The organism is Verrucomicrobiota bacterium, assembly GCA_016871495.1.
In the GTDB taxonomy this organism is placed as follows: Bacteria; Verrucomicrobiota; Verrucomicrobiia; order Limisphaerales; family VHDF01; genus VHDF01.
Genome location: VHDF01000032.1, coordinates 1 through 51259, shown reverse-complemented (window position 1 = coordinate 51259; position 51259 = coordinate 1). Strand labels below are relative to the sequence as shown.

Below are 51259 nucleotides of genomic sequence, written 5' to 3'. Positions count from 1 at the left end.
CGGTCACCGACAACCTCTGGATGCGGGCGGCAGAAAAAAAACCAGCGCCCTTGCGGGCGCTGGTTTATGAATGCCGTTCGGAAGCCGCTGGTTATTTGCCCTTCGACGGCTTGGCGGCCTTGGTCGGTACCGTCGCAATCGTTTGCAGGATGCGGCTGGTCACCTTGTAGGGTTCCGCCTGGCTGTTGGGGCGGCGGTCTTCGAGGTAGCCGCGATAGTTATTGTTCACGAAGCTATGGGGGACGCGGACCGAGGCGCCACGGTTGGCCACGCCATAGTTGAACTTGTCGATGGATTGAGTTTCGTGCAGGCCGGTGAGGCGGAGATGATTGTCCGGACCATACACGGCGATGTGTTCGTTCTTGTATTTGTCGAAGGCTGCCATCAGCGCTTCGAAGTATTCCTTGCCGCCCACTTCACGCATGTGTTTGGTCGAGAAATTGGTGTGCATGCCCGAGCCGTTCCAATCCACGTCTTTGCCGAGAGGTTTGCAGTGGAAATTCACGTCGACACGGTATTTTTCGCAGAGGCGCATCATGAGATAGCGTGCGACCCACATTTGATCCGCCGCGCTGCGGGAACCCTTGCCGAAGATTTGGAACTCCCATTGTCCTTTGGCGACCTCGGCGTTGATGCCTTCGTGGTTGATGCCCGCTTCCAGGCAGAGGTCGAGGTGCGTATCGACAATTTCGCGGGCGACGTCGCCGACGTTCCGGTAGCCCACGCCGGTGTAGTACTCGCCCTGAGGAAAAGGATAACCGCCGCCACAGGGGAAGCCGAGGGGAACTCCGTTTTGGTAGAGAAAGTATTCTTGTTCGAAACCGAACCAAGCGTCCGGGTCATCAAGAATGGTCGCGCGGGAATTGCTCGCGTGCGGAGTCTTGCCGTCCGGCATCATGACTTCACACATGACCAGCACGCCGTTCTTTTTGGTGGGATCGGGGAAGTGCGCGACGGGCTTCAACATGCAATCCGAGCTGTGTCCCTCGGCCTGGCGAGTGGAACTGCCATCGAAACCCCAGAGGGGAAGTTGATCCAGTTTCGGGAAGCTGTTGTAATCCGCCACTTTCGTCTTACCGCGGATGTTCGGGACGGGTTCGTAGCCGTCGAGCCAGAGGTATTCGAGTTTGTATTTGGCCATGTGCGCTGAGTATTTTTGGGTTTGTACGGTTCTAATCTCGCGGGAGCCGGAGCCCCCGAAAAGCACTTTGAACGGCCGACCATGAGCACCATGCGTGCCCATCGCAAGTTCTTTTCATGATCGCTCCGGTTTGGTCGATGTTTGTGATTGATCATCAATCGTGTATCGATGGATCGGGGTCTCCATGGGCTTTCGACTTTCCTTCTGCGATGGTGGCGATTTTTGCGCAATCTGATCAAAACGAGACACGGAGACGTTCCGATCTTGCATTTGACCGCTCAGCCATGAATTCCTTGGGCGGAACACCGGTTTCATTTCCGATCATCCCATTTTAACGAGTCCCGTCATCACCACGACCGCCCGCCATGCTGAAAGTCAAGGACACCTTGCGATCCACCGTGCATCTGACCTACGACGGACGCGTCGTAAAGGTGTTTCACGGTCCGAACGCCGCGGAACGTTTCGCCAACGAGGTCAAGGTGCTGCGTTACCTCGAGCGAAAGGGATGTTTTTTTGTGCCGCGGGTGCTGGAGGCCGATGCCGGGCAATTGAAGCTCATTACGTCCAGTTGCGGTGGACGCGTGGATCACCTGGACGAGAAACGGACGAGGGAACTCTTCGCGGAGTTGGAGAGTTTCGGTGTCCGTCACGACGACCCGGAGATGCGCAATGTGACCTATCGTCCCTCGGACGGACGTTTTTGCGTCATTGATTTCGAATTCGCGACCATTCTTCAGCCCGGTTGATTTGTTTATTTCATGTCTTACGCCAAACGCGGAAAACCCAAAGGCCGGTTGCGCTGGCACGGCTGGACTGATGTCGGTCGCTATCGCAAGAACAACGAGGATTCCTTTCTCGGTTTGATGTACGACGGCAAAGAGATTCATCGCCTGGGCAAGAGCGGCGAGATTTCGAGCGCGTCGGTTGATTTCGCCTTCGCGGTCAGTGATGGCATGGGTGGGGCCAACGCCGGGGAATACGCGAGCCACATTGCCACGGAACGCCTCACCACGCTTTTGCCGCGGTGTTTTCAGTTGGCGGCTGCCGGCCTGGAGGCGGGCATCCCCGATGTGCTGGCCGAGTTGTTCGACCAGATTCATCGCACGCTCATTGAGCACGGACGGGTGTATGCCGAGTGTGCGGGGATGGAATCCACGCTGAGCCTGTGCTGGTTTGTGCCCGGGCGAATGTACTTGGGGCACGTGGGGGACAGCCGGATTTACTATCTTCCCCAAAGCACGGGGGAGTTGAAACAAGTCACCCAGGATGACACCTATGTGGGTTGGTTGTTGCGCACGGGGCAGATTAACGATCGGGAAGCACGCACGCATCCCCGAAGGAACGTGCTGCAGAAGGCGCTCGGGGGCGGGAATCAATTTGTCGATCCGCAGGTGGGCGTGGTGAAATGCGAGGCGGGCGACAAGTTTCTCATTTGCAGCGACGGTCTCATCGATGGCTTGTTCGACACCGGCCTGCTCGATGTGCTGCGTCCATCCGTTCCTTGGCCCGCCAAGGAAGACCCGGCGGAAAAGTTGGTTGCCCATGCGGTCCGGAACAGCGGACGGGACAACACAACCGCCATCGTGATCGAACTTCTCTAGCCACCCGACGAGGCGGCCGGGATACGCTCTCTCGGATCCGGAAGCTGCTCCCGTGATCCGCGACCAAAAGGAAATTTCCGGTTCAAGGCGCCGACTCGCGCCGCTCGGGAGGAGGCTTTGTCGTCTCGCGTTGCCGCAAACGTTTGCCCGTGCATGCGTCGAGCCGTCGAGCCAGTGCATCCAGAGGTTGTTTGTCGTGTGGCGCAGGCTGGGCAGCCTGCGAAACAGCAGACAGGGCTGTCTGCGTGACCACGATAACCCGGTCACCGACAACCTCTGGAGGCACCGCGTCGAACCCGTGTATCCCGATGTTGTTGGTAGGGCGGGCCTGTCCCAGCCCGCCGCCCACGGGATGCAAAACATCATGCTCCGGCGGCGCGCCGGGACGGACGCGCCCTACCTGCATCACCGGCAACATCGGGATGCACCGGCGTCGAACTCAACGGGACAAAGGTGTTTGACAGGGTCCTTGAAGCTTGCCTAGGGTCACAGCGTTTCCGCCGCATGAGAGCCCCGACTGGAACGTTCGGGGCTTTTTCATTGCGGCGAGGGCTCAATTCGATTCGCGCATATGGCCAATACGATCCTCGTCGGCGCTCAATGGGGCGACGAAGGCAAGGGTAAGATCATCGACGTCCTCACCGAGGGGGCTGAAATCGTCGTTCGTTCGCAAGGCGGCAACAACGCCGGGCACACCGTCTATGTGGGCAGGGACAAATATGTCCTCCACCTGATTCCGTCCGGCATTCTGCGCCAGGGCAAAATCTGCGTCATCGGCAACGGCGTCGTGGTGGATCCCGTATCGCTCGTGGGCGAGATCGACGGATTGAAGAAGCTTGGCATCGAGGTGGCTGGACGCCTTTGGCTCAGCGAAACGGCCCACGTCGTGTTGCCTTATCACCGCGAACTCGACGCCTTGCGCGAGTTGGCCAAGGGATCGCGCAAACTCGGAACGACCAAGCGCGGGATCGGACCGGCTTATGGGGACAAGGCCGCGCGAGTGGGCCTTCGCGTCATCGATCTCCTGGATGCGAAACGCTTTCCAGAGTTGTTACGGGAACGCGTTGAGGAAAACAACCGGGTGCTCGTGGCGGGAGGAGTCCGGCCGCTTTCATTCAAGAAGGTTTTGGCGGACCTGACCAAGGCGGCTTCGCGATTGCGTCCCCATGTGACCAACACCGTCGTGTTCCTGCACGCGGCGACCCGGCGGCGCGCTGAAGTTCTCTTTGAGGGCGCGCAAGGAACGTTTCTGGATATCGACCACGGAACCTATCCGTTCGTGACTTCCTCGAATACGACGGCGGGAGGGGCTTGCACGGGGTCCGGGGTTCCGCCCAACCGCATCGATCGCGTGGTGGGGGTGATGAAGGCTTATACGACTCGCGTGGGTGAAGGTCCGCTGCCGACGGAGGATCCGGCCCTGGGTGATCTTTTGCACGGCATGGGCCGCGAGTTCGGCGCCACGACAGGTCGAGCCCGCCGTTGCGGCTGGCTGGACGCGGTGGTGACGCGGCAAGCGGCGATCGTCAATGGGATTGACGATATCGCGGTGACGAATCTCGACGGGTTGGACACGCTCGAAGTCGTCAAGGTGTGCATCGGCTACCGCGTTGGGTCGCGCCGATTGGATCATGTTCCGAATCGCATTGAGGATTTTGCGGCTTGCCGTCCGATCTATGTCGAATTCCCCGGTTGGCGGCGTTCCACCGAATCGGTGAGGCGGTGGAAGGATCTGCCGCTGGCGGCACGCCAGTATCTCAAGGCCGTCGCGGAGTTGACGGGCGCGAAGTTATCGATCGTTTCCGTCGGCCCGGCTCGCGAACAAACGTTCTCAGCTTGAATGCCGGCCAAACTTCAGGCCAACAGATCTTTGACGACGTGGCCGTGCACGTCGGTGAGGCGGAAATCTCGGCCCTGGAATCGATAGGTCAGTTTGGTGTGATCGAAACCCAGCGCGTGCAGGATGGTGGCGTGCAGGTCATGCACGTGGACCTTGTCGCGTGAGGCATTGAATCCCAATTCATCCGATTCCCCGTAAGAGATACCGGGCTTCGTTCCGCCTCCCGCCATCCACATGGTGAAGCAATTCGGGTGATGATCCCGCCCGTCGTCTCCGCCTTGCACCATGGGCGTGCGGCCGAATTCGCCCCCCCAGATGACCAGGGTATCTTCCAGCATGCCGCGATCCTTCAGATCTTTCACCAGGGCGGCGCAGGCTCGATCCGTGTCACGGCAGTTTTTCTGCAGGTCTTTGACCAAATTGCCGTGTTGATCCCAGGCTTCGTGAAAGAGTTGGACGAAACGGACGCCTCGCTCGACCAACCGGCGTGCGAGCAAACAGTTGTTGGCAAACGAGGCTTTGCCGGGTTCCGCGCCGTAAGCTTCGATCACGGACTTCGGTTCTTTGGAAAGATCCATCAGCTCCGGGGCCGCGGATTGCATGCGATAGGCCATTTCATAGGCATTGATGCGCGTCGCAATTTCAGGATCGCCCACCGCACCCAGGCGCTTCTCGTTCAACTTGCGAAGGACATCCAGGGAATCGCGCTGTACTTCGGTGTCCATGCCTTTGGGATTGGACAGATAGAGCACGGGATCGCCTGAATTCCGGAACAGCACGCCCTGGTAAAGCGAGGGGAGGAATCCACAGCCCCAGTTGGACGCGCCGCCGCTGGTGCCTTTCGAGCCGGAGCTGAAGACCACGAACGCCGGCAGATCCGAGGAAACGCTCCCTAAACCGTAGGTGGTCCACGCTCCCAGGCTGGGTCGTCCGAACATTTGCGACCCGGTGTTCATGAAGATTTGTCCCGGAGCGTGATTGAACGCCTCGGTATGGAGCGATTTCACGATCGCGATGTCGTCCACCACGCCCGCCAGATGCGGGAGGAGTTCGCTGAGTTCGGCGCCGGATTTTCCGTGCCGGGCAAACTTGAACTTGGGTCCGAGCAGCGTGGATTGGGGGTTGATGAACGCCGCCCTGTAACCTTGGAGCAGTTCCGCGGGCGGCAACTTGCCGTTGAACCTGGCCAGTTCGGGTTTGTAATCGAAGAGTTCCAGATGACTGGGTGCGCCCGCCATGAAGAGGTAAATGACCCGTTTGGCCTTCCCATGGAAGTGGGGATGCTTGGGGGCGAGGGGATTGGATCCTGCTTGGGCGGCGGCTTGCAGCGTGGGATCCGCGAGGAGCGAGCCCAACGCGATGGAGCCCAGACCGACTCCACACTCCCGGAAAAACCATCGCCGCGTCCGGTAGCGCCGATACTCCAAAGCCAAGTCTTGCGACCGTGTGGTTCTATTCATGAGCGTGCTGGTCTTTCTATTCCTTCGTCATGGTCTCGTCCAAATTCAGCAGCACCCGGGCCAAAACGGTGTAGGCAGCCCATTGAGTTGGACTGGATCCCTTCAATCCCTGAGGCGGGGCGGATTTGCCCGTGGCGATCTCGGAGGCCGAGATCCAGCCTTCGGCCAGGCGTTTTGACTGTCGTTCCACCAAGCCGCGGAGTTCCCGCTCCTCGTCTTTCGAGGGAGCGCGGGAGAGCACTCGGCGGAAGGCGTAGCGAACGCGTTCGGAGTCAGAATTGCCGCCGTGATCGAGCGTGGTTTTGGCGAGGGCTTGGGCGCATTCGACAAAGACCGGGTCGTTGAGGGCGACGAGCGCCTGCAAGGGCGTATTGGAGCGCAAACGGCGCACGCACGCCGCGTCACCGTTCGGAGTGTCAAAGATTTGCAGGGAAGGGTAAGGGGTGGAACGGCGGCGGAAGGTGTAGACGGTGCGGCGATACCGGTCCGGCCCGGTTTCCTCCTTCCAGGGAAAAGGGGCGTAACTCGCCGGAGGTTGGAAGAGGAATTCGGGTGCGGGCGAAAAGAGGGACGGCCCTCCGATTTTGGGATTGAGCAGGCCGCTGGCCGCGAGCGCGATGTCCCGCACGATTTCTCCCTCGACCCGCAGCCTCGCGCCGCGAGCCAGAAGTCGATTGTAGGGATCCCTTTCCAGGAGTTCCTGGCTGACGCGCGAATGCTGGCGGTAGGTTTTGGAAGTGACGATGAGGCGGTGGAGTTTTTTCAAACTCCAGCCGGTATCCATGAATTCCACGGCCAGCCAATCGAGCAGTTCCGGATGCGAAGGGGCTTCGCTCTGGACCCCGAAGTCCTCGGGGGACGCCACCAACCCGGTGCCGAAATAGGTTTGCCAGACGCGGTTCACGATGACCCGTGCCGTGGTGGGCGAACTTCGGTCCACGAGCCACAGCGCGAAGCGCATGCGCGCGGGTTCGCTGCCGGGGCGGAGCGGGTGCATGAAGGCTGGCACGCCCGCGTCCACCTTCGACAGGGGTTTGAGCCAGTCCCCGCGCTTGAGCAGGCTGGTCATGCGGGGTTCGTCGCGGGATTGGAAGGTCAAAGTTGTGGACCCAGCCGGCCATTGCTGCCAGAGCTGCTCTATTTTTTCGTTGATGGGAGCCATGGCGGGAACCGTTGCCCGCCAGTGGGAAAAGAGCGCCAATTTCTGAGCCGGCGTTCTTTCCGAAGCTGGTTTGGCGAGGACTTCACGGAGCCTGGGCGGCAGGGGATCCGCTTCCGCTTGGGTGGACTCGGCAAAACTCAGCCGGAATCGGCCGAGGTTGTTGTTCATGTGGTCGTCTGAATTCCACCCGCCATGGTTCTGGCGTAGTTTGAGATCCAGGATGACGCCCTTGGGAAAACGCAGCGGCTTTTCGGGAACAAAAACGGCCTGTCGCGGGACGTTCCGCCGACCGGGTCCGGCGTCCATGCCCCAGGCGGTGTCGTCCTTGCCGTCGATGGCAAAGCTCACGGGGCCGGTGACCCGGCGCTTGTCCGTTTTATCGTAAAAATTCGATTCCAGCTCCCGTTCCGGATTGGCGTAATCCGCCGTCGCCTTGGTCCATCGGACGGTGATTTTGTTGGTGGGTTCTGCCAAATCGGTGGCTTCGACGGCGAACTCTGTCAACGCGCAGGTACCCATGAACGAGCGTCCCGGGCCGTTGCAAGGCAAGTTGGGATCGTTCAGGAGCTCGATTCGGAAGCTGCCGATGTGCGCTTCGGTGAGGTGGCCGCGCAGGTGGGTGGTGAATTTCGTGGGAGCGTAGCCTTGGGCCAAGATCGAGCCATCGGCTTGCGCGAGGTAACGCTGGCCGTGATCGCCGGCGTTCGTGAGCGAAAGACTGGTCCAGCGATCAGGCGCCTTGAGTCCGCGCTCCCAGACGGCCATCTGCTCCTCCCAGTTGGGATGAGCCTCCCGCAGCCTGGATTCATGCTCGCCGATCGAACGTTTGATTTCCTCGATCTTCATCAGTTCATCCGCTGCATAAACGACCCGCTGGGCTTCATGGTCGTTGTTCAGAAACGCGAACAATTTGTAATACTCCTCCTGGGTGAGGGGATCGTATTTATGGTTGTGGCATTGGGCGCATTGAATCGTCAGGCCGAGGACGCTCTTGCCGATGCAATCCATGCGGTCGAACATGGCATCCATCCGAAATTGCTCGGGGTCCACCCCGCCTTCCTCGTTCAACATCGCGTGGCGAAGAAAACCGGTGGCGACGATTTGGTCCTGAGTGGCTCGTGGACGCAGATCCCCGGCAATTTGATCGACGAGGAATGCGTCGTAAGGCAGGTCCCGGTTGAGGGATTGAATGACCCAGTCGCGATAAAACCAGACGGCCCGGGATTTGTCCTTCTCGAACCCATCCGAATCGGCGTAACGCGCGGCGTCCAGCCAGTGCCGCCCCCATCGCTCGCCGTAGTGTTCGGACTTCAACAAGCGGTCCACTTGCCTTTCGTAAGCCCCGGGGCTCCGGTCGGCGTTGAAGGCGCCCACTTCGAAAGGCGCGGGAGGCAGGCCGATCAAGTCCAAGGAAAGCCGTCGTAGCAGCGTGGTGCGGTCGGCTTCCGGCGCCATGGAGAGTTTCTCTCGTTCCAGCCGGGCTTTGACGAAGGCATCGATGGGATGCGGGGAGGGTTTGGAATCGGGGATGGACGGAATGGGAGGGCGTGTCGGCGAAGAAAACGCCCAATGCGAGGCGTAGGGCGCGCCTTGATCGATCCAAGTTTGGATCTTCGCGATTTGGGCCTCTGTCAGGGGCTTTTTCGCTTGGGCCGGGGGCATCTTCTCGTCCGGATCCGACGTCACCAACCTTTGCCAGAGCGGGCTGGCTTTGGCGTTGCCCGGAACGAGGACGACCTGACCCGAAGCGGTCTGCAGAGCGCCCTCGCGGGTGTCGAGCCTGAGTTTGCCTTTGCGTTCCGCCTCGTCCGGTCCATGACATTTGAAACAGTGGTCGGAAAGAATGGGGCGGATGTCTTTTTGGAAGTCGACCGTGGCCGCGGCTTGGGCGGGCGCCGAACTGCCGATCAGGAATCCGAAACTGAGCAAGCCCAAGACGCGCGAAAGAACCGTTTTCCAAGTCAAGCGGGCGGAATGGACCATGGATGGAAGGATGGCAGAAGCGGTCGATTGGGTCCATAGCGTTTGGCGGACGACCAGCCGTTCTGCCCATGAACCTCAAATCGCCACCCTTAATTATGAAGCAGTTCCACGTGCTGAGATTCATGGACGCAACGCGCGGAGAAAGTCCGGGGTGTTCTCATTTTGACTGATCAAGGTAGGGCGCGCACTCCGCTGCGCGCCGAAACCGGGTGATTCCAATGGCGGCGCGCACGGAGTGACGCGCCCCACCCACCCAAATGAGAACTGCTGGAGGCCGACGTTCAACGCTAGTTGAAAGCCTTGCCAGCCGAGTCGGCAGGCTTTTCTATAGTCGCATGCCTGCACGAGTGATCGCGGTCGCGAATCAAAAGGGAGGGGTGGGAAAGACCACCACCGCCGTCAACCTGGCCGCCAGTCTGGCCGCGATGGGGAAAAACGTCCTTTTGCTCGATTTGGATCCCCAGGCCAATGCCACGAGCGGGCTTGGCGTGGAGAAGGTGGCCGGACGAAGCGCTTACCCGTCGTTGTTGGGAGAACAACCGCTCGCTTCCCAGCGAGTTTCCACGCGTTACGAGCGTTTGTGCATCATTCCGAGCGAGGTGGACATGTGCGGAGCGGAGATCGAAGTCGCGAGGTTGGACCGCCATTTGGAGCGGCTCAAGATGGCCCTCGCTCCATTGCAAGCGGAGCAGACGCACGAACTGATTCTCATCGATTGTCCCCCTTCGCTCGGCATTCTGACGCTCAACGCGTTTTGCGCGGCGGACTATTTGCTCGTTCCCTTGCAATGCGAATACTACGCCCTGGAGGGGATCTCGATGATTACCCGGCTGCTGCAACAGTTGCGCGACAACGGAGCGAATCCGGGGCTGGCTTTGCTGGGCGTGGTGATGACGATGTTCGACGGGCGAACGCGCCTTTCCCAGCAAGTGGTGGGAGAGGTTCGCGAACATTTCGGCAGCCAGGTTTTTGAGACCGTCATTCCCCGCACGACCCGGCTGGCGGAGGCGCCCAGTTTCGGGAAACCGATCCTCGACTATGACAAGTACAGCGCAGGGGCTTCCGCCTACGAGGTGCTGGCCCAGGAAGTCGCGACTCGCCTGGACGCCAAATCCTCGCGGTAAGACCGCAACGCGCGTCTTGATGGGGTGGCCCTTTCGGACAGTCTGGCGTTGCCGGACGCTTGCCGCCCGCCTAAACTTTCGCCATGAACCTTGAAGACAATTTGGGCGATGTGCTGCGCAAAGCGCGCATGATGGCGAAGGTTGAATTGGCGGATGCGGCTCGCGTGGCCGGACTGTCCGAGTCTGACTACGGACAATTGGAAGATACCGGCAAGTGCGCCCGAACGCCTGACTTGATCAAGCTGGGTGGGCTGTTGGGCATCGACGGCAAGCGGGCAGAGAAGATCGGTCAAGGCTGGCTGCCCACGCCACCCGTGCTTTCCGCGTGGCGGGAATTTCGGCAAATCACCACGGAAGGGGACGGCATGGCCGTGCATGCCTACTTGATTTGGGATGAGGCGACTCGCGAAGCCGCTCTTTTTGATACGGGATTCGACGCCGCTCCCATCGTGGCGTTGCTGGACCAGCATCGCCTGGATCTCAAACACCTCTTCATCACGCACAGCCATGCGGATCATCTGGCAGCCTTGCAGCCGCTCCGCGACCGCTACCCCAACGTCCGCTTGCATTCCAACATCAAGGCCGCCCCGCCGGACCAACGCAATCGCCCCAACGACTTTGTCCAGGTCGGGAGCCTGCGCATCACCAATCGCGATACTCCGGGGCACGCGGAGGACGGGGTGACGTATGTGGTGGGGAATTTCCCGGACGACGCGCCCAACCTCGCCGTGGTGGGTGACGCGATCTTTGCCGGATCCATGGGAGGAGCCAAGGATCATGGCCCGCTGGCCAAGCAAAAGGTTCGCGAACAGATCCTTTCCCTGCCGCCCTCCACGCTCATCTGCCCCGGGCACGGACCGCTGACCACCGTGGGCCAGGAGCGCGAGCACAATCCGTTCTACCCTGGCTGAACCTGTCCCGGTGTCCCGAGTTTTCGATGTCATCCGGACCGAGGCCGCGTTGAAACTGGCGGTCGCTCCGGAGTCCCATGTTCGCGACGCGCTCCCGCGCTTCAAAGAGTTTCTTCCCTGGGCGAATCGCCGCTTGAGAGAATGGCATGAGGAGGGCGCGGGCGGGCGGGAGCTTTGCACGGCATGCTCGGGGGCTCTGGATTTGTTTCTCGCTTCGGTGCTGGCCGGGATTCCCTTGGGGAACGGATCGCCGGCGCGGTTGCCCCGGCTGGCGGTGGTGGCTCATGGCGGGTACGGACGCGAGGAACTGAGCCCCTGCAGCGACGTGGACCTTCTTTTTCTCCACGACGGAACGTTAAAGAAAGGTGTCAGGGATCATCCCTGGGTGCAGTGTGTGGCGGGGGAGGGATTGCTCTGGGATTTGGGGTTGGAGTCGAATCCCCTCTGCTTTTCGATCGACGAGGCGATTCGGCATGCCAATCAGGACATGGTTTCAAAAACCGCTTTCCTGGAAACTCGACTGCTGGCGGGAGACCGCGGCCTTTTTTCCGAGTTTTCGAAAGTTTTGGCGGACAAGTGCGTTCATGGCCACGAGAACGAATACATCGAGATGCGGCTGCAAGATCAGATCGATCGCCGTTCCAAGTTTGGAAATTCGGCCTGCATGGTGGAGCCCAACCTCAAGAACGGGTGTGGCGGGCTGCGGGACTACCAGAACCTGCTGTGGATGGCGCGGTTTCGGTACGGGGCGCGTTCCTTGGAGGCGCTTGAGTCCCAGAAACACATCACCGCGGAAGAGCGGGAGGCGCTTCATGCGGCGCATGATTTTCTTCTCCGTGTGCGCAACGAGCTGCATTTCCGCTACGCGAAGCGGATCGATGTGTTGCATAAGAGCTTTCAGCCTTCCGTGGCGACGGGCTTGGGCTATTCCAGCCGCTCCCCCAGCGGGAGGCTGGAGGAGTTCATGGGCGATTTGTATGCGCACATGCGGAACGTGTATCTGACCACCAAGACGGTCGAGCGGCGATTGGCGCTCCTGCCGCAACCCAAGCGGCTGCCCACGTTTAAACAGTTTCTCCAGCAGCGCAAGGAACGGGCCCAGTATCCGGTCGATGGCTTCAAGTTCATCGACGGGGAGGTGTATCCCGAGCATGAGCAGGTGATCCAGGCGGACCCGCGGCGGCTCATGCGCTTGTTTCTTCATGCCCAAAGCCGCCAGGTGGTGCTGCATCCCCACACCGTTCAGCTCGTGAAACAAAGCTTGGGATTGGTGGACCGCGAGTTTCTCAAGGACGAGCACGTGCGGACCACCTTTCTCGAAATCCTGGGTTATCGCGGCCAGGTGGGCCGCGTGTTGCACGAGATGCACGAAGCGGGTTTGCTGGGGCGTTATCTGCCCGAGTTCGGCCGTCTTACGTGCAAGGTGCAGCACGAGTTTTTTCACCAATACGCCGTGGATGAGCACACGCTGGTTTGCCTCGAGAAACTCGATGAACTTTGGAACGATCAGCAGTGTTCCGATCAGCGTTATCTCGAGGTTTTTCGAGGATTGGACGCTCCCCATGTGCTGTCCCTGGCTCTCCTGTTGCACGACGCCGGCAAGGCCGAGAAAGGGGAGCGGCACGAAATCTCCGGGGTGAAAATCGCCGCTCGCGTGGCCCGGCGCCTTCAACTCGATCCCGCCGCTGAGGAAAACTTGCTCTTCCTCGTCGAGCATCATCTGCTCATGGCCCAGGTTTCGCAGAAGCGCGACTTGGACGACCCCGCCGAAATCCAGGAATTCGCCCAACGGGTGGGTTCCATGGATCAGTTGCGCATGCTGCTGCTGCTTACACGATCCGATTCGCTGGGCACCAACAATCAGATGTGGAACGGATTCAAGGACTCGCTGATCTGGACGCTTTACACCCGCGCGGCCGAATTGTTGCTCGAGCAAACCCACCGGATATCGACCCAGCAGGTCCTGGAGCAGCACCTGTCGCAGGAGGTGCGCCGGCTTGGCCGGGGGGTGGTGGAGGCCGAGGACGTCGACGCTCATTTTCAAGGCATGCCCTCCCGATACTTTCGCGTCTTCGAAGCCCCGACGATTTTGGGCGACATCCGCATGGTGCGGGAGTTCAAGGAAAGCCGCCTGCGCGAGGGAAGCGGGAATTCCAAGCCTGTCGTGCGCTGGCACGACGACGTGGACCGAGGGTTTACCGAGGCGCGCATCTGCACTTGGGATCGAGCCGGGCTTTTCAGCCGTCTGACGGGATCGTTGTCAGCCTCCGGCCTGAGCATTCTGGGAGCGCAAGTCTTCACGCGAAACGACGGCATCGCGATCGACACCTTCTATGTCCAGGAATCCGGCAAGAACCCTTACGCGTCGCCGGCCCGCCGATCCGGGTTTGAGGAAAACCTGGAGAAGCTGTTCGCGGGAAGACTCGATCTTGACGCGGAGGTTCGTCAGGCGATCAGGGCGGAAGCCGTTCCGGCGTGGATCGAAGTGAGGGAATTGGCGGTTGAAGTGAAGCTTGATAACCGCGCTTCCTCCAAGCGCACGGCCATTGAGGTCATCGCCCCGGATCGCTCGGGTTTGCTCTACGTCATCTCCAAAACCCTGGCAAAACTTCAGCTCGACCTGCAGTTGGCGAAGATTTGCACGGAGAACGGAGCCGTCACCGACGTGTTCTATGCCGTGGAGGGGGTGGGCGAACACGCGGGGCTTCCCGTCACGGGTGAATCCAGGGTTCAGCAGATTTGCCGCACGCTCCAATCCGAGATCGAAGCGTGGTTCGAGCGAGGCAAGCAGCCGTTCTGAATCACGCTTTCAACCTGGGGGCTGGTCGCTGCTGCCCGTCCCGAGTTCGAGGGGCTTCTTGTTCCGTTGGCAAAAAGAAAAGGCCGCGCACGTGTTGTGCGCGGCCCTTGCTTGATGGAATGGAATCTCAGGACAAGTCCGACGAGCCGTAGGTGAGCGGCTTCACTTCCTTGCCGTCGGCCGTGGTGATCTTGCGGGTCTTTTCGTCGAAGAGGCAGGTGATCTTGAGCCGGTCCGACATTTCCGCCAGGGAGATGACTGTTTGCACCTTGATGCCGAGATCGATGCCGGCGTGAGGCTCCTTGTTGGTGCGAATGGCTTGGAACCAATCCTTCTCGTGCCACTTGATGTCCTCGCCGGGTTGAATCCCTTCGTGTGTTTCCGGATCGATGTCCTCGGTGAAAGGACGTTCGGGCGTCAATTGCACACGGTTGCCGGCCATGTAGAGCGTCGCTTTGTGGCCCTGGATCATGTCACGGAAGCCCTGTTCGTTGACGGTCGAGCTCGCCACGATGAGCGTGAGGCCGCTGGGGAACTCAGCCAGCATCTGGATGCTTTCCGCCACGTCGCGTTCCGGTGTCCCCGGGGTCAGTCGGTCGGTGTGAATCGCTTTGGTTCCGATGGTGCAGACGCGGGTCGGGAATTCCGGACTGCCCGTGGCCAGCATCAAGGGATGGAGGCGGTGTGGGAACAGATCGCCAAGCAAGCCCGAGCAATACGGATAATACTTCCGCCAGCGGAAATAGTGGTCGTTGTTGAATTCCACTTTTTTGTGGACCCCGCCCAGCCACGCCTTCCAATTGACGTCCTCCGGGGTGCACCAGGATTGGATGGGGTAGTTCCATTCACCTTTGTGGCTGTTGCGCATGTAGGAGCCCTGGGCGATGACCATAGGGCCGATCTTGCCGCCCTTCACGAGCGAAGCGGCCTTGTGCCACTTGGCGTCCGAGCATCCCTGGGAACCCACCTGCAGCTTCTTGCCGGTGCTCTTGACGGTGTCGTGGATGCGAAAGGCCTCATCAAGATAGCGCGTCATGGGTTTTTCCACGTAGACGTGCTTGCCCGCGTTCATGGCGTCGATGGAACAGGGCGTATGCCAGTGGTCCACCGTCGAAATGCAAACGGCGTCGATGTCTTTGTTTTCCAGTAGCTTGCGATAATCTTCGAATCCGGCACAATCACCGCCGATGGCGGCTTTCGCCTCGTTGATGCGGTGTTTTGAAACGTCGCATACGGACGCGAGCGCCACGTTGTTGTCGGCGGCATTGTTTTTGATGCTCCGCACGTGGGCCATGCCTTGACCGCCGACGCCGATGAAGCCGATGACGATGCGGTCATTGGCCCCAACGACGCGTCCGGCGGAAGGCGCTTGGTTTTGCCCGTAAACCGGGGTTTTGAGGACGTTACCGGCGGCGACCACGGCGGCGGCGGCGGAAGCCGTGCGTATGAATTCGCGGCGTGAAGAACCTTGTGTTGGGGTCATTGTTTTCTGTTCCATATGCAGTTGCATTCTAGGGTTGAGATGTGAGAGTTAGATTTAGCTCAAGCCACTTCTCGGTCAATCCCGAATCCTTCGATTCCGCCAGTTTCGACGGCTCCAGTGTTGCCTTTCTTCAGTCCAATCGACATTCTCCTCCGCCGTCGCCGGCACACCATGGGCGCCCGTGCCTGCGGCCACATTCATCGAACAACGCCTCATCGACTATGCCGAATCCGTGGACAGGAAAAGGGAATCCTTACACTCGCAAAGAAGTCATTGAACGGCTTCGAGCCACCCTGAAGAGGGGTGAGCCCATCATCGCGGCGGGCGCCGGGACCGGCATCAGCGCCAAGTTCATCGAGAAAGGCGGCGCCGATCTCATCATCATTTATAATTCCGGAAGGTTCCGAATGTCGGGCCACGGATCCACGTGCGGGCTGATGGCTTACGGGGACGCGAATGCCGTCGCCATGGAGATCGGCGAGTATGAGGTGCTGCCGGTGGTGCAAGAGGTGCCTGTCATCTGCGGGGTGCATGCCACCGACCCCCGCCGCCGCATGTGGCACTGGCTCTTGAAGGTCAAAGACATGGGGTTTTCGGGCGTCAACAATTTCCCCACGCACTGCATCGTCGACGGCCATTTCCGCGACGTGCTCGAGGAAACGGGGATGAGTGTGAAGAAGGAATTCGAGATGGTGGCTCTCGCGAGGAAGATGGATCTCTTCAGCATCGTCTATGTCTCTTCGCCTGAGGAATCCAAAGCCATGGCGGAAGCGGGGGCGGATGCCATCATCGCCCACGTGGGCACGACGGTCGGCGGCACGATTGGCGTTCGTCGCGCGGTTTGCTCGATGGACGATGCCGTGGGCCGCACGCAGGTTATCATCGACGCGGCGCGATCCGTCCGGAAGGACATCTTTTTCCTGTCGCACGGAGGGCCGATTGGCACTCCGAAGGATGCCGCGTATGTCAACGAGAATACCGATTGCGTGGGCTTCGTGGGGGCATCCAGCCTGGAGCGTCTTGCGGTCGAGGATTCCCTCACCTCGCTGACCCGCGAGTTCAAGAGCATTCCGGTGCGTGGAGCCAGGCGGAACAAACGGTAACCTGAAGACGGCAACCGCTGATCGCGACTTTGCGGAGATCTTTCCACGGAATGGGGGTTTGGGCGCTCGCCGGGCTCCTCGGGTTGGTCGGCTATCATTCGCCCATCGGCGTTTCCTCAGTTTCTCCGCGACGCGCCTACGAGCAGGTTAATGCCAGTGCCTTGACCGGGACGAGACTCAGTGCCGGGACCCTGACTGTTCTCCACCGCTACAACTTGTCGGAGCACTCGCGGTCGAACTCCGACCGCGTGCTTCGCGACCTTCACGACATCGCCCTCGGCGATGCTCGCCGTGATGTCTTGCTGGCGCTGTCCGAGGTCAATTTCGCCGAAGGGGAACGTGCCTTGCGCAGCCCGAAAACCTCGCGAAGAGCCCAAGCCGCGGGCTGCTTTTTGGCTTCCGCCGCCTACGCCTATTGGTTTTTGTTCTCCGAGGATAAGCGCGATCCTCCGCCCGCTGCCTACGACCGGGAATTTCGCCTCGCCTGCGATCTCTACAATCGCGCCCTGGTTCCCGCGCTTTCCGTCGGTCGCACAGGTCGCATCCAATTCCTGGCGGGGCGGCGAGAGCTGTCGGTGGGGTCCATGGACATCACGGTGGAAAGGCCCAGATTTCCGTGGGAACTGAGCCGGTTCGAACGATTTGAACCTTCAGATCGCTTCGCGGTTCGCGGCGTGAGCGTGCGATTGCGCGATCCGGGTCTCGGCCTGCCTTTCATCGCCATCGAGAAAGAGGCTGCCAAGCAGCCGTTTCCAAGACGCGCCGCGGCCACGGCTTTTTTGCGGATCGAGGGAACTGCGTCTGACTTGATGCGCGGCGGCGTCCGGGCGCGCATCGAGCTCTACTCCACCTACGACGAGGAGAATGTCCAGGTTCAGGAGCGATGGATCCCGCTTGAAACAGACAACACCACTCCCCTGGCCTTTGCGCTTGAGGATTCGCCCCTGTGGGAACTGGGGCTGCGCCAGTTCTTTTCCGGCGAGCAGTGGGTCAAGAACGACGTCTATCTTACTCAGCCTTACCAGCGAGGCAAAATTCCCGTTGTCTTCGTGCATGGGACGGCCAGCAGCCCGGTGTGGTGGGCCGAAATGTGGAATTCATTGCGGGCCGATCCTGTCCTGAGGAAACGCTATCAATTTTGGGCTTACCTCTACAATACCGGCAATCCCATCAACCATTCTGCGGCCAAATTGCGGGAGTCCCTCGCTTCCACGCTTCATCGATACGATCCGAACGGGGAAGGTCCGGCTCTGCGGGAGATGGTGGTGGTGGGCCACAGCCAGGGTGGTTTGCTCACCAAAATGACGGTGGTGGAAAGCGGGGACACCCTGTGGCGGTCGATGAACAAGAAACCCTTCGATCCCGCGATGCTCAAAGCAAAGGATCGCGATCTTGTCGAAAAGCGTTTTTTATGAATCCGCTGCCGTTTGTAAAACGGGTGGTGTTCATCGCCACCCCGCACCGGGGCAGTCATTTGGCGAATCCCTGGTTTGCCAAACTTCTCCGGACTTGGATTTCCTTTCCGGCCGAAGTCGTCCGCTTTGGAGAAGCGTTGTTGAGGGTCCGCGGGGAGGAAGGTCCGCCCCTGGAACTTCCCTCGATCCTTCCCACCAGTGTGGAGAACATGTCTCCCGACAATCCACTGCTCCAATCGCTGGCCGTGCTCCCCATCGCTGCGGGCGTGCGCGCCCACTCCATCGTCGCCGTCGAGGGCGAGGGGTTGCCTGAAGAGGGTGGCGACGGCGTCGTGGCATACCGCAGCGCGCATCTCGAGGGTGTGCCCACGAGCGTGGTGCGCGCCTCGCACTCGTGTCAGGACAAACCCGAGACCATCGAAGTCATGCGCAAGATCCTGACCGAGCACCTTCGTGAGGTGGACGCGCGCGGCGAGTAACCCCCGGGGAGCCGGTGGAAACCGCCCGGCGGCGAGAGACAAAAGCCCAGCGATTCATCGCTGAGCTGGGGCAAGCCAAAGGGGGTGAGGTCCCGGAGGGACGACCGATATCCCGTTGAACCTGCCATGCCCCTTTGAAGACACGCCCTCAAGCAGCGTGAACGCCGCGCCCCGGCGCTGCCGCGCGCATCACCGAAAACCTGTGGATGCGTTGTCGGTCTCATTTTGCCGCTGAGCGCGACGGTATCGTTCTTTGACCCGCCGCCGCACGTTGAAGAATTTGGACTCTTCCGACCTGTCCGTGCGCTTCGCGGCGCGTCGATGGCCCGGCCATGGTTCCGGCGTGCGCAAAACGCCCACCAGAATTCGGGGGTGCAAGAGAAGGAAATGCCCTATCTGGGGAGCGACTGCACTGTCCCTTTTTGAACTTCTCGGCGCTGACGAAGACTGCGGAAAAATTCAAATCCTTCCCGGATTCTTCGCACGCAAACCTGCTTGTCCTCCAACATGGTTTTGAGAATGCGCAGGATGGGTGTTGGACGAAGATAATAGGCGCGGTAGAATCGATCCACCGCCTCAAAAATCACGTCTTTGCTCAACCCTGGATATTCGAGAGTGGATTGCTGGAATCCGTCCGTTTCGACCAGGTCCGTTTTATCCTGCTTCACAAACCAGCCGTTTTGCCGCGCCGTCTCAAACAGTTCGGTGCCCGGGTAGGGGGCGGCGAGGGAAACTTGCAGGCTGAAGACGTCGAGTTCCATGGCGAACCGGAGGGTGTTTTCGATCGTCTGTGGCGTTTCCACGGGCAACCCTAGAACGAAGGTGCCGTGGATCATGACGCCGGCGCGATGACAGGCGCTGGTGAAGGCGCGCATTTGATCCATCGACACGCCCTTTTTGATGCGTCGCAGGATCTCTTCGTTCCCGCTTTCATACCCCACCAGGAACAACCTCAAGCCGCAATCTTTGAAGAACCGGATCGTGGTCTCGTCCAAATTGGCCCGGCTGTTGCAGGACCATGTCAGATCCAAAGGCGCCAATCGGCGGGCGATTTCACGGGCTCGCGGCAGGTTTGCCGTGAAGGTGTCGTCGTCGAAGAAAAACTCTTTGACCTGCGGAAAACAGCCTTCTGAGGTAAGCCATTTCAGACGCCACATTCTCCGCACTGCGCGTCCGGTATTGATGGCCGCCGATGGTCTGAGGCCAGAGGCAGAAGGTGCATTGGGCCGGGCACCCTCGCCCCGTGTAGAGGCTTAAATAGGGGTGCAGCAAATAGCCGATGAAGTAATTCTCAATCGCCAGGTCCCGCCGGTACACGTCCGCGACCCACGGCAGGTCGTCCATGTTCGAAATCAACTCCCGTTCGGGGTTATGCGCGACACGTCCCTCGCGGGTTCGGTAGGAAAGGCCCCGGACGGACTCCAGCGGACGCCCCTCACAAACTTCCTGGCAGGTGTAATCGAATTCCTTGCGCCCCACCCAGTCGATGGCTGGAGAAGCGCTCAAGGTTTCCGCGGGCAGCACCGCCGCGTGGGCACCCACGAATCCGATGCAGGTGTCGGGCCGGTTTCGTTTGATGGCCTCCGCGATCCGGCAGTCGTTTTTGAGCGAGGGGGTGGAGGTGTGAATGATGACATGAGGATACTGGGTGGCGATACCCAGGCATTCCTCGACTCCGATGCGGTGGGGCGGGCAATCCAGCAGTCGGCTTCCAGGCACCAAGGCCGCGGGTTGCGCCAGCCAGGTGGGATACCCAAAGCTGGTGACCTCGCGGCGCGCCTGATAGCGCGAACCCGCTCCGCCGTCGAAGCCGTCGAAGCTTGGGGGTGAAAGGAAGAGGGCCGAATTCATCTCGCGGCGGATTTGATCTTCCCCAGAAGATCATCCCGCTGCGAGGTGTCACCGTTTCCGCAAGTGCCGTTTTCCTGATGGGCGGGCGTCTCTTCGTGGCGCGAAAACGCGCCGCGCGCACCCGCCGCGGGGGAATGGATCGCCGCCTTGGCCTCGGCCAGGTGTCCTTTGCCGATCGAGAAGCCGTTGAACGCGGAACGTTCCAGCGCGGGGGAGGCGGGCACCGGGGCGGGCTTGGATCCGAAATTATAGCGGAAGTTCTTCCAGTTGTCGCCCGACTGGTAGTTGGTGCCCAGGGCGCCGCTGGGGTCGTAGCCGCAATGCACCATGCAGTTCTCGCATCGTGGATCGCGGGCTTTCCCCTGGACCACTCCGTATTTTTCCCAGTCCACTTTGGCCAACATGTCCGCGTAGCGGGGGTAATGCCCGTCGGTCATCAAGTAGCACGGGGCCTTCCAGCCGCGCACGTTGTAAGTCGGGATGGCCCAGGCTGTGCAGGTCAATTCCCGCTTGCCGGCCAGGAACTCCTGATAAACAGGGGTGCCGAAAATGGTGAAGCGCTCGCCCCACCGTTCGATGTCGCGGAATTTCTGGCGTGTGAGGTCGCGGGTGAGAAAGAAATCGGTGGGATTTTTCCCGAGCCGCTTGACCATGTCCTTCTTGGCCGCGTCATAGTCGTAGCCGGGGGAAATGGTGTGGCCATCCACCTGCAGCGAGGAGAGGTACTCGAACATCGACTCGATCTCGCGGACGTCGGTCTCCTTGTACACCGTCGTGTTGGTGGCGACCTGGTAACCCAGGATCTTCGCCATCTGGATGGCCGCGATGCATTCCTTGAAAACCCCCTCGCGTTCCACGATGAGATCGTGCGTGAACTCAAGTCCGTCCACATGCACGTTCCAGTACATCCATTGGCTCGGGGCCAGGGTGGGCTTGGTTTGACCTCCTCCGTTTCCCCGGCGAATAGCCTCCGCTTCCTTCTCGGTGACGAGTTTTTGGGCGACTAATTGTTCCAGCTTGGGTGCCATGGCGGGCGACCAATGCGCTGTCATGTATTCGCGCATTTTTTTTCGCATGAACACGCCATTGGTGCAGATGTAGATGATGCGCCCTTGAGAGCGCAGCCCTGACACCAATGCTTCAATATGGGGGTAAATCAGCGGTTCGCCGCCGCACACCGAGACCATGGGCGCGTCGCATTCCTCAGCCGCCTTGAGGCAATCCTCCAGCGGGACCATGTCCTTCAAGTTCGTCGAATATTCGCGGATGCGGCCGCACCCGGTGCAGGTGAGGTTGCACGTGTGCAAGGGTTCCAGTTGCAGAACCATGGCGAATTTGGGTGTGCGGGCCAGTTTGTGCCGGACGATATGGCTGGCAATCTTGAGCGTCAGAGCGAAGGGAAATCGCATAGCGGGGAAAAGGAAACGGAATCGACCACGAGGCTTCGGCCTTACGGCACGGCGGCCTCGGCCCCTCCGGCAACGATGTCCGGGGCAGGGGGTGGAATCTCGCCTGGGTTGGCGGAATCGGGGGTTTGGACCAGCCCGGGAAGCAGGAACGTCGCGGGCGAAACACTGTGGGACCCGCTCACGCCGCCACAACCAGGCAGAACGCAGGCGGCGCCAAGGATCGCGATTGCGCGCAGCGCGCTTTTCCACCTAAAGTTCATTCGCGGCACTATAGAAGCGTTGGCCATGTTCGCAACCCCAATCTCCCGGAAGACCCAAGCCGAGTCACGAGCTCTGGTTTCAGTCGCTTCATCGAGGCGCGCGCGCGCCGGCCGCTTTCCGCGTCATCGACCCCGGCCGGAGGGCCGGATCCTCCCGGGCAGACCTCCCCTCCTCTCCGGCGCGCGGCTGTGTCAAACGACCCTCCGCCACCCCGTCTCTTTCTTTCATCCCGTCGCATATTCTATGCGTGCTCGCCCCATGACGGTGCTCGTTCGCGACGGCCTGCGGCCGGTTTTCAACATCCTCACGCAACGGATTCGATCCCAGCGCTTGCGGCGTGCCCGGCGAACCTGCTTTGCCTGGTTTAGCTCGGTCATGGTTCTGCTCTGGCTGGGCGTCGCTCAGGGTGCAGACACGTCCCGGGTCGAATCCGAAGCCCTGGAGCAGGCGAGGGCGGCCTTGGAGGAGGCTCGGCGGAATTTCCAAGGTCAACCGCACCGTTACGGCGAAGCTTGGCGGATGGGCAAAGCCGCGTTCGATTACGCCGAATTCCCCGCAGTTTCCACGAATCGGGCCAAGCTGGCGGAAGAAGGCATCGCGGCCTGCTCGACCGCCGTCACCCTGAAGCCCGACGGCGCGGAGGGGCATTATTTTTTGGCCATGAATCGCGGACAACTCGCGCGCACCAAATTGATTGGAGCATTGCGACTGGTCACCGAAATCGAAAAGGCGCTTAAAGCCGCGCTCGCTTTGGACGCGCGGGTGGATCATGCCGGTCCCGATCGATCGTTGGGGCTGCTCTATTTCCAGGCCCCAGGCTGGCCCGCCAGCATTGGCAACAAGAAGAAAGCACGACAGCATCTGCTTCGCGCCTTCGAACTCGATCCCGTCTATCCCGGCAACGGACTGGCCTTGCTGGAGGCTTTTCGCCAATGGCACGACATGAAGGGTCTTCGTCAAACGGCCCGGGAATTCGAGTCCCGCCTTGGCCTGATGCGCGAGCGCTTCGCCGGCAAGGAATGGGAGTGGTCCTGGGTGGAATGGAATGACCGGTGGCGGTCGATCCAGTCCATGTTGAGAAACAGTTCACTCTGATGTTCCGTGCTCTCCTCAAGCACCGCCCCCAAGGAAAAGAGCGTGCGCCCTGACCGCCCCTCACGGGCGACGCTTCATCCGCGTCAAGCAAGACTAAGCCATGCTCGTTAACCCCCGCCGTTATCCCTCGAGCGTCTCCAGGAGGAGTTGCAGGCGCGGGCGCAGTTCGGCCGGAATTTGTTCGGGCGCGGAGGCATCGAGCAAACCGACTTCCATCAGGTCGCGCCGGTGGGGCCGGTCCCGTCTCGAAACGTCGTAAGCTTCATTCGGAGCAAGGCGTCGAGAGTGGCGACGCAAAATGGATCGGCAGGCCCTAAATCGGCCACGTCCGGCGTCGGCGACAGACCGTTCGCTCTCCAGAAACAAGCCTGGCCACCAGGCCGTTCGAAAGTTGAGTGATCCCTACGGTCGGATGAAGGATCACTCAGACCAGAGTTGACCCGCAACGCGGGGCGCCCCTGGGTAATTGCCCCCCCAAGAGCAAGGTGATACTGCGCGGTCTGCTGCGACTGGCTTTCAGCACCGTCGCGCTCCAGTGCACCGGAGCGCGGCTGTGTCCAATGAAAGCGCCGTGAGCGGAACGTTCCAGCAACCGGCGGATGCGTCGACGTCGAAGGAATCTGCTTGAAGGTTTTCGAGCCTCGTCCTTTGATCAATTAACCCCATGAAGACCCGATTTTCCGCCCTGTCCGTGGTTCGCGCATTCACCCTGATCGAACTGCTCGTGGTCATCGCCATCATCGCGATTCTGGCGGGCATGCTGCTTCCCGCCCTCAGCCGCGCCAAAGATCGGGCCCAAATGACGCTCGATTTGAACAACGTCCGGCAGGTGCTCCTCGCCAGCCAGCTCTACGCCACGGACAATGCCGATTACTTGGCGCACCCGACCTGGGGAGGGGATTTAAGCGGACCCGACGGGTGGATTTACGCCACTCGCAACAACGGGCGCATCCCTGGCGGACCTTCCGCCGTCGTCTCCGCCGCCGGGCGCGACGTCAATTCCAGCCAGTTCAGCAATCAAGTGTCGTTTTTCAAGATCAGCCAGCTGGGTCCATTCCTCAGCGATCACAAGGTGGCTTGGTGTCCGAAAGATGTCGCGACCCGGGGCACGGGAAAACTGAAAACCCTTTGGCTTGGACGTCCCGTCAAGCTGACGTCCTATTGCTGGAATGGAACCATCGGCGGATACAATAATATTGGAAAACCTTCCGTTTCTCCGGATGGAAGGACATACAAGACCAGCGATTTTCTCGGGACCGACTGGCAAATGTGGGAACAGAATGAGTTGGATGCCTTCAACTTCAACGACGCGAGCAACGTTCCCCCGCCGGGCAACACGGGCAACGGTATTTCCATTCGGCACGCGGGTGTGGCCGCTTGGTACCAGCTTCCCAATCCGAACGCTCAGAGCACCCTCAAAGGATTGCCCGGGGGCGCGGTGGCCGGCCTGTTCGGGGGGAGCGCCCATCTCGTCAAGTGGGTGACCTCGTGGCAATACATCAACGTCGATCCTTACCCGAACCCCATCTTCAACGGGCCGGTGTATCAGCGCTGAACTCTTGATTCCACCCGCCCCGATGGACGGGAAACTCAGGATAGATTCACCGGATCGATATCAATCGTCCATTGGACGTCGTCCGGTGGATTCCACTCCGACCTCAGCGTGCCCAAGATCCCGCTGAGTTTGAGCATCTGGCGGGTGCGCAGCATGAGATGGTAACGATAGAATGTTTCGGCGCGCATCAGCGGGGCCGGGGAGGGGCCCGCCAAGATCAAGTCCCTGATGGCGCCCGTCCGGCCCTCGATCTCCTTTCGCAAGTGTTCCGAGCAGAATTTTACTTTTTCTTCATTCCGGCCTTTCAGGATCAACAGCGCCACCCGCGCCGAGGGGGGGTAGGACAGCTGTTCTCGAAACTCCGTCTCTTGTTCGTAGAAACTGAGAAAGTCATGGCGGCGCGCGTACTGGATCGCCGGATGAAATGGCGTGAACGCCTGCACCAAAACCTCCCCTTCGATGTCGCCGCGTCCCGCCCGTCCTGCCACTTGTGTCAGGAGCTGAAAGGTCCTTTCCCCGGCCCGAAAATCCGGCTGATGCAGGCTGAGGTCCGCGTGAATGATCCCCACCAGGGTCACATTTGGGAAATGCAGTCCCTTCGCGATCATTTGGGTGCCCACGAGAATGTCGATCTTGCCCGTCCGGAAGTCCCCGAGAATCGTCCGGTAATCTTCCTTCCGCTGCAGCACGTCGGAATCCATGCGCCGCACTCGCGCCTTTGGATAAGTTCGCGCGAGGGCGTCCTCCACTTTTTCCGTCCCCAACCCGCTGTAACGGATGGCCGGATTCCGGCATCCCGATTCGGGACACTCTGCCGGGGCGGGCGCTTGGAAGCCGCAGATGTGGCATGCGATCACCTGCCGTTTCCGGTGATAAGTGAGGGTCACGCTGCAATTGGGGCACCCCGCCACGTAGCCGCATTTCGGGCACTGCAATGAGGTTGAAAAGCCGCGCCGGTTCAGGAACAGCATCACCTGCTCGCGGCGCTCGAGCCGTTGCAAGATGGCTTCGTGAAGGAGTTGCGAAAAAACCGGCGGACCTTTTTGTTTCCGCGACTCGGCCCGCATGTCGATGATCCGCACCACGGGCAGCCGCTGATGGTCCACGCGGGCTTTCAGTTCCAGGAGCCGGTATTTGCCGTGCTTCGCGTTGTAGTAGCTCTCGAGGGAAGGGGTGGCCGAGCCAAGGACGACCGCCGCGCCTTCCATGGCGCCGCGCACCACCGCGACGTCCCGCGCGTGATAGCGCGGGGCCTCTTCCTGTTTGTAGGAAGGCTCGTGTTCCTCATCGACGATGATCAATCCCAGGGGATCCACCGGGGCGAACAGGGCGGAACGTGCGCCGATGGCGATGCGCGCGCGTCCCTGCCGGATTTTGTGCCATTCGTCGTGGCGTTCTCCTGCCGACAAGTGGCTGTGGAGCACCGCCACGAGCGTCGCCTTGGGACCGGTGCTGAATCTCGCCTTGAACCGTTCGACCGTTTGGGGGGTCAGCGATATCTCCGGCACGAGGACAATGGCACCACGGCCTTGATCGAGCGCGTGGGCGATGGCCTGCAAGTACACTTCGGTTTTTCCACTGCCCGTCACGCCATGCAATAGAAAAACCGCTTTCTCCGCCCCTTGCTTGGGGGAGTCCAAAGCCGTGCGGATTTGCTCCAGCGCGGATGCCTGCTCGGCGTTGAGTTGCAAGGGACTCGAGGGGAGGATTTCCTCGTGGGCGTAGGGATCCCGCTCGACCCTGGCCGGGCCGATCGAGACCAATCCCCGGTTTTCCAATCGCCGGACGGTTTCGGCCGTGGTGCCCGCTTTGGCTAGGAGCGATTGCAGCAGGATTTCTCGCTCTTCCTCCAGGATGTTCCAAACCTCCCGCTGCCGTGAGGTGAGCTTCGGCAAAGCGCCGGCGCCGGGAACCACGCGGACAAAGAGTTGCTCCCGCCAGCCTTCTTTCTCCCGGCGGACAACCTCGGGTAGCACGCTTTTCAACGCGATTTCCGGCGGGCAGCAATAGTAACCGGCGATCCAGCGCGTCAGGGCCAGGACTTTGGACGTGACCAGGGACTGCTTGCCCACCACCCCGGAGAGGGAGCGGAGGTTTCGATGGGTGGAAGTTTCGCTGAGCCCGGTGACACACCCCATGACTTCGCGGCGGCCGAAAGGAACCTTGACCCGGGATCCGACGAAGACCTGGTTCAGGAGTTCGGCGGGGATCAGGTAATCGAATTCCTGCCCCACCGCGATTTCGAGTGTGACCCGGGCGACCACGTCCCGCTCCGTTTCAAACGGGTCCCGCTCCGCCCGGCCTGGGGGATCGCCTCAGTCCGTTTTGGAACCACAAGCTCCACGTGATCCAGATGGCCTCATAGACAATTTTCCGGGACATTTTGGAACTGCCCTGGAATCGGTCGGTGAACACGATCGGCACTTCCCCGATGCGCATGCCTTGCCGCCAGATTTTATGCGTCATTTCGATTTGAAAACTGTATCCGTTGCTGCGGACCGCGTTGAGATCGATGGATTGGAGCGCCCGGCGACGGAAGCATTTGAATCCGCCGGTGGGATCGTTCACCGGCATACCCGTGACCAGTTTCACGTAGAGCGCCGCCCCCATGCTCAACATCAGGCGTTGAAGTGGCCAGTTGATGACACGAATGCCGTTGGTGTAACGCGAACCCAGGACCAGATCGGCATGCTCCGCAGCTCGAACAAAGTTCGGAATCTCGGCCGGGTCATGGGAGAAATCCCCGTCCATCTCCATAATGAATTCGTAATCGCGCGCCAAGGCCCATTGGAAACCGGCGATATAGGCCCGACCGAGTCCATTCTTTTCCGAGCGATGGAGCACGTGGATGCTTGGGTGTTGGGCCGCCAGTTCGTCCGCCAGCCGACCCGTGCCGTCCGGCGAATTGTCGTCCACCACGAGCAGATCGACCGGGATGGGCAGCTTGAGAAGGCGGTCGGCCAGCGCGGGCAGATTTTCCCGCTCGTTGTAGGTGGGCACGATGACCAGGGTTTTCGAACTCATCGAGGACATGGACCCTAGGCGGAATACTCTCCACGGCTGGAGCCCGGAAAGAATTAGAGAACTCGGGGGAGCCACGCAAGGGAGTTAACCTGTCTTTCGCAACTGGCATGGTTTGGGATGCGTAAGTATTTGATTTGCAACGCAGGCCTTTCCAAAGTCTGGAATACAACCCTCCTTCAGTGGGCGCGGTCGGCAGCGAGACGAGTTCCATGGTGCTCTGAATCGAAGGAGGCGCCGGCTCCGGCAATTCCCACTGCCGACGAGCCGCGCGCGAAGCAGTTCGGGCCTGCGTCGCTGAAGTTGGCCGCGAAGTATCTCGAACAGGGCGCATTGACGTGGGTCCGCGAGAAATCCTGTGTGAACTGCCACACCACCGGCCCCTACTTGACCGAGCGCACCGCGTGGACGAAGCAATTCGGTCCCGCCAGCGCGGAAGTTCACCACGACTTTGTCGGCTCGGTGCCGAAGGAGGTCAAGCCGGCGAAGGAGACGGAGACCCGCGGTCACAAGCATTACCCGAGCACGTTCTACAGCGTATGGCGCAGCCTTGGGCTGGCCGAATGGGACCGGCACATCACGGGCAAACTCTCCGAGCCGACCGAACGCTCGATGCGCGACTTGTTCGAGCACCAGTCGGAGAACGGCGCGTTCGTGAGCCACGGCGAAGTGGAGATTCCGCACATCACCACGGACTTCGAGTTGTCATTGCAAGCCGCGCGTGCCATGACTGCCGCGCCGGGCTGGCTCGCGGGCCTGAAGGACGAGACCTTGATGGGCCGCGTGGCCAAGCTGAAGGAATACCTCCGCACCGGCGCGCCGAAGAACGATTTCGACCGCATCCTAAAACTCCAACTCGCGCACTACCTGCCGGAACTGGTTCCGGCGAAGGAGCGTGACGCCGCGTTGGCGTTGCTCTCCGCCAAGCAACACGCCGACGGTGGCTGGAGCATCCGCGACATGTCTGCGGTCAACGACTGGCACTTCGAGATGAGCAAGACCGTGGTGGATCTCATCAATGGGCTGCCTGACGCCCAGAACCCGGAGAGCGACGCCTATATGACCGCGCTCGCCGTCGTCCTCCTGCGGCAGAGCAACGTGCCCACCGCCGACCCACGCATCCAGCGCGGCCTCACCTGGCTGCGGCGGGAGCAGCGCGAGAGCGGGCGTTGGTGGATGCACTCGCTTTACCGGGGAAATTATCACTACATCACCTACATCGCCAAGGCACAGGCGGTGAAGGCCTTCGCCCTGTGCGGCGAGTTGGATGCCATTTCCGCCCACTGATGCCTGTCTCGTGAAATGGTCGGTGGTTTATTTCCGGCTCTGAGTTTCCATTTGAACTTCGAGCCAAGATCATCGAGCAGACGCAGAACCTAGTGTAGTGTCTCACAAATGGCTGGTGTTTTGTTGCGCTCAGTTTGGCCTGTGGCGAGGCGAGAGGAGGGAGGGTCCCCCACCGTGGGGCTCTGACCGACGAGCAACGAAACTACGGGCCAACCTGTGCGCGAACTCCAGCTCAGAAGGGAGATCAACATTCGCCGGCCGCCCTACGCCTCTCGTGATCCCGGCTTGGCCGACATTTTCGAGCCCCATCCCAGCCACCCGCACCGTCATCCGCACTTCGGCCGCCATCGAAAGGACCTCATGAAGAATCCAACGCGTTTGTTGACACTCCCGCTGGTCGCAGCATGCCTGTCCACCCTGAGCCCGCCTCTCGATTCCCACGCTGCCAGGCTGGTGCTCGTCGCCGGTGGCGGCACCGGCCCGGCCACCGGGATCGCGGCGACCGAGGCCAGACTCGACACTCCGTTCGGCGTCGGCTTCGATCGCGCCGGCAACCTCTATTTCGTCGAACTCAACGGCCATCGCGTGGGTCGCGTGGACGGAAAGGGTCGTCTCGCCACCGTCGCCGGGGTCGGGACCAAAGGGGATGCGGGCGACGGCGGTCCGGCGATCGAGGCGCAGTTCAACGGCCTGCACAATCTGGCCGTCGCACCCAACGGCGACATTCTCGTTTCGGACACGTGGAACAACCGCGTCCGCAGAATCAATGCCCGGACGCAACGAGTCTCGACGATTGCCGGCACGGGAGAGCGCGGCTTCAGCGGTGACGGCGGTCCCGCGACGCAGGCGAGATTTGGCAACGTCTACTGCGTTTCACTCGATCCGTCGGGCGGGCAGATGTATCTCGCGGACCTCGACAATCTCCGCATTCGCGCCGTCGATCTGAAAACGCGACTTGTCCGCACGGTCGCCGGCAACGGCCAGCGGGGGGTGCCCGAAGACGGGGCTGTCGCCGTAAACGCGCCGCTCGTCGACCCGCGTGCCGTGATCGCCGCGGCGAATGGCGACCTGTACGTGCTTGAACGCGGCGGGAACGCGTTGCGCGTGGTCAGTCGCGAAGGCCGGATTCGCACGGTTGTGGGGACCGGGGAAAAAGGCGCCAGTGGAGACGGCGGCGACGCCCGGAAGGCCACGCTGAACGGCCCGAAGCACCTCTGTTTCGATCTCGACGGCAATGTCATCATCGCCGACGCCGAGAATCACCTGATCCGGAAATACCTTCCTCGAGAGGGCAGGATTGTTCGGGTCGCGGGCAACGGTCGCAAGGGCGCGAACGGACTCAGCGGCCCACCGGAAGCCGCGGAGTTGAATCAACCGCACGGCGTCCACGTCCGTCGCGACGGCACGCTCTACATCGCCGACAGCACCAATCATCGCCTTTTGAAGATCGAGCCGTGACGGCGCGGCCGTGCGGGCAGGCGGCAAGCGCGCTTCAGGCGGCGCAGGTTTCATGCGAATGGAAGCGTGCGGTGCATCCCGATGTTGTTGGTAGGGCGGGCCTGTCCCAGCCCGCCGCCCACTGGAGGCAAAACATCATGCTCCGGCGGCGCGCCGGGACGGACGCGCCCTACCTGCATCACCGGCAACATCGGGATGTACCGGGAAGCGTGGAATCTTGGTTTTCGGCCTTGTTTTTGGCTCTCCTTCTGCTAGTTTTTAATCTAACTAGCTGACCCATCATTTATGACGAAAACCTGGCAACTTCCGCGGCGGACTTTTTTGAGGGGCGCAGGCACAGCAATGGCGCTTCCTTTGTTGGATGCCATGGTTCCCCTGGGTCGGGCCGCGGGCGCGGCGGCGCCAGCGGTTTCTTCGGCACCACGGCGAATGGCGTTCGTCTATGTCCCCAATGGCGCGAACATGGATGATTGGACCCCGGCGTCGGAGGGGGCAAAGTTTGAGCTTCCCTATATTCTTGATCCTTTGAAGCCGCACCAGGAGGACTTGATGGTCTTGACCGGGCTGACCCAGGACAAGGCGCGGGCGAATGGCGATGGGGCGGGCGATCACGCGCGGGCCTCGGCGTCCTTTCTCACGGGATGCCAGGCGCGCAAGACCCAAGGCGCCGACATCAGGGTGGGAATTTCCGTCGATCAGGTGGTGGCCCAGAAGATCGGCAACAAGACGCGTTTTGCTTCGCTGGAATTGGGTTGCGATCGAGCGCAGCTTTCGGGCAATTGCGATTCCGGGTACAGCTGTGCTTACTCTTTCAATGTTTCTTGGCGCAACGATTCCACGCCGATGCCTCCGGAAACAGATCCGAGATTGGTGTTCGAACGCCTCTTCAGCGGACCAGCCAAGAACGAGTCGAAGGAGGCTCGTGCCCGGCGCAAGATCTATCACCAGAGCATTCTCGACTACGTGATGGAGGACGCACGCCGGCTTCAGTCCAACTTGGGCATAACCGACCGCCGCAAACTGGACGAGTATTTGACGGCGGTGCGCGAGCTCGAGCAACGCATCGAAAAGGCGGAGATGGCGGTTCAGGCGTTGCCGGATCAAGAGCGTCCGATCGGCATTCCCCGCGAGTACGAGAAGCACATCCGGCTGATGTATGATTTGATGGTGCTGGCGTTTCAGACGGATACCACCCGGGTTTCGACGTTTGTGGTGGCGCATGACGGCAGCAATCGTCCTTATCCTTTCATTGGGGTATCCGATGGGCATCATGATCTTTCGCACCACGGCAACAGTCCTGAAAAGAAGAAGCAGATCGCCAGGATCAACCGATTTCACATGGAGCAGTTCGCTTATTTCATGGATCGGTTGAAAGGGGTTAAGGAAGGGACCGGAACATTGCTTGATCAGTGCATGGTGGTTTACGGGAGTGGCATTGGCGACGGCAACCGGCATAACCACGACGATCTTCCCATCGTGCTCGCGGGCAAGGGCGGCGGAGTCTTCCAACCCGGGCGCCATGTTCGTTATTCACCCAACACACCGTTGAACAACCTCTTCTTGAACATGATGGAGGGGATGGGAGCGGCGGCTCCGCGTTTGGGCGACAGCACCGGTCAGCTTCCTTATTTGGGGTAAGCGGCGGGTCGCCGAACTGACTCTTGCATCGCGCGGAGGCATTGGATCACAACCGGCGGGCTTGGGACTTCCGCGCCCGCATCCGTGCGCCCTATGTGGATACCGCCTCGGAGTCGGACTTCCAAGATCCGCTTCGAACCGCTTGTCCCCGTGGATGGCTCGGGCCGGATGTGCGGGGGATGAAGATTCTTTGCTTGGCAGCCGGGGGCGGGCGGCACGGTCCATTGTTGGCGGCGGCGCAAGCTGATGTGACAGTGCTTGATTTAAGCCCGGAGATGCTCGCATTGGACCGTCAAGTGTCTGCGCGGCGGAATCTCTCGCTCCGGGTATTCGAGGGTTCGATGGATGACCTTTCCTGCTTTGAGAACGGTTCCTTCGATGCCGTTTTTCAGCCTGTCAGCAGTTGTTACTTGCCCAAGTTGGACCGACTTTTCGCCGAGGTGGCACGGGTTTTGAAGGCGGGAGGACTGTATTTGAGCCAGCACAAGCAGCCCTCATGTTTGCAGGCGGGATCGGCCTGGGATGAACGCGCGGGAGGATACGTCGTGAAAACGCACTCGGTGGCGGGGATGCCGCTGCCTGCCGAAGGGCCGGAAGCTTTGCATCGCGAGGCGGGAACCTCCGAGTTCCTGCACCGGTTGCAGGACATTCTGGGTGGCATTTGCCGGGCGGGGATGGTGATCGAAGCCGCGGTGGAGCCTCGTCGCGGCCATCCGGATTTTCCCAAAGGATCCTTCGAACATCGGAGCAGTTATTTGCCGCCGTTTCTTGCGCTCAAAGCCCGGCGCGTTTTGAATTCGGCCCTGAGCCCGCATGGTTCAGACTCGACTGAGTTGGGGAAAGTGAACGATTGAGTTCACGCCATCAATGCTGGATCCATTCATGAATTCACCCCTTGATTTTCTGGCGGCCGCGAGATTGCCCGCGGAGACCGACAACGTTGCCATCGCGGTCAAGCGGCTTGAGGCGGGTGCTGCGATCGCGTTGCCGACGGGGCAGGCTCGACTGCCGTTCACGATTCTCGAAGGTCATCGTTTCGCGATTCGACCGGTTGCCCAAGGCGAGAGTTTGACTTCGTGGGGGTTGCCCTTTGGCCGGGCCGTGGAGGCGCTCATTCCGGGCGAGTACGCCTGCAACGCGGCGATCTTGAAGGCGCTGGCGGGAAGGCGTCCGGACTTCTCCCTGCCCGAACGTCCGAATTTCGTGGATGCCCGCATCGATTTCGATCCGGCGCGCGGCGGGGTGGCTTGTGTGGAACAAGTGGCCAGGCATACGAGTGCGGGATCGTTCAAAGGTTTTTGGCGAGGCGGCCTCCGTGGAGCGGGGACGCGAAATTTCATTGCCGTGTTGGGAGTCTCGTCGCGCGCGTCAAGCATGGCCCGGACGTTGGCGGCCATGTTTCGCGAAGCTCCCGGGGGGATGTCCAACTTCGATGGAGTGGTGGCGCTTTGCCACACCGAGGGAGGAGGTTCGGGACGCCCGCACAATTTGGAGTTGTCCGCCCGGACCCTGGCGGGTCTTGCTGGACATCCCAATTTATCGGCCGTGCTGGCCATCGACGAGGGGGGAGAAGGGTTGAACAATGCGCTATTGCGGGAAGGGTTGCGGCAGCGATGGCCTGGCGAAAACCTGCCGGCCCTCGTCTGCCTGAGTTTGCGCGACGGTTGGGACCGTTGCCGCCAGGCAGGGGCGAAGCTGATCACAGGCTGGCTCGATTGGGCCAAGGGGATGGCTCGAACCGAAGTGCCGTTGGAATTCTTGCGGGCGGGGCTGCAATGCGGCGGATCGGACGCTTTTTCCGGAGTTTCCGGCAATCCTTTAGTGGGCTGGGTGTCCAAGGAGTTGGTGCGGTACGGAGGTGCCGCCAACCTCGCCGAGACCAGCGAGTTGATCGGTGCCGAGCCCTATGTTCTGGCTCGCGTGAAGAGCGAGGCTGTGGCGCTCAAGTTCCTCGAAACGCAGCGGCGCTTTCAGGAATGGGCGGGCTGGCATGGCCATAGCGCCGAAGGGAACCCCAGCGGCGGGAACATGTATCGGGGCTTGTACAATATCTCCATTAAGTCCATCGGAGCAGCTCGCAAAAAGGATCCCGAAGTCCGGCTCGACGGAGTGATCGACTATGCTGAACCAATGCCGGGTCCCGGGTATTACTTCATGGACAGCCCGGGGAATGACTTGGAGAGCATCGCGGGGCAGGTCGCGTCGGGGTGTAATTTGATTCTCTTCGCCACCGGCAATGGCTCGATCACGAATTTTCCATTCGTTCCGACGATCAAGGTCATGACGAACACGGGCCGGTTCGAGATGTTGTCCCGGGACATGGACTTCAACGCGGGTCGGTATCTCGACGGGGAATCGATGGAGAATCTCGGACAGGAAGCCTTTGGCCTGACGGTGCGGGTCGCCTCGGGCGAAAGGACAGTGGGCGAAAGGGCGGGGCACTCGCAGCTGCAATTGTGGCGGGAGTGGAGGCAAACTTCGGCGACGTCCGCCAAAATGGCGACCTCGGAAAGGAAGTCGCTGCCGCTCAGGGTGGATTCCGAGCCTTTGCCGCCCATGCTGGTGGAATGGCTTGCCTCGCCAGACACCATTCGCGGGTTGGAGTCCATCAAATCACGCCGGCGCAGTGTGGGGTTGGTGTTGCCCACCAGCCTGTGTGCGGGCCAGATCGCCTCCAGGGTAGCCGAGCAGTTGAGTCAGGACGGATCTGGATCCAAAGCATTCGCGGCTTTTGCCGCCCTTCCTCATACCGAGGGATGCGGCAATTCCGGAGGCGACTCCGAAGAGATCTTGATGCGCGTCATGAGCGGACATCTCCGGCATCCGCGGGTGGGAGCGGGGTTGCTGATGGAACATGGATGTGAGAAGACCCATAACGACGCGTTCCGTCTGTGGATTGGAAATGACGGGGCGGATTTGAATCAATTCGGCTGGTCCAGCATTCAATTGGATGGGGGGATCGACGCCACGGTAGCCAAATCGAAGGCGTGGTTTCTCCAACGGGCAGGGAAATCCGGAATCGCCACAACCTCTGAACCTTATGGGCCAGCCCTGGGCATTGCCTGGACGGAATCGTTGCCGGAAGCGATGGGTCGAAAACTGTCGTTGATTGCCAAGACCTGGCTGAGTCTCGGTGGCACCGTGGTCGTGGCTCCGGGAGAAGGAGCCGGACAACCTGAGTGGCTGGGAACGGTCCAGGACGGGGAATCGATCCGGAAAGGTCCAACGCTGGCCTGTGGAGAGAGGTTCAAGACTGCCGGCATGCACTGGATGGATACTCCCACGGATGACTTGGTTGAAGCGTGGTCAGCTTTGGCAGCAACTGGAGTTGAAGTCCTGGCGGTGGTGTCGGGAGGACCCGTCTATGATCATCATCCCTTCATCCCCATGGTGGCTTGGAGTAACGGGGAGGGTGAAGGTGAGGGGAAGTTGGATTCCGGACTTGCGGCGCGAGCTGGGTTGGACCAATTGCTCCGGGCCGGTTCGGGTGAGGTCCGGGCGGACGCGGCGGTTGCTTTTCAAGTGACTCGGGGGCGATTTGGGGTTTCTCTCTGACCCCATGACGGTGATCGCGCCTGAAATCATTTGCACCCACGAAGGGGATCTTGACGGATTGCTTTCGGCCTTGCTGCTCCGCCGCCTGGCCAAGAAGCGGTTCGGTTTGGCACCTCGCATCGAGGCCTTCCACAATAATTATTGGAAGTCCCGGAATCCCGGCGAAAAGGTGTCTTGGATTACGGACCTGGCGTTTGAGAAGCGTCTCGACCGGCCCCATTGGATGGTGGTGGACCATCATCCGCCGGAATGTGCGCCTCTCCACGCCAAGCTAGTTCATGACGCGGCCAAGTCTTCCGGATTGTTAAGTTACGAACTTTGCCTGGAGGAGGGGCTGGGGTCGGAAGTGCTGGCACGGCTGGTGCATTTGAACAATGTTTCGGACCTTTTTTTGGATGCTGATCCCGAATTCGATCTGGCGTGTGATTACGCCCACCTCGTCAAGATTTACGGATTCTGGAACGTGTTCCAATTGATCGAGGGTGAGCCGGAGAGGCTGTTGCATCACCCTTTGCTCGAAGTGATGGAGGTGAAGCGACGGGTCGAAGACCCGCTCGGTTACGAGTGGAGCCGGGGCAAGATCGAGAGCTTGGGTCCCGGTGTGGCTTGGGTTCCCACGACGGTGGGGAATCCCAATCTGATCGTCCATCGAATGCTCAAGGACCCCTCCAATCCTTATCCGGTCCTGGTGACATTATTCCGGAAGGGCAACGGGACGATGCTGGCCAGCTTCCGCAGCCGCGGAGGGCAAGCATTGGCGGCGGCGGTGGCGGTGCAGGGCGGGGGACATCCCAACGCGGCCGGAGCGACCTTGCCCAAGTCCATCAATTCAGCGGGTGAGGCGGCCCGTTATCTTCGAGTCCAGTTGACGGGCAAGATCAAACCGGTGGCGGCGGAGGGGAAGGACGACTTGGAGCAGGCCTTCAAGGACATTTGAAGGGCTCGACTTCCCGGAACCTTGCTGGTAAAAACCGACGTTTCGCGAAAGAACGGGGCCCACGCGGGCTCCGACTCGCGCAGGCACGAATGATTATGAACACACGATGGATGGCAATGACGGCGATGGCGGCCTGGACTACTTTAGGCTTCGCCGCCGAGAGCGCGGACAAACCCGCTTTGAACGATCAAAAGTCGAAGGTGAGTTACAGTCTTGGCGCAAGCTATGGCAAGTTTCTCAAACAACAAGACGTGGATCTCGATTTCGAGGTCTTCCGTCGCGCGGTGAAGGATGTGCTGGAAGGCAAGCCGACGGCGATGAGTGAGGCGGACATGCGCCAAACCCAAATGGATTTCCAACGCGAGGCACGTGCGAAATCCGAGGAAAAGCGCCGGGTTGAATCCGCCAAGAACAAGCAGATTTCCGATCAGTTTCTCCTCGAGAACAAGGCCAAGGAAGGGGTTAAAACTTTCCCGAGCGGACTCCAATACAAAGTCCTTAAAGCGGGCACGGGTCCCAAGCCGAAGACCAACGACGTGGTCAAAGCGCATTACACGGGCACGTTCATCGACGGCTCGAAGTTTGACAGTTCGCACGATCGCGGCGCGCCCTTCGAGACCTCCACGCACGCGGTGATCAAAGGATGGACGGAGGCGCTCATGAACATGAACGTCGGGTCCAAATGGATGCTCTACGTTCCGCCCGATCTGGGCTACGGAGAATTTCCCCGGGGCAACATTCCGGCCAGTTCACTCCTGATTTTCGAAATGGAGTTGCTGGAGATCAAGCCGCCCACCCCGCCGGCCCCGATCACCTCCTCGGCCCCTGTCACCAGCGACATCATCAAAGTGCCCTCGGCGGAGGAATTAAAGAAGGGCGCCAAGATCGAGGTGATCAAGGCCGATCAAGTTCCGCAGAAGAAGTAGGGAATCCAAACCTCCCTAACCAACCCTCGCCCCGGAGCGGTTCCGCTCCGGGGCTTTTCCTTTCCTATCCCCCTTGCATCCGCCTGCCCGATACGGTGGACGCGCCTTCGGACTGGCCCGGATCCTCTCCAAATGGGGTGTTTGTTCACGTTCCGAGGCTTGGGCCTTCATCCTGGCGGGCCGGGTGGCTTTGGACGGACGAGTGGTGAGGGATCCTGAACATCCGGTGCAAGGCGGGGGACACGACATCCGGCTCGATGGGAAAGCGGTGCGGAAGGCCTTGTTCGAGTATTTCGCCCTCAACAAGCCGCGCGGATATGTTTGCACATCCAAGGACGAAAAGGGACGCGACACGATTTTTTCGCTTTTGGGCGGCGCGGGGATTGGGCATTTGGGTTTGGCGGGCCGGCTGGACCAGGCCAGCGAAGGCTTGCTGCTGCTGACGAACGATACCGCGTGGGCGAACGGTATTGCCCATCCGCATTCGCGGGTGGAGAAGCGTTACCATGTTCAAGTGCGCGGGAAGGTGGGCTTGCCGCAACTGAAGCACATGGAGGAGGGCCTCGTCATTGAAGGCGAGCGTTTGCGCGCGGTCCGAGCCTCCTACTGGAGAGAGGGGCGAGTGAATTGCTGGCTGGAAATTGTGCTGGATGAGGGGAAGAACCGGCAGATTCGCAGGATGCTGGAGGCGGGCGGATTCGAAGTGTTGCGCTTGGTGCGGGTGGCCATCGGTCCGGTGCAACTGGGGAGTCTGGCGAAAGGCGCTTGGCGTAGGCTGACGGCGGAGGAAGTGCGGGGATTGGGTCGCCGGAAAGCTTGAGATGGGTCTCGTGCTGCGTTCCATCGAACGGTCGGAAGCCTTGAGGGGGGTGGAAGTTTCAGATGTGAGCCATCGAGTTTCATCGAGTCGTCTGCGGCCACTGGCTTTCAGCCCCGTCGCGCTCCGGCTGAAAATGGGTGGACGGGGTCTGGCGGCCCGTGCATCCACTCGTTGTCGGTGATGCGCGCGGCAGTGCCGGGGTGCTGCCAGGGGCGAAGGCATCCACCCAGGGCGGGCCAAGGAGCGGGAGGAGATCGCCGCGGCAGGTTGGCGCGAGCGGAAGCGCCGTGAACGGCGCGCCCCGACACATGGCGGATGCACCGCCTGGCGGCGGGCCGTTCCTTTTGCGCTTGCTGGCGTGTTCACTTGGGACCACATTCCCGAATATGAAGCCCCGAGCCGGTTTTACGTTGATCGAGCTGCTGGTTGTCATTGCCATCATCGCCATTCTGGCTGGCATGCTTTTGCCCGCGCTCTCCCGATCGAAGATCAAGGCCCAGGCGGTGAAATGTGTTTCCAATCAGAAGCAACAGTATCTGGGCTACCACATGTACGCCGACGACAATTCCGATTTCTATCCGGCGCATGGGGATTGGGGAACCGTTGGGGGCCTGATCCGCAGCAACGTGCGCACCCGGCCCGTGGTGCATGACCGCGCCGGGGAGACGAACCGTCCCCTCAACCTCTATGTGTCGGCGGCCGAGGCTTTCCATTGTCCCTCAGACCGCGGCGATTCTTACTGGCCCAACGAGTCGAAGCCTTCCTGTTACGCCGGGTGGGGCAATAGTTACCTGCCCATGTGGTCGGTGGATTGGTTTGGGGTGAAGCACACGACGGCGGATAGCAAAGCGGCCCGAGGGTCGCCGGAGGCGACGCCGATCAAGACCGGAGAAATCGCGCTCAGCCCGGTCAACAAAATCATTCAGGGCGACTGGCCCTGGCATGGCTCACGGGATGCGGGGGACGGAGCGGTGAGCCGCGGTTCGAGGGAGAAGAGCGTTTGGCACAACAACCGCGGCGTGCGTGGATGGAACTTGATGTACGGTGACGGGCATGTCGCCCAGTTCCGCTTCCCCAAGGACTACGGTCCGAATCAAATGAGCGCGCGTGTCAGCCCGACCAACGCGTGGTGGTGATCAGCTGAAGATTCGGTTGGCTTCCTCAAGGGTCTCCTTGGAGCCGATGTCGTACCACGTGCCGGGCACGGTCCAGGAATAAACCGGGGTGCGGGGGTACATCCACTGAATCAGCCGCCCGGGCTGGTCGGTATTGTTGCCTTCGGCGACATACTGCCGGATGAGGGGCAGCGAGGCTTTGGGATAAAAGTAGAGGGCGATGCCGATCAGGGTGCTGCCGGGTTGTCTGGGTTTTTCCTCGAATTTGGAGATGCGTCCGGAGTCGTCGAGTTCAATGCAGCTGAACTTTTTGACATCCTCAAGGCTGCCCACGTCGTAAACTCCGAGCACCGGCGCGTTTTTCTCGCGGCAATACTTTCCAAATTCGGTCAGGGGCTCGCTGAAGAGGTTGTCTCCGGCAACCACGATGATGTCGTCCTCGATGCTTTGATTTCGCAACACCAAATCCAGGTCCCCGATGGCGCCCAGTTTGTTGCTGTCGTCGGTGGATCCGTCGTTGACGATGGTGAATTCGAGGTTGTGAGCTGCCTGGTACGTCGCGGCCCACTTTTCGAATTGCCGAGCGAATTTGGCGTTGGTGACGATGTAAAGCCTCTCGATGCCTCCGATGGGTGCGAGATTGTCCATCACGTATTCGACCATGGGCTTGCCGGCCACAAGCAGCAAAGGCTTGGGCTGGGTCAGCGTGAGCGGGTACAAGCGCGTCGCATATCCCGCGGCCAGCACGACAACTTTCATAGGGTCATTTCTGATTCTGGAACAATTCGGGCGCGCTCAGCCGAGCCATCGACTCGGAGCGGGCTAAAATCTCCGTGCCGGATTCGCAATTCAAGGCGAATTCGGCGAGAGGCTTGAAATCCGACGCTTTCAAACGCCGGACGAGATACTTCACGCTCGGAACGGAGGAGGGTGAGGCGCTCAATTCGTCCACGCCGAGCGCCAGCAAGAGCGGCGTGAGCAGGGGATCTCCGGCCATTTCCCCGCAGACACCCACCCAGATGCCGGCCTTGTGGGCCGCACCGATGGTATGCGCCATCAACCGCAGGATGGCGGGATGCGTGGGCTCGTACAAGTGCGCGATGCGTTCATTCAAGCGATCGGCGGCCAGTGAGTACTGGATCAAGTCGTTCGTGCCGAGGCTGAAGAATTTGACGCGCCTGGCCAGCGCATCGGCAATCATGACCGCGGAGGGCACTTCGATCATGACGCCCACTTCGAGTTGGGGGTTGAAAGTTTGCCCTCGCTCCGTCAACTCCCGCTTGCATTCCTCGAGGATCTCGCTGGCCTGCTGGAATTCTTCCAGACCCGAGATCATGGGGTACATGAGCTTCACGTTGCCGAACGTGCTGGCTCGCAGGATGGCGCGAAGCTGCTGTTTGAAGATGTCACGCTCTTGCAGGCAAAATCGAATGGCACGCCAGCCCAGAAAGGGGTTCAAGTCCTGGGACATCTTCGAATGGGAAAGGAGCTTGTCTCCTCCGATGTCCAGGGTCCGCACAATCACCGGCTGGGGCTGCAAGGCGGCGGCGACCTTGCTGTACGATTCGAATTGCTCCTCCTCCGTGGGAAGGTTTTCCCGATTGATGAACAAGTACTCGGTGCGAAACAAACCGACCCCCTCCGAGCCGGAGGACTGGACCGCCTCAATGTTGTCCGCGGATTCGATATTCGCCGAGAGTGTGACGCGGGTGCCGTCCAGGGTTACGGCGGCGGATTGCCGGATGGAATCCAGTCGTTCGTGCAGACTGGCTTGCTTGCGCACGACTTGGCCGTATTCGAAGAGGGTTTGGTCCGTGGGATTGACGATGACCAAACCGTTATAGCCGTCGATGAGCACTTGCAGGCCGGAATGAATCTCCTCCGAAACATGTTTCAATCCGACCACGGCCGGAATTTTGAGTGACCGCGCCAGAATTGCGGTGTGCGACGTTTTTCCTCCCGTGTCGGTGGCCAGGCCGAGGAGCAAGGTGTTGTTGAGCGACGCCGTGGTGGAGGGGGCCAGATCGTGGCTGATGACGATGGCCGGCTCGCGCAAGGCGGTTCCGGCGAGGTCAGGATCCAGGCCGAGCAAGTTGCGCAAAATGCGGGAGACCACGTCGCGCAAATCGTGGGCGCGTTCGCTCAAGTACTCGTCCTCGGCGGAGGCCATCGCCTGGGAGTATCGTTCGCCCACCCCCTGGAGCACGGCTTCCGCGTTCAACCGGCGCCCTTCGATGTGCTTGTTGACTTCCCCCAGCAGCGTGGGATCCTCGAGGAGAAGCAGGTGGGCGTCGAAGATCCCCGCGGAGCTGCCGCCCATGGTTTCCTCGACGCGCCGTTGCACGGCGACAATTTGCTCGCGAGTCCGATGCAGCGCCTGCTCGAATCGATGGCGTTCACCCAACACTTCCTGTTCGGAAATGGAGCGCGGGGCGGCGGATTCCTCTCCGTGGGCCAGGAACAACGAAAGACCCCGGGCGATTCCAGGGGAGGCGGGAATGCCGCGAAAGACGCGTTCGGCTTTTTGGGCGTGCAGGGGCACGGGTTCCCCTAGCCCAAAAATGGGGAGGAATGGAATCAAATTCTCCTCCAACTTGGGTGGGGCGGCGCAGTTTGCGTTGGAAAAGGGATGATTCGCAGGTTGCGCGGGGTTAGGATGCCCGACGTGAGTCATGGTGTAGCACCCAAAAACTTGGCGTTGGTGGGATTCATGGGCTGTGGCAAGTCCTCGACCGGGCGCATGCTGGCAAGCTTGTTGCAATTCAAGTTCGTCGATACCGACGATTGGATCGAAAAAAAGGCCGGTAAACGCATTTCCGAGATCTTCGCCACCGAAGGCGAACCGGCGTTCCGCAAGCTGGAAAGTGATGTGGTGCGCGAATTGGAAGGGCTCCAGCGTTGCGTCATTTCGACGGGGGGTGGATTGATCGTCAATCCGGAGAATTTGGAGAGTCTGAAGAAGCACGCGATGGTGTTTTGTTTATGGGCCTCTCCGGAAACCTTGTATGAGCGCGTGAAGAACCAGAATCATCGTCCGCTCCTCAACGATCCGGATCCCGCTCGAAAAATCCGGACCCTGTTGGAAGCCCGGACTCCGGCCTACCGCAACGCGGATGTGCTGGTGAGCACGGAGCGACGGTCGTTGCGCGAGGTGGCGCAGCACATTGCCAATCATTTTCGCGCGGTCAACCGCCACCATGCCTCATGAAGGACGCGGTCCGCCGCAAGGCGATCGAACTGGGTTTTTCCGAGTGCCGCTTCGCCGCCGCGGAGGTTCCAAGATCCGGGGGGGCGTTTTCCCGCTGGCTCGAAGCGGGCCGTCACGGCGAAATGGCGTATCTTCAACGCAACGCGGAGAAACGCCTCGACCCTCAGCGGGTGTTGCCCGGAGTTCGCACCTTCATCGTCTTGGCTATCGCTTATACGTTCCGGGATGCCGAGCAGCCTCCGGCGCAAGCGGTGTCGGAGCCTCGCGGCCAGGTGGCACGCTATGCCTGGCACGCAGATTATCACGAGGTTCTGCGCCAGCCGCTTGACGATCTGGCAAGATTTATCGAGCGGCAAGGGGGCGGGGAGACCCAATGCCTGGCTTATGTCGATACCGGGCCCATTTTGGAACGTGACGCGGCTCAATCTGCCGGAATCGGCTTCATCGGCAAACATACCAACTTGATCGGGCGGCGGCTGGGCAATTGGTTTCTTCTCGCCGAGATTCTGACCACGGCTTTGTTTGAACCCGACCCGCCCGAGACCAATCGGTGTGGATCCTGCACCCGGTGCCTTGCCGCCTGCCCGACCGGCGCGCTGGTCGCGCCCTTCGAGATGGACGCCCGCCGTTGTATCAGTTACCTGACGATCGAACTGAAGGGGTCGATTCCAGAATCCTTGCGGCGTCCGATCGGGGGGCGAGTTTTTGGCTGCGATGATTGCCTCGAAGTGTGCCCCTGGAACCGGTTCGCGAAAGAAGCTGGAATGATGAATGCCGCGGCGCGTCCCGACCTCCGGTCGGTGCCGCTGCATGAGTGGCTTCAGTTGGATGACGCGGGGTTCAAGCGCCGTTTTGCCGGGACACCGATGTGGAGAACAAAGCGGCGAGGTTTGCTCCGCAACGTCTGCGTGGCCCTTGGCAATGTGGGGAACGCTGATTCCCTGGCACCCTTGGCCAAAGCAGTCCAGGATCCCGAGCCCCTCGTGCAAGAACACGCGCGATGGGCGATCGCGGAAATTGAGAGCCGCCGCCGAGCCGCAACAGCGGCATCGGAATGAAACGCATCCCTCTCAAATCCCCGCGTTTGTGGGCCTGCTCTGGGCTGGCCTTCTTATTGGCCGCGGCGGCCTTGAGTTGGTGGCGCATGCCTCCGAAATACGGAGGGCGAACCCTTCTTCAGTGGATGGAGACGATGCCCGCGCTTTCGGGTCAGAATGAACGTGCGGAGGCAGAGTCCCATACGAATGTCGTGGCGTTTCTCAGGCTTGGAGATCGCATCGTCGAGCCTCTCGCCGAGTTGATGCGGCGGGATGCCCGGCAGTTGGAACTCGCTTTACAGAGATTTCACCAATCAAGCTGGATCTGGGTCATGCTGAGGAAGCTGAGTCCAAATCGATTGGGTCTTGCGCCGCCGCAGGGACACACCGAATCTCAACGTGCGCTGGAACTTCGCGTGGCCTGGTGTCCCTTTAGTGCTCCTCCGGCTGAGCCCGGACATCGATACCGGAATGGGTCGGCTCGCGCAGGTTCCGCGGTCCGGCCATGCTCACGCGGCCGCCGGCTTTGCCTGGGTCCAGGATCCCGAGCAGAAATATGCCGCAGCTTTGACCAATCTTGTGGCGGCGGCTGGTGACGAACGCCTCCGCTGGTTCTGGATCCGCTGCCTTGGACGCTTGGGTCCTCAAGCCGCTGAAGTTTCGCCCCATCTGCGTGACTGGGCGGAGCGCGACCCGATCCTGAAAGTGCGCCACGAAGCGATCCAGTCCTTAGGAGGCGTGGATTCCAGCCCCGCAACGCTGGAGTTCTTGCGGAAAAGGTATCGGGATCCTGGGGATCGCAGCGCGGTGATGGCGGCGTTCTTGCGCATGGGCGTCAAGGCGAAGCCCGCCGAGGACTTGATCCGGGAGGCGACGCTGGACCGTGATATGCACACCGCGATGTTCGCGCGGTGGGCGTTGAACAGCGTGGAAGGAAAGACCAACGTTTTTTCGACCGGAAAAGAATAGGTCCTACGCCAAGCAGCGGGTAGGGGACTAAAATGCCGGGGGAAGACCGCGGAGGCACACGGGTAGATACTTTTTCTATCCGGCCCATTCACGGGCGTTGTGGAACATCCGCATCCAGGGGCTGCGCTCGCTTCGGTTCCCAGCGCTCCAGCTCATTTGAATGTTGCGGAAGACCCGCTCCGGGTGGGGCATGAGCACGGTGAATCGGCCATCGGGTGTGGTGACCGAAGTGAGTCCGGCCAGACTTCCATTCGGATTCAAGGGATAGACCTCGGTCGGTTGGCCGAGGTGATCCACGAAGCGCAGGGCTCGTTTGACGAGGTCGGGGTCGCCGCGCTGGGAGAAGTCGGCAAATCCTTCACCGTGCGACACCGCAATGGGGATGCGGCTGCCGGCCATGCCTCGGAAAAAGATCGAAGGGCTGTCGAGCACTTCCACCAGGCTCAGACGCGCCTCGAATTGCTCGCTGCGATTGCGGGTGAACCGCGGCCAGGCTTCCGCCCCGGGGATGATCGAAGCCAAAGCGGCCATCATCTGGCAGCCGTTGCAAACCCCCAGGGCAAAGGTGTCGGACCGCGCAAAGAATTGTTGGAAGTGGGCTGATAACTCCGGATTGAACAGAATCGAGCGAGCCCAGCCTTCTCCGGCGCCCAGGGTGTCGCCATAGGTAAATCCACCGCACGCCACAAAGCCTCGAAAGTCATCGAGCTGGAAACGGCCGGATTGGAGGTCGGTCATGTGAACATCCACCGTTTCGAATCCAGCCAGGGACATGGCATAGCTCATCTCCAAGTGGCTGTTGACTCCCTGCTCTCTTAAAATTGCCACTCGCGGCCGAGCGCCGGAAGCTCGCTTTGCCATCGCAGGAGAAGCCGGGGAAAAGGTGAGGTGTGCGTGCAGACCAGGGTCGACCGGGTCGCCGGCCAGCCGGTGTTCGGAGTCCGCCGCCTCGGGATGATCCCGCAGACGCGCGATTCTCCAGCTCACCTCGTCCCAAACTTGGTGCAAAGCCTGAAGTGGTTGCTCCCAGAGCCGGGCGGGTCCGAGGGACACCTTGACCGCATACCGTTCATTGGGGGTGGCGATCTGATGCGAGTGCTCAGCCAGTCCCTCGTGTTCCAGCGCTGCAAGCACTCGCGGAACGTGGCCACGGTCCACCTGCAAAACGACTCCTAACTCCTCCGAGAAGAGTGCCCGCCACGCGAGTTCTTCCGAGATGGATGAGCCAGGGGCCAGGAGCGGAGCGAGATCGATATCGAGTCCTCGGTGGGAGGCAAACGCCATTTCGCATAAACAGCTCCACAACCCGCCGTCGCTCCGATCATGGTAGGCCCGCAAAAGCCCCTCGCCGCGAAGCAAGTTGATGGCGCGCACCAGTCCAATCAGGCGCGCCGGATCATCGAGGTCCGGGGTTTCTCCTCCGAACTGGTTCGTGACCTGGGCCAAGATTGATCCCCCCAGGCGGTGACGGCCAAAACCGAGGTCCACCAGAATAAGCACGGTTTCTCCGGAACTCAACCAAGGGGTGAGTGCCGGACGCACGTCTTCAACCGTGGCGAACGCGCTCACAATCAGGCTGACCGGCGCGGTGACCTGTCGCGATTCCCCGTTTTCCGTCCAGCGGGTGCGCATCGACAAGCTGTCCTTGCCTACCGGCACGCTGATGCCTAGGGCAGGGCAAAGCTCGAGTCCGACGGCCCGTACAGTGTCGCAGAGGTCCGCGTCTTCTCCCGCCTCTCCGCAGGCCGCCATCCAATTGCAGCTCAATTTGACGCGGGCGAGCTCGATCGGAGCGGACAGGAGATTGGTGAGGGCTTCGCCCACGGCCATGCGGCCTGAGGCCGGCGCGTTGAAGGCGGCGAGGGGCGTGCGTTCTCCCATGCTCATCGCCTCTCCTCGGAACCCGGCGTAGTCCGCGAGGGTCACCGCGCAATCTGCGACGGGCACCTGCCAAGGGCCAACCAGGGGGTCGCGGGACGACAATCCGCCGACGGTGCGGTCGCCGATGGTGATGAGAAATCGTTTGGACGCGACGGTGGGGTGCCGGAGCACGTCCAGCGCGGCGTTTTTCCAATCGAGAGAAGCTTGTTCGAAGGGCGGTGGAGTCCGTCGGATCCGGCTGGCGTGGCGAAGCATCCGGGGCGGTTTGCCCAGCAGAACTTCCATGGGCAGATCGATCGCGCGGAGGCCTTCAGGCCCGTCCTCCAGAATGAGCTGGGGGGCTTCGGTGGCCCGGCCGACGACTGCAAACGGGCAGCGTTCGCGATGGCACAGCTCCTCGAAAAGGGCCAGCGACTCGGGCCTGATGGCCAGGACATACCGTTCCTGGCTTTCATTGCACCAAACTTCCTTGGGAGCCAGGCCCGATTCCTCGAGGGGCACCTGGCGCAAATCGAAACGCGCGCCCCGGTCGGCGCCATGCACCAGTTCCGGGAACGCGTTGGAAAGTCCCCCGGCTCCCACGTCGTGAATGGAGAGGATGGGATTGTTTGAGCCCAGGGCGGCGCATCGCACGATGACTTCATGCGCGCGCCGCTGGATTTCGGGATTGCCGCGTTGAACCGAATCGAAGTCGAGGTCCGCCGTGTTCGCGCCCGCGGCCAGCGAGCTCGCGGCTCCTCCTCCCATGCCGATGCGCATTCCCGGCCCTCCCAATTGCACGAGGAGAGCGCCGGGTTCGAATGCGACCTTGGTGGTTTGATCGGCTGCGATGGATCCGATGCCGCCCGCGATCATGATCGGCTTATGATAGCCGCGGCACTGGCCGTTCACCCATTGTTCATACACTCGAAAGTAGCCGCCCAGATTGGGCCGTCCGAACTCATTGTTGAACGCCGCGCCTCCCAGCGGCCCCTCGATCATGATTTGCAATGCGGAGGCCACATGGGCCGGTTTGCTCGAGGATCGCTTTTCCCAAGGCTCCTGCGTGCCGGGCAACAGCAGGTTCGAAACGCTGAAGCCGGTCAGACCGGCCTTGGGGCGGGAGCCTCGGCCGGTGGCGCCCTCGTCGCGAATCTCCCCACCGGCGCCCGTGGCGGCGCCCGGGAAGGGGGAAATGGCGGTGGGATGATTGTGCGTCTCGACCTTCATCAAATTGTGGACGAGACCTTGGGAGGATTGGTAACGGCGGTCGCGCGGATTCGGGGTGGGCTCCCATCGTTCGATGAGCTTCCCCTCCATGACGGCGGCATTGTCGCTGTAGGCCACGACGGTGTGTTGCGGGGCCAGGCGATGGGTGTGGCGGATCATTTGGAAGAGCGACTGCTCTTGCGCCTCGCCGTCGATGACAAACTCCGCGTTGAAGATTTTGTGGCGGCAATGCTCGCTGTTCGCCTGCGCGAACATCATCAATTCCACGTCGGTGGGATTCCTCCGCAACGCCCGGAAGGCGCTGGCCAGGTATTCGATTTCGTCGTCGCTCAGGGCCAGACCGAAAGTTTCGTTGGCCCGTTCCAGCGCCGCCTTCCCTCCAACCAGAACGTCCACGTGCTCCATCGGCCGTCCCGGCTTGGATTCGAATAAAGCGGGAATGGCGTCACGATGCGAAAGGACACTTTCCGTCATCCGATCGTGCAACAACGCCGCACAAGCGGCGCTTTCGGAGGGAGCGAGTTCGGATTCTGCATCGGCGAGGATCAGGATGAATTCGGTCAACCGTTCCACCCTCCGGACAGGGAGTCCGCAGTTGTGGGCGATATCGGTGGCCTTGGAGGCCCAGGGCGAAACGGTTCCGAGCCGCGGGGCGATGAGCAGTTTCACGCCTTGGACGGGTCCGACATAGGGATCGCCATAAGTGAGCAATTCAGCGAGCTTGCGACGCGATGAGGACGGGAAGTCTTGCGGCGCGGAGACCGCGTGAATGAAGCGGGCATGCACCGACCGGATGGCGGCTTGGATGCTCTGCAGCCGGGGCAGGAGCGCGGCGGTTCGGAACGAGGAAAGGGCGTTGCCGCCGTCGAGACAAATCAATGGCATGAGGGGGAGAGACCGCGCCCGACCCTGGGCACGGCACAAATCGGGGTCATCCCCATGAATGTGAAGCGGCCCTCACTGGGGCGGGAGCATTGCACGCCGGGGATGAGATATTCAGTGGCGGGAGCGATCAAGGATAAAGCGAGGGGGCCTCATGGGCTCGGTGCATCCGCATGCTGTCGGGGCGCGCCGTTCACGGCGCTTCCGCTCGCGCCGATCGGCCGCGGCGATCTCGTCCTGTTTCATGGCCCGCTCTGGGTGGATGCTTTCCTCCTGGCAGCACCCTTGCCTGTTGAAGCTGCCATGCTCTCCACGCGCCGGGTTCCCTTCGTCGCCCCGCAGGCGGGGCAGCCTGCGAAACAGCAGACAGGGCTGTCTGCGTGACCACGACAACCCGGTCGCCGACAACCTCTGGAGGCTCCGGGCGTTCGGGCGTTCGCGGTGCATCCCGATGTTGCCGGTGATGCAGGTAGGGCGCGTCCGTCCCGGCGCGCCGCCGGAGCATGATGTTTTGCCTCCAGTGGGCGGCGGGCTGGGACAGGCCCGCCCTACCAACAACATCGGGATGCACGGGGGCGTTCGGCAGGAAGGAAAATGAGTTTGACAGAAAATAATCCTTCTGAGAATTTCCTTGTTTCCCCGTATCATAGCTTGGACCGGCCGTCCAGGGCACTCTTGTGCTTTTAAGATTCACGGCTTCATGCACAGGCCTTGAGTGTTGGTTGGGGGAGAAATTGCGAGACAATCGTTTCATGAAGACTGGCTTCGTTGTCCATTAAGGATAGCACTTTATGCTTATGATTAACAAACCTAATGTCCTTCGTTCGACCCCTCACCACCTCACCACCCGGCTGAAACTCGGCGCGTGCTTCGCCTTGTCGATTCTGATCTCCTCGGTGCTCGCTTCCGCGGCGTCGAGCATATCCGCGGTTCGGAGTGCCAAAGGGATCACCGTTACCTACGAAGGAACCCTGCAATCCGCGGACAGCGTGACCGGTCCTTGGCTCGATGTCTCGGGGGCGAGCAGTCCCGCGGAACTCCCGATCTCCGGCCCAGCCAAGTTCTATCGCTCGGCTGGCGCGGCGAGGCCCACGGGTCCGTTGATTTACTCTTATCGATCACTCTTTCGACTCGATGAGGAGTTTAGCGGCACCGGCGAAACGCTCAGCAAGGTGATCGAGCTCGGCAACGTCAATACTTTGGGTACCGTGACGGGTGTTTCCGACTACGGGAATGGCGAAGGCGCTTGGTTGGTTGACGCCGATGGCAAAGGCAAAGTCCTCTCTCGCCCCGGCTTAGCCTCGCCGCCCGGCGGGAACTTTGGCGGAGGAATCAATGGAAAGATCAGCCTCAACAACAGCGGGAACGCTGCCTTCGGCGTTGATGTCAATCGCGGGGATGGCAATGTCCAGGAGGTGGTTTACTACCATCGCTCCAGCGATGCCTGGTCGTCCATCGCGCGCAAAGGCACGGTGGTCAAAGGAGGCACCATCACCGCGACGCTAAGCTTTGCCACCATTAACGACTCGGAGGATGTAGTTTTTGCGGCCAACCTCGATACCGGCGGCTCGGGCGTCTATTGGCACAACCCGACCACCAAGACCATCACCCCCATCCTCGAACCCGGCAATACCGTCGGGGGCAAAACCATTGCCAATGCCCGCCGGGTCCAAGTCAGTCAAATCGGAAGGATTATCACGTTTGAAGCCCAGATTGTCGATGAGGCCAATTACGGGGCCTATCAATGGAAAGACGGCGTGGTCACGCAACTGATCGCATTTGGCTCGGCGGCCCCGGATCAGAAAGGGCAAGCGACGACTTCTCCCTTTGACGAACTGCGTGGGCCCATTGCCAATTCTGGGGGCGACGTCGCCACGCTGGGGAAAACCGCGGAGGGATGGGGCGCGTATCTGCGCACCCGCTCGGGTAAGTTGACCCGCGTGGCGGGCCCGGGTGACACCGTAGCCGGCGCCACGCTCAAACAGGTGGGGAGCAGCTACCGCAACGAGGTGCGCATTGGGGAAGATGGTTCAGTCCTGTTCGTCGCCATTTTTGAAAACGATGAACGCGGGCTTTATTTGTGGCATCCGGACGGAACTTGGACGGAAGCCGCCCGGGTGGGCAAAGATATGCGGAACATTGGCAAAGTGACGGGCATCGGCCTGGCGATCGGTGGCGATAGCGGCTTCGGCTTGTCCACCGACGGCAAACTCGGGTTCCCGGTCGGCACCGATGATGGCAAGGTGCACTTGATCTTGGCCCGGCCAGCCGCACCGGCGCCACCGCTCACATCCAAAACCTACTCTTACAAGTCACTCTTCCGCCTGAATGAACCTTTCAGCACCACCGGCGAAACCCTGTCGAAGGTAGTCGAAGTGGGGAATGCCAACAATGCCGGAACGGTCACCGGGGTGTCCGATTACGGAGATGGCGAAGGCGCTTGGATGGTCGATGCGGACGGAAAAGGCAAGGTGCTTTCCCGTCCCGGTCGCGCGGTGCCCTCGGGCGGAGTGTTCGGCGGCGGCATCAACGGGAAAATCAGTCTGAACAATAAAGGGAACGCCGCCTTTGGCGTGGATATCGACCGTGGCGAAGGCAATGTTCAGGAAGTCGTCTATTATCATCGCCAGACGGACGCCTGGA

Annotated in this window: 36 protein-coding genes and 1 pseudogene; 24 read left to right on the top strand and 13 right to left on the bottom strand. The window is 60.9% G+C overall.

Translation table 11 applies throughout. The annotated features are described in order from the left end of the window. Positions 1–91: 91 nt before the first annotated feature. A complete protein-coding gene (locus tag FJ404_09280) occupies positions 92–1141 on the bottom strand; it encodes a glutamine synthetase (GenBank protein ID MBM3823061.1) in 1050 nt (349 codons plus the stop codon). A gap of 365 nt (positions 1142–1506) precedes the next feature. Between FJ404_09280 and FJ404_09275 the strand changes: the two genes are divergently transcribed. Both FJ404_09275 and FJ404_09270 read left to right on the top strand, forming a co-directional pair. Next, positions 1507–1887: a serine/threonine protein phosphatase gene (locus FJ404_09275; GenBank protein MBM3823060.1), complete on the top strand. Its 381-nt coding sequence runs from the start codon at positions 1507–1509 to the stop codon at positions 1885–1887. A 12-nt stretch (positions 1888–1899) separates the two neighbouring features. After that, positions 1900–2742, top strand: a complete 843-nt coding sequence (locus FJ404_09270) for a serine/threonine-protein phosphatase (protein ID MBM3823059.1) — start codon at positions 1900–1902, stop codon at positions 2740–2742. Positions 2743–2824: 82 nt separating this feature from the next. On the opposite strand, the gene FJ404_09265 is transcribed toward FJ404_09270, so the two are convergent. After that, entirely contained in the window at positions 2825–3160 is a 336-nt protein-coding gene (locus FJ404_09265; protein MBM3823058.1) for a hypothetical protein, read from the bottom strand. A 153-nt stretch (positions 3161–3313) separates the two neighbouring features. Here FJ404_09265 and FJ404_09260 point away from each other — a divergent pair, with 153 nt between their 5' ends. After that, entirely contained in the window at positions 3314–4582 is a 1269-nt protein-coding gene (locus FJ404_09260) for an adenylosuccinate synthase (GenBank protein MBM3823057.1), read from the top strand. A 14-nt stretch (positions 4583–4596) separates the two neighbouring features. On the opposite strand, the gene FJ404_09255 is transcribed toward FJ404_09260, so the two are convergent. Further along, the gene (locus FJ404_09255; GenBank protein MBM3823056.1) at positions 4597–6042 is read right to left on the bottom strand and encodes a DUF1501 domain-containing protein; all 1446 of its coding nucleotides are present in this window, start codon (positions 6040–6042) and stop codon (positions 4597–4599) included. A gap of 16 nt (positions 6043–6058) precedes the next feature. Next, complete coding sequence (locus tag FJ404_09250; protein ID MBM3823055.1) at positions 6059–9187, bottom strand: DUF1553 domain-containing protein; 3129 nt, start codon at positions 9185–9187, stop codon at positions 6059–6061. Positions 9188–9522: 335 nt separating this feature from the next. Here FJ404_09250 and FJ404_09245 point away from each other — a divergent pair, with 335 nt between their 5' ends. The 3 genes from FJ404_09245 to glnD all read left to right on the top strand — a co-directional run bounded on the left by FJ404_09245 (position 9523) and on the right by glnD (position 14022). Next, positions 9523–10311, top strand: a complete 789-nt coding sequence (locus tag FJ404_09245) for a ParA family protein (GenBank protein ID MBM3823054.1) — start codon at positions 9523–9525, stop codon at positions 10309–10311. Positions 10312–10394: 83 nt separating this feature from the next. Further along, complete coding sequence (locus tag FJ404_09240; protein MBM3823053.1) at positions 10395–11222, top strand: MBL fold metallo-hydrolase; 828 nt, start codon at positions 10395–10397, stop codon at positions 11220–11222. Further along, positions 11203–14022: a [protein-PII] uridylyltransferase gene (glnD, locus tag FJ404_09235; GenBank protein ID MBM3823052.1), complete on the top strand. Its 2820-nt coding sequence runs from the start codon at positions 11203–11205 to the stop codon at positions 14020–14022. The genes FJ404_09240 and glnD overlap by 20 nt, the downstream gene beginning before the upstream one ends. A 127-nt stretch (positions 14023–14149) precedes the next feature. On the opposite strand, the gene FJ404_09230 is transcribed toward glnD, so the two are convergent. Further along, complete coding sequence (locus tag FJ404_09230) at positions 14150–15520, bottom strand: Gfo/Idh/MocA family oxidoreductase (GenBank protein MBM3823051.1); 1371 nt, start codon at positions 15518–15520, stop codon at positions 14150–14152. Between the two features lie 206 nt (positions 15521–15726). Between FJ404_09230 and FJ404_09225 the strand changes: the two genes are divergently transcribed. From FJ404_09225 to FJ404_09215, 3 genes are read left to right on the top strand one after another with little or no spacing between them, the layout of a single operon-like run. Further along, positions 15727–16608, top strand: coding sequence for a phosphoenolpyruvate hydrolase family protein (locus tag FJ404_09225; protein MBM3823050.1), 882 nt, complete (start codon positions 15727–15729; stop codon positions 16606–16608). A 29-nt stretch (positions 16609–16637) separates the two neighbouring features. Continuing rightward, a complete protein-coding gene (locus FJ404_09220; GenBank protein ID MBM3823049.1) occupies positions 16638–18023 on the top strand; it encodes a hypothetical protein in 1386 nt (461 codons plus the stop codon). Beyond that, positions 18020–18502 carry a hypothetical protein gene (locus FJ404_09215; GenBank protein MBM3823048.1) on the top strand — a complete coding sequence of 161 codons (483 nt, stop codon included), beginning with the start codon at positions 18020–18022 and terminating at the stop codon, positions 18500–18502. Before FJ404_09220 ends, FJ404_09215 begins: the two co-directional genes overlap by 4 nt. Before the next feature lie 392 nt (positions 18503–18894). On the opposite strand, the pseudogene hpnJ reads toward FJ404_09215, so the two are convergent. From hpnJ to FJ404_09200, 3 genes and pseudogenes are all read right to left on the bottom strand, one after another. Then, a pseudogene (gene hpnJ, locus FJ404_09210) lies at positions 18895–20353 on the bottom strand (hopanoid biosynthesis associated radical SAM protein HpnJ). Next, the gene (locus FJ404_09205) at positions 20350–21762 is read right to left on the bottom strand and encodes a DUF3463 domain-containing protein (protein MBM3823047.1); all 1413 of its coding nucleotides are present in this window, start codon (positions 21760–21762) and stop codon (positions 20350–20352) included. The pseudogene hpnJ and the gene FJ404_09205 overlap by 4 nt, the downstream one beginning before the upstream one ends. A gap of 41 nt (positions 21763–21803) precedes the next feature. Then, entirely contained in the window at positions 21804–22022 is a 219-nt protein-coding gene (locus FJ404_09200; protein MBM3823046.1) for a hypothetical protein, read from the bottom strand. Between the two features lie 244 nt (positions 22023–22266). On the opposite strand from FJ404_09200, the gene FJ404_09195 reads away from it, so the two are divergent. Both FJ404_09195 and FJ404_09190 read left to right on the top strand, forming a co-directional pair. Then, complete coding sequence (locus FJ404_09195; GenBank protein MBM3823045.1) at positions 22267–23118, top strand: hypothetical protein; 852 nt, start codon at positions 22267–22269, stop codon at positions 23116–23118. A 664-nt stretch (positions 23119–23782) separates the two neighbouring features. Further along, positions 23783–24673 (top strand): type II secretion system protein, encoded by an 891-nt coding sequence (locus FJ404_09190; GenBank protein ID MBM3823044.1) that lies wholly within the window; start codon positions 23783–23785, stop codon positions 24671–24673. A gap of 35 nt (positions 24674–24708) precedes the next feature. Here the strand turns inward: FJ404_09190 and priA are convergent, their stop codons facing one another. Both priA and FJ404_09180 read right to left on the bottom strand, forming a co-directional pair. Next, a complete protein-coding gene (gene priA / locus FJ404_09185; protein ID MBM3823043.1) occupies positions 24709–26937 on the bottom strand; it encodes a primosomal protein N' in 2229 nt (742 codons plus the stop codon). Positions 26938–26950: 13 nt separating this feature from the next. Then, entirely contained in the window at positions 26951–27697 is a 747-nt protein-coding gene (locus tag FJ404_09180; GenBank protein MBM3823042.1) for a polyprenol monophosphomannose synthase, read from the bottom strand. A 300-nt stretch (positions 27698–27997) separates the two neighbouring features. Here FJ404_09180 and FJ404_09175 point away from each other — a divergent pair, with 300 nt between their 5' ends. The 9 genes from FJ404_09175 to FJ404_09135 all read left to right on the top strand — a co-directional run bounded on the left by FJ404_09175 (position 27998) and on the right by FJ404_09135 (position 39451). Continuing rightward, positions 27998–28981, top strand: coding sequence for a terpene cyclase/mutase family protein (locus tag FJ404_09175; protein MBM3823041.1), 984 nt, complete (start codon positions 27998–28000; stop codon positions 28979–28981). A gap of 360 nt (positions 28982–29341) precedes the next feature. After that, the gene (locus tag FJ404_09170; protein MBM3823040.1) at positions 29342–30439 is read left to right on the top strand and encodes a hypothetical protein; all 1098 of its coding nucleotides are present in this window, start codon (positions 29342–29344) and stop codon (positions 30437–30439) included. Positions 30440–30724: 285 nt separating this feature from the next. Continuing rightward, positions 30725–32077 (top strand): DUF1552 domain-containing protein, encoded by a 1353-nt coding sequence (locus FJ404_09165; GenBank protein ID MBM3823039.1) that lies wholly within the window; start codon positions 30725–30727, stop codon positions 32075–32077. Between the two features lie 41 nt (positions 32078–32118). Then, positions 32119–32931, top strand: a complete 813-nt coding sequence (locus FJ404_09160) for a class I SAM-dependent methyltransferase (protein ID MBM3823038.1) — start codon at positions 32119–32121, stop codon at positions 32929–32931. Between the two features lie 13 nt (positions 32932–32944). Beyond that, complete coding sequence (locus FJ404_09155) at positions 32945–35632, top strand: altronate hydrolase (GenBank protein MBM3823037.1); 2688 nt, start codon at positions 32945–32947, stop codon at positions 35630–35632. A gap of 4 nt (positions 35633–35636) precedes the next feature. Further along, positions 35637–36569 carry a DHH family phosphoesterase gene (locus tag FJ404_09150; protein ID MBM3823036.1) on the top strand — a complete coding sequence of 311 codons (933 nt, stop codon included), beginning with the start codon at positions 35637–35639 and terminating at the stop codon, positions 36567–36569. Positions 36570–36658: 89 nt separating this feature from the next. Further along, positions 36659–37495 carry an FKBP-type peptidyl-prolyl cis-trans isomerase gene (locus FJ404_09145; GenBank protein MBM3823035.1) on the top strand — a complete coding sequence of 279 codons (837 nt, stop codon included), beginning with the start codon at positions 36659–36661 and terminating at the stop codon, positions 37493–37495. Between the two features lie 112 nt (positions 37496–37607). Beyond that, positions 37608–38315 carry an rRNA pseudouridine synthase gene (locus tag FJ404_09140; GenBank protein MBM3823034.1) on the top strand — a complete coding sequence of 236 codons (708 nt, stop codon included), beginning with the start codon at positions 37608–37610 and terminating at the stop codon, positions 38313–38315. A gap of 386 nt (positions 38316–38701) precedes the next feature. Continuing rightward, the gene (locus FJ404_09135; GenBank protein MBM3823033.1) at positions 38702–39451 is read left to right on the top strand and encodes a type II secretion system protein; all 750 of its coding nucleotides are present in this window, start codon (positions 38702–38704) and stop codon (positions 39449–39451) included. On the opposite strand, the gene FJ404_09130 is transcribed toward FJ404_09135, so the two are convergent. Both FJ404_09130 and ptsP read right to left on the bottom strand, forming a co-directional pair. Then, on the bottom strand, positions 39452–40189 hold the full coding sequence (locus FJ404_09130) for a nucleotidyltransferase family protein (GenBank protein ID MBM3823032.1): 738 nt from the start codon (positions 40187–40189) through the stop codon (positions 39452–39454). It lies immediately after the preceding gene. 4 nt (positions 40190–40193) lie between these two features. After that, positions 40194–41972 (bottom strand): phosphoenolpyruvate--protein phosphotransferase, encoded by a 1779-nt coding sequence (gene ptsP / locus FJ404_09125; GenBank protein ID MBM3823031.1) that lies wholly within the window; start codon positions 41970–41972, stop codon positions 40194–40196. Positions 41973–42059: 87 nt separating this feature from the next. On the opposite strand from ptsP, the gene FJ404_09120 reads away from it, so the two are divergent. The 3 genes from FJ404_09120 to FJ404_09110 all read left to right on the top strand — a co-directional run bounded on the left by FJ404_09120 (position 42060) and on the right by FJ404_09110 (position 44644). Next, positions 42060–42638, top strand: coding sequence for a shikimate kinase (locus FJ404_09120; GenBank protein ID MBM3823030.1), 579 nt, complete (start codon positions 42060–42062; stop codon positions 42636–42638). Beyond that, entirely contained in the window at positions 42635–43696 is a 1062-nt protein-coding gene (gene queG, locus FJ404_09115) for a tRNA epoxyqueuosine(34) reductase QueG (GenBank protein ID MBM3823029.1), read from the top strand. Before FJ404_09120 ends, queG begins: the two co-directional genes overlap by 4 nt. A 345-nt stretch (positions 43697–44041) precedes the next feature. Then, entirely contained in the window at positions 44042–44644 is a 603-nt protein-coding gene (locus tag FJ404_09110) for a HEAT repeat domain-containing protein (GenBank protein ID MBM3823028.1), read from the top strand. Positions 44645–44719: 75 nt separating this feature from the next. Here FJ404_09110 and purL read toward each other — a convergent pair whose 3' ends face one another. Beyond that, the gene (gene purL / locus FJ404_09105; GenBank protein ID MBM3823027.1) at positions 44720–48619 is read right to left on the bottom strand and encodes a phosphoribosylformylglycinamidine synthase; all 3900 of its coding nucleotides are present in this window, start codon (positions 48617–48619) and stop codon (positions 44720–44722) included. Between the two features lie 794 nt (positions 48620–49413). Here purL and FJ404_09100 point away from each other — a divergent pair. Next, a partial coding sequence (locus FJ404_09100) for a hypothetical protein (GenBank protein MBM3823026.1) occupies positions 49414–51259 on the top strand: 1846 nt, incomplete at its 3' end.

What these genes read in the sequence shown, in the direction of transcription:
- FJ404_09245 (MBM3823054.1), top strand. Translation starts at nt 9,523, where the DNA reads ATGCCTGCACGAGTGATCGCGGTCGCGAATCAAAAGGGAGGGGTGGGA.
- FJ404_09195 (MBM3823045.1), top strand. Translation starts at nt 22,267, where the DNA reads ATGCGTGCTCGCCCCATGACGGTGCTCGTTCGCGACGGCCTGCGGCCG.
- FJ404_09280 (MBM3823061.1), bottom strand. Translation starts at nt 1,141, where the DNA reads ATGGCCAAATACAAACTCGAATACCTCTGGCTCGACGGCTACGAACCC.
- FJ404_09180 (MBM3823042.1), bottom strand. Translation starts at nt 27,697, where the DNA reads ATGAGTTCGAAAACCCTGGTCATCGTGCCCACCTACAACGAGCGGGAA.
- queG (MBM3823029.1), top strand. Translation starts at nt 42,635, where the DNA reads ATGAAGGACGCGGTCCGCCGCAAGGCGATCGAACTGGGTTTTTCCGAG.
- FJ404_09205 (MBM3823047.1), bottom strand. Translation starts at nt 21,762, where the DNA reads ATGCGATTTCCCTTCGCTCTGACGCTCAAGATTGCCAGCCATATCGTC.
- FJ404_09250 (MBM3823055.1), bottom strand. Translation starts at nt 9,187, where the DNA reads ATGGTCCATTCCGCCCGCTTGACTTGGAAAACGGTTCTTTCGCGCGTC.
- FJ404_09165 (MBM3823039.1), top strand. Translation starts at nt 30,725, where the DNA reads ATGACGAAAACCTGGCAACTTCCGCGGCGGACTTTTTTGAGGGGCGCA.
- FJ404_09255 (MBM3823056.1), bottom strand. Translation starts at nt 6,042, where the DNA reads ATGAATAGAACCACACGGTCGCAAGACTTGGCTTTGGAGTATCGGCGC.
- FJ404_09135 (MBM3823033.1), top strand. Translation starts at nt 38,702, where the DNA reads ATGAAGCCCCGAGCCGGTTTTACGTTGATCGAGCTGCTGGTTGTCATT.
- FJ404_09150 (MBM3823036.1), top strand. Translation starts at nt 35,637, where the DNA reads ATGACGGTGATCGCGCCTGAAATCATTTGCACCCACGAAGGGGATCTT.
- FJ404_09190 (MBM3823044.1), top strand. Translation starts at nt 23,783, where the DNA reads ATGAAGACCCGATTTTCCGCCCTGTCCGTGGTTCGCGCATTCACCCTG.
- FJ404_09270 (MBM3823059.1), top strand. Translation starts at nt 1,900, where the DNA reads ATGTCTTACGCCAAACGCGGAAAACCCAAAGGCCGGTTGCGCTGGCAC.
- purL (MBM3823027.1), bottom strand. Translation starts at nt 48,619, where the DNA reads ATGCCATTGATTTGTCTCGACGGCGGCAACGCCCTTTCCTCGTTCCGA.
- FJ404_09275 (MBM3823060.1), top strand. Translation starts at nt 1,507, where the DNA reads ATGCTGAAAGTCAAGGACACCTTGCGATCCACCGTGCATCTGACCTAC.
- FJ404_09145 (MBM3823035.1), top strand. Translation starts at nt 36,659, where the DNA reads ATGATTATGAACACACGATGGATGGCAATGACGGCGATGGCGGCCTGG.
- FJ404_09240 (MBM3823053.1), top strand. Translation starts at nt 10,395, where the DNA reads ATGAACCTTGAAGACAATTTGGGCGATGTGCTGCGCAAAGCGCGCATG.
- FJ404_09230 (MBM3823051.1), bottom strand. Translation starts at nt 15,520, where the DNA reads ATGGAACAGAAAACAATGACCCCAACACAAGGTTCTTCACGCCGCGAA.
- FJ404_09200 (MBM3823046.1), bottom strand. Translation starts at nt 22,022, where the DNA reads ATGAACTTTAGGTGGAAAAGCGCGCTGCGCGCAATCGCGATCCTTGGC.
- FJ404_09265 (MBM3823058.1), bottom strand. Translation starts at nt 3,160, where the DNA reads ATGTTGCCGGTGATGCAGGTAGGGCGCGTCCGTCCCGGCGCGCCGCCG.
- FJ404_09260 (MBM3823057.1), top strand. Translation starts at nt 3,314, where the DNA reads ATGGCCAATACGATCCTCGTCGGCGCTCAATGGGGCGACGAAGGCAAG.
- FJ404_09215 (MBM3823048.1), top strand. Translation starts at nt 18,020, where the DNA reads ATGAATCCGCTGCCGTTTGTAAAACGGGTGGTGTTCATCGCCACCCCG.
- FJ404_09225 (MBM3823050.1), top strand. Translation starts at nt 15,727, where the DNA reads ATGCCGAATCCGTGGACAGGAAAAGGGAATCCTTACACTCGCAAAGAA.
- FJ404_09155 (MBM3823037.1), top strand. Translation starts at nt 32,945, where the DNA reads ATGCTGGATCCATTCATGAATTCACCCCTTGATTTTCTGGCGGCCGCG.
- FJ404_09170 (MBM3823040.1), top strand. Translation starts at nt 29,342, where the DNA reads ATGAAGAATCCAACGCGTTTGTTGACACTCCCGCTGGTCGCAGCATGC.
- FJ404_09130 (MBM3823032.1), bottom strand. Translation starts at nt 40,189, where the DNA reads ATGAAAGTTGTCGTGCTGGCCGCGGGATATGCGACGCGCTTGTACCCG.
- FJ404_09120 (MBM3823030.1), top strand. Translation starts at nt 42,060, where the DNA reads ATGATTCGCAGGTTGCGCGGGGTTAGGATGCCCGACGTGAGTCATGGT.